Raw genomic sequence first — 56,050 nt, forward strand, 5'->3', positions numbered from 1 at the left:
AACCGCTGGCTCACCGGCATGCTCGAGCAGCACCCGCCTCCGGCCCCGCAAGGCAAACGGATCAAGCTGCGCTACATGACACAGGCCAAGACAAGGCCACCGGGATTCGTCGTCATGTGCTCGCACCCCGACAAGATGCCGGAAAGCTATTCGCGCTATCTGGTCAACGGGCTGCGGCAGGACTTTGACATGCCTGGCACGCCGATCCGCCTGCACATCCGTTCGCAGAACGACAAGAACCCCTATAAAGGCCGCAAAAAAGCCGCGCCCAGCAAGCTGCGCAAGCATACCGAAGGGCGTCGCAAGTAGCGCTGCGCCTGATACTTTGCTTGCCATTTGTTGGTAATCGCGGCTGACTTTGCCGCGATTACCAACGATGAACCTTGGCCGCCATAAATTCGGTCAAGCCACCGGTTTGCGGCTGAAACTCACGGCGATGCAGCCCGTTATCCATGCTCTAGGATAGCGCATCGGCGATCCTCAGCAGCATCGCGGCGGCGTCCGGCGATGCCGCTTCGCGGGCGATCTTCTCCGTTTCAAGAACCGACCGATGCGCCTTTGACAGCACGTCCTGTCCTTTTTCCGTAAGCTGCGTGCGCTGGATACGGCCATGCTCCGCATCTGGGCTCCGCTCGATAAGGCCCAATCTGTCAAGTTTGACCAGCATCGACTGCATGGTCTGCGGAGTAACGAAGGCCCGCCGCGCCAGACGCGCGTTCGAGGCGCCGGGCTCATCCTCGAGGCTGCACAAGACATTATATTGCGGCGCCGTGAGACCAAAATCCTTTAGCTGCCGGTCCATATGCAGGCGCAGCGCCTGTTGCGCCCGCTTGATTGCGTAGCCAAGCGACTCCTGTGGCGCGAATGGCGTTTCTTCTGACGTTGATGGTGTTTTGGCGCTTTTCATATCAGTAGGCTTATATTATATCAGGCCCCTGATATTATCGCCTCCCCACAGGAAAGACAATCCACATGCCCCATCTCATCGGTCCTGACTTCATCGGCTTGCAGGTCGCAGATCTCGACGCCGCTCGCGTCTTTTACACCGATATTGTCGGTCTCACTCCCGCACCTTTCGCGCCTCCGGGTGCGGTTGTGTTCGACACCAGGCCGATCCCTTTCGCCGTCCGCACCCCGGTGGTCGATCTAGAGGCAACGCGCCCTCTCGGTCACGGGGTTTCCCTGTGGTTCGGCTGCGATGATGCCGATACGCTGCATGATCATCTCGATGCAAAGGGCGTGACAATTGCCTTTGCGCCCAAGGACGGTCCCTTTGGTCGCTACTTCGCATTCGAGGATCCGTTTGGATATACGATCACTGCCCACACCGTAGCGCAGGAAGGCTGAACCCATGACCTGCTGGATCGGTGTTGCCTCTGCGGATCATGTCAGCGCAGGTGTCGAAGGCGGCTTTGCGCAACTGGGACACGGCAGGCACGATGCCGTCAAGGCGCTGCACCGGGACGACTGGCTCGTCTACTATTCCCCGCGTGAGGGCATGGGAAAAGGCGCGCCCGTCCAGGCTTTCACGGCCATCGGCCGCGTCACCTCGGACAAGCCCTATCACGCGGCTCAGTCAATGGACTTCAACCCTTATCGAGTGAATGTCGATTACTTCCCCGGCGTGACGCCCGCCCCGATCCGCCCCCTGCTTGGTTTCCTGAACCTGACGCGCGATCATGTCGATAACTGGGGGCTCCTGATGCGCGGCCCCAAGCGGAGGATCACCCCCGAGGACATTCGGTGCATTGCGAAAGCCATGGGCCTCCCGTCCGATAATCTGACTCGTATCGAGTAACCGCTATTCCCACATGGGTGGCCTCTGGTATGACCGCGCCGCCAGCCACCCCACTCGAAACTCAGGCAACCAAGCCCGCTTAGCCGTGCCAAAACGCCGCGACCAACTCCGGTCTCGACTGTTACGCCCCTGTGCCGCCTTGCATCCGACCCAAACCCTTGGCAAGACAGGGGCAACGTCCCCTAAACTATTATGTCAGGCACAAAAATCCGGTGAACTGGACCGATATCATACGCGAATTCATCACGCTTTTCGTGGTCATCGACCCCATCGGGTCGATTCCGGTCTTTCTCTACGCCACCGCCAATGTGCCCCGGCGGCTGCATCGCGCCTATGCGCTGCGCGCTATCCTGATCGCCATGCTGGTGCTGCTCGGTTTCCTCGTCGGCGGGCAGTTCCTGTTCGAAGCGCTTGGCCTGCGGCTTGGCACTTTCCAGATCGCCGGCGGCATCGTTCTGATGCTCTTCGCGCTAACCATGATCTTTGGCGACTCCAAGGCCGCGCGGGAAATCGACGAAGCGGCCCATGACGACCTATCCGGCGCGGTATTCCCGCTTGCCATTCCCTCGATCGCCTCACCCGGCGCCATGCTCGCCGTCGTGATCCTGACCGACAACCACCGCCAGTCGATCGAGGATCAGGCGGTCACCGCCGGGTTGCTGATCCTCATCCTCGCCTTCACCTTCGTGCTGTTGCTATTGGCCACGAGGATCCAGAAACTGATCGGCTCCACCGGGTCCAGCGTCATCAGCCGCGTGATGGGCATTATCCTTGCCACGGTTGCCGTTGATTCAATCCTGTCCGGACTCGAAACCATGGGTGTCCTAAATCTAAGCGCCTGATCGCCGCGCCGCGCAATTTTAATACCGATCAAATTGAAAAATATTAAGAAAGTGTTAAGTTGCGCGCATAGGTATAGCCGCGGCAAATTTCTGCGCGCAGATGCGACAGGCAAAACAAGACATGAATCTCCGAGAGCACACCCGCAAGTATTGTGACAAGGACAACCGGCTGGCATCGCTAAGCTATTTCGGCACTTTCGCGGTGTATTTTACCTCGCTCTATTTCGCGATCACGCAGATCGAGGCCTGGTATATCGCCGCGCCGATGATCCTGATCCATGCGTTTTCGGCCGTGCGGCTTTACGTTTTGCAGCATGACTGCGGCCACCATTCCCTGTTCGAGACACGCCAGCAAAACGAATGGGCCGGGCACGGCCTGTCGCCGTTTACCTTTGCGCCGTTCGAAGTGATGAAGCAGAACCACAACCTGCACCACGCCAATATCGGCAATCTCGAACATCGCGAGACCGGTGAAATCCACACGATGACCTTGCGTGAATGGAACGAGGCCGGGTTCTGGCAACGCCTGCAATACCGGCTCTATCGCAATCCCTTCGTGCTGGTGCCGCTGGGCTCGCTCTTTACCTATTTCATCCGCTACCGCTGGCCCAAGAACACCACCCGTTTCGGTGTTCAAGGTGTGCTGCTCCATAACCTCGTCATCGCGGCCTATATCGGCTCGCTCTATGCGCTTTTCGGGTGGACCGGCGTGCTGGTCTGGCTGGGGGCAAGCTTTCTCGGCGGCATGATCGGCGTCTTCCTCGTCTATCTCCAGCATAACTTTGAGGACACCTACTGGGACCGTCGCCCGGATCTCGACCCGCAGATCGCGGCGTTGCAGGGGTCCTCCTGTCTCGATTTCGGCTGGGCTTTCGACCATATCGTCGCCTGCATCACGCTGCACGATATTCACCACTTCAACGCGCGGATCCCCAGCTATCGCTTGCGCGCCTGCCACTATGCCTTGCCTAAGGACATTGCCCCCCGTCGCATCAAATTCCCCGAGGCGGTGCGTGCGCTAAACCTCAAGCTCTGGGACGAGGATCAGCAGCGCCTGGTGCCTTTCCCGTCTTCGGGTGAGGCCGCGCCGCTGAACGCCTGAGGAACGGGGCTCAGAAATCCGCTCAGAAAAGTATAACTTTTGTATATACAATAGATAGCTTTGTGATACATGTGCCTTTGCCGCACAGCAGATTGCTGTTGGCATGAAACTGAAATTTAAGGAACATACGCATGGCGAAGAAAGCTAAGATCAAGGAACTGAAGGCCGAGGTCAAAAAGCGCGAGAAGAAGGTTGCCCGTCAAGAGAGCAAGCTCAAGTCTGCCAAGAAGGCGCTTAAGAAAGCGGCCTGATCGGCGCGATTGCGGGGCGGCGCAGGGCTCGCTTGTCCGCCCCACAGAAAAGGACTGAAGATGACAGCATTGAATGAAGTTAACGGAATTGGCCCCTCCCTTGCGGAGGCACTGGTAAAGCACGGCTTTGACAGCGCCGAAAGCATCGCCGCCGCCACGCCCGAAGCACTGGTTGCCGTACCGGGCATCGGCGCCGCCAGTGCGCCACGTCTGATCGAAGCCGCCAAAGAGGTTGCAGGTGGCCCCGACGCCCCCGCGCTCGATCCCGCACCCGAGCCGGAACTCGTGACCCCCGTTCCCGATCCTGTCGTTCTTGCCGAACCGGCCAAAGACAATGGCGAGCCAAAGGCCGAGCCGGAATCGGAGATCCCGACAGCAGCGAAACCTGCGAAAAAGAAACCGGTCAAAAAGTCGAAAAAGACCGACGACAAGAAGAGCAAAAAGACCAAGTCGGACAAGAAATCGAAAGCAGAACCCAAAAAATCTGACGTAAAGAAGTCTGAAAAGAAGAAGTCGGACAAAGAAAAATCCAACAAGAAAAAAGACGCCAAGAAGAAACTGGAAAAAGCGGCGAAAAAGATGTCGGACAAACTCAAGGCGCTTAAAAAGAAAGTCTCCAAGAAATCCAAATCGTCGAAAAAGAAAAAAACCTCGAAGTAATCGGGCAAATGGCATTGGTCCGTTCGTCAGGGCGCGCGGACCGCTTCTCTACCGAAACGCCCGTCCGGAAATCGACAGGGCATTGCCGCTCGGGTCTTTCAGATTGGCAAAGACGTAGCCATTCGCATGGTGCAGAGGCCCGACCTCGACACCGCTCTCAACCAGTACAGCGCGCATCGCTGGCACGTCAGCGACGTCAAAGACCAGCTTGAGTTGCACCTGCCCTTGTATTTGCCCCTTGCCAGCGGGGTGCAAGAGCAGAACCAACCCATCGCCGGGAGAGCGCAATTCCACGATCCGATCCGTCGGATCGTTCAACACCTGATACCCGAAGTGGCGCTCATAAAAGGCAGCGGTTTTCTCAACCTGACGGCAATAGAGAATTGCGCGGCCCAGTTTTGTCACCGGCTCAGCCCGTCAGCCGCCAGAGCGTTGGCACAGCGATCACCAGCGCGCCAATGGCTGCCAGCCAGAACACCGCCGGATTGCCGCCCCAGTTCGACACCGCCACCCCGATCAGCGCCCAGACCAAGGCAATCCCGTAGGCGGGCGAACTTCCCATGCGCCGCAGCACAAAGATGGCGATCACCAGCGCCAGCAGCAGGGCCACAATCGCCGCCTCCCGCTCGCTCGTCAGCCGATAGCCGGCCAGCACGATCCCCAGCGCCACGCAGGACGCAGCCGTCAGCCATCCTGCGTAAAGCCCGAGCGGCGCGCGCGCCCAGCCGATATCAAGCAGCGGCGCCCGGCGCAGCGCCACCAGCGCGGTGCCCAGCATGATCCAAATCAACACAGTTGCGGGCAGGGGAGCGACCTCTGCCACCGGCAGCCAGACCGCACCCACCCCGACCGAGGCCGCAAGCGCGGGCCGCATCGCCAGCCAGTCCGGCGCGTTGCCGCGCTTGATCAGCCCGAAGATCGCGCTGATCAGCAACCACGCATAGATCACGCCCCAGATCGAAAACGCATAGCCCGAGGGCTGCACCATCGGGTCGTCCTGCGGCACCGGGAACTGCCCGGCCTCGAACCCGCGAAAACCGGGCGTCAGCAGCGGCGAGGCGACAAATGCCAGCGTGGCCGCCGCGACCACCCACGCCATCGGCTCGGGCAGGCGTCTCATGAGAGGGTGCCCTCGGCGCTCAGGACCGTCTTTCCGCCCAGATAGGGTGCCAGCACCTCGGGCAGTTTGACCGAACCATCCGCCTGCTGGCCGTTCTCGAGCACCGCGATCAGGCAGCGCCCCACGGCAAGGCCGGACCCGTTCAGCGTATGCACGAACTCGGGCTTGCCACCGCCCTCGGGACGGAACCGCGCGTTCATCCGCCGCGCCTGGAAATCGCCCGTGGTCGAGACCGAGGAGATCTCACGATAGGCATTCTGCCCGGGCAGCCACGCCTCGATGTCATAGGTCCGCTTCGCGCCAAACCCCATGTCGCCGGTGCAGAGGATCACCGTGCGGTAGGGAATGCCAAGCTTCTCCAGCAGACCCTCGGCACAGCCCAGCATCCGCTTCTGCTCTGCGTCGCTCTCGTCCGGATGGGTCACCGACACCATCTCGACCTTTTCGAACTGGTGCTGGCGCAGCATGCCCGCCGTATCCTTGCCCGCGCTACCCGCTTCGGAGCGGAAGCACAGCGTATGCGCCGTCATCCGTACCGGCAGCGTGCCCGCGTCCAGAATATCGCCCGCAACGCTATAGGTCAGCGGCACCTCAGAGGTCGGCACCAGCCACCAGCCATTCGTCGTCTGATAGCTGTCTTCGCCGAATTTCGGCAGCTTGTCCGTGCCATACATCGCCTCGTCGCGCACCAGCACGGGCGAGTTCATTTCGACCAGCCCGTTCTCATCCACATGCGTGTCGATCATGAACTGCGCAAGCGCCCGGTGGATCCGCGCCACCGCCCCCTTGAGCATCACAAAGCGCGAGCCGGAAATCTTCGCCGCCAGCTCGAAATCCATCGAGGCCGCGACGCCCGCGATCTCGTAATGCTCCTTCGGCGTGAAATCGAAGGCAGGCTGGTCGCCCCAGCGCTTCACCTCGACATTATCCTCTTCGCCGCCGCCATCCGGCACATCGCTCGCGGGCAGGTTGGCGATGCGCGCCAGCATATCGCTCAGCTTGGCATCCAGCTCCTTGGCCTCGGCCTGCATCTCCGCCACTTGCGATTTCTTCTCGGACACCAGCGCGCGCAGCCGCTCGAACTCGGCCTCGTCCCCCTTGGCCTTGGCCGCCCCTACCAGTTTCGAAGCCCGGTTCTGCTCGGCCTGCGCCTCTTCGGCCGCCTGTATCCGCGCCCGGCGCTCGCCATCAAGCGCAAGCAGCTCCGACGACACCCCCGCATCCCCCCGCCGCGCCAGAGCGGCGTCAAAAGCTTCGGGGTTTTCGCGAATGGCACGAATGTCATGCATGTCTTGGTCCTCGGATCCATGAGTCGGTTCGCCGCCTTATGCCTCATGTTGGGAGAGGAGGGTAGGGGGAGGGCTGCGCAATGTTGATTAGTTTTCCAATGTGGATTTAGCAATTGCGAAGACGGAATTCCGAGGGCAAGGTGTTCTGCGAAAGTTAGTTTACGGAGTTGCGTCGAGTATGAAAGGCATGTTTCCTGAATTCGACCGAAAATCTGATCATGAATTTAATCGGCTTTGGAAAAATGCCGTTTTTGTCTTCGATACAAACGTGTTGCTAAACTTGTATCGCTATCCTGCATCCACGAGAGAGACATTCTTTGGTATACTCAAAAAACTGCCAAACCGTGTCTGGGCCCCTCACCATGTTGCGCTGGAGTTTCAAAGAAATCGTCTAACTGTTGTTTCTGAGCAAATGAATACTTTCTCTCTTGTTGAGGGTATAGTCAAAAATGGCCGAAAGGAGATGATTGATAAGATTAGCCGCTTGCAGTTGGAAAAAAGGCACTCCTTGATAAAAACGGAAGAATTCGAGAGTTCTTTAAACCACTTGACCGACCAGTTTCTGGAAGAGCTAACTGTGATGAGAAACGAACAGTATGATGTTGGTGATCATGATGACTTGAAGGGGGAAATAGAATCAGTATTCGAAGGAGCTGTTGGGCTCGCGCCAAAAAACCAAGATGAGCTAGATAATTTATACAAGGAAGCAGAGGGACGATACGTTAACGAAATCCCGCCAGGTTATATGGACTTAAATAAATCAAAGGATGAGGGTGGCGAATATTATCACAACGGCCTAACTTACAAGAAGGTTTTTGGGGATTATTTGATCTGGCGTCAAACTCTGGAATACTGCAAAGATAATGAGGTTAAAGAACTGGTGTTCATTACTGACGATCAGAAAGAGGATTGGTGGTGGGTACTGAACTCAAACGGAAAAAAAACTGTTGGTCCAAGGCCTGAGTTGCAGAACGAGGCCAGTATTTTTGGTGGTGTGGATTTGTTCCACATGTACAAGAGCGAGAGTTTTCTTATTCATGCTAAAAAATATCTTGGCTTCGATGTTGGCGACGCGGAGATTGATGAAGTTAGGGATATTTCTGGCCTCTCTACTTTTGAAGTAAAAACCGCTGAAATAGGGTTGGGATATCGAGGCAATGTTGTCGAATTGCTTATGCGCTGGCTTGGCGGGCTATACCCTAGTGCGGAAATATGGGAGGAAGTTTTCCCTGATATAATCGTGGAAAGCCGCGGGAGTGTTTCTGGTTTCGAAGTGTTAAGTATACTGGGCGAAGAAAACGCAAAGAAGTTGGCAATTTACAAGATATCGAGGCTGTCTGAGATGATTTCTAATGGAAAGCTAGATAGCGGATTTTTAGTCTGCGTGTCTGATCGTAGCGGCCCGGAATTTAATAGAATTATTCCTAATTTGAGGAGTAAATCTAAGGCTTGGGGCGATGTTGTGGAAATTATTAATGGCGCAATAGTTAAGAGTGAATCTGGGGACTTTTCTTTTGTTCCAAGTGAACTATATTGACGCACGAATGCGTTGTCGGAGTCGAGTTTTAAGCTCATTTTTGGAGACATTGATTGAGTTTCTTTTGGGTGAATTGCTTTGGCCAAGCCGCATCACTGCCAAGCCCGGAATGTCAGGAGTCCGGCCTGTTCACTCCCGAGCGCAATTCGGCACCGTTTCGTAATAATCCTCCGGCAGCCACACCGCGTTGAACACGCTCGCGTTCACCCCGTCGCCCGCGATATTATTGAACTCGAAAACGATCTCGCCATCCTCGGAAATCTCCACCACGCGGCCCTGCGTCGGGACGGTGATCAGGTGCGCGCCCGAGGGGAGGCGCTGCTGTTTTCCCTGCCACGGGCTGTACCACGCAGAGTCCGGCGGTGTATGGAAACGCCGGATATCGCCCGTTGCCGGATCGACCGAGAGGATCCCCGACCGCCCGCGCCCGGTGGCGTTGTCATAGATCTCGATGCGCCCGGTCTCGGTGAAATCCGGATCGTGCTGGCGGATCCACGGCCCGTAGGCGGCCCATCTGAACGCAACGCTTTCGGGGTCGAGCACGGCGACGAGGTCCAGCTCGCGCAGGCTGATCAGCAGGTCGCCCGGGCTGAAATCCGGGAAGGCCGGTGCAAACTCACGACGCAGCGGCTCCACGTCATTGGGATGAAAGATATCGTCCTCCAGCCCGCGCCTGATCTCGCGCACCGGGGAAAGCCTGTAATCATCGGGCAGGGCGAGCATGACCGCGTTCCGCTCGGACGCGGCCTGTACCTCCTCCATCGAAATCTCGCGCAGGTGTTCGCCGGTTCCCGCGTCCATCTGCAGGATGCTCTGGAGCGGGCTGCTGACGGTATCCGGGCTGAACCATGTCCAGAGCGCCCCGTCATCGTCGATGTCGATGGAATGGTGGTAGACCCCCTCGCGCGTCCAGAGCGGTTCTCCGCAGGCATCGATACGCGCCATCAGCGGGCCGCCCTTAGCGAAATTCACGACGATGCTGCCATCGGGCATCATCTGCATGCCATGTGGGTTGATTTCATGCGTGGCTTCGGTGTCGCCCGACAGGGCGCGATAGCTCGTCGGCCAGACATGGACCTGTTGCCCCGCCGGATCGAGAAGCCGCACGGAATAGGTTTCAAGCTCGACGTCAAAGCCCATGATCGCGCGATATCCGGGCATGACCTCACCGGCGTTTTTCATGACGGCCCGGGAGGCGCCGCTGGTGACATTTGCCTTCATAAACTGGTTCTCGCGGCCCCAGTGTCCGAAGCGGCGGTAAAACTCCACCTGCTGGCGCAGCAAAAGAAGATCACGGGTTGGCCAGATCTTGTAATGGCGAAAGGCGAACCCGCTCAGAAAGACCAGCAGCACAAGGAGGAGCGCAAGGCTCGCGAGGGGAATGATCTTCTCCCGTTTGGACACTGTCTAATTCCTTTCCGGATCAGGGCAGGGCCATGTGCACCGCCGGTCAAATTCTTGCGCAAGGAAATCGTTCGATAGGTAACAGGTTTAGGGCGTGACTTTGCATCCCATCAAGGTTTTTCGAGATCGCACGAGCGCTGGGACAGCCGTTGCGCGATGAAAAGCGTCAATCCGTCGGGACTTGCTGTGGCGGGTTTTATGGAAAGAAAAGGCGCCGCGTTCTGGGCGGGCGAAATGATGTTCCCTTAGGTCATAAGGGGACGTAATCCCGCGGATTTCGCCGCACCGCGGCGGTGTACAGGGGGTGTACGGGGTGTGTACAGTTGTCACCCCCCTGTTTTCCCGGTTTCCCCGCCTTGCATTGCCCCCCCTCAACGCATAGGTTCCGGCCAAATTCGCGGGGGGAGTCCCCGGCCCAGACAACAAAAGGAAGACCCCATGGAAGGTGGCGCAATCGCCCAGTTTCTCCCGCTGATCCTGATTTTCGCGATCATGTATTTCCTGCTGATCCGTCCTCAGCAGAAGAAGGTGAAAGAGCATCAGGCCATGGTCGAAGCCGTGCGCCGGGGCGACCAGATCATCACGCAGGGTGGGATCATCGGCAAGGTCACCAAGGTCAAGGAAGACGGTGAAGTCGAAGTCGAAATCGCCGAGGGCGTGAAAGTGCGCGTGGTGAAATCGACCATCGCCAACGTGACCTCCAAGACCGAACCGGCGAAGTAACACGGCTCTGTAACCATCTGAAAAGGCAGGGCAATGCTCTACATCGATCTCTGGAAGCGGGTACTGATCTGGCTGGTCTGTGCCGCCGGTCTGATATTCGCTCTGCCCAACGCGTTCTATACGCGCGTCGAAACCCATAATGACGCGGTTGCCGCCATCGAGGTGCGCGGCGAGAACCCCGATCTGCTTGCGGCCGAAGCCCAATGGCCGTCATGGGCACCGACGGACCTTGTGAACCTCGGGCTCGACCTGCGCGGCGGTGCGCATCTGCTTGCCGAGGTTCAGGTCGCCGAGGTTTACGCAACCCGGCTTGAAGGGTTCTGGCCCAGCCTGCGCGATGCCCTGCGCCCGGAACGCGATACGGTGGGCGGTGTGCGCCGTGTGCCGTCGCCGCCAGAAGAGCTTCGCGTGCGCATCGGCAACCCTGACGGGATGGCCCGTGCGCTTGAAGTTGTTCGTGGACTTACCCAGCCTATTCAGTCGCTTAGCGGTGTCGGATCGACAGATTACGTGGTCAGCGGCCAGGGCGACATCATGGTAGTGACCCTTTCCGAGGCCGAACAGCGCGCTTCCGACGACCGCACCGTGCGTCAGGCACTGGAAATCATTCGCCGCCGGATCGACGCGGTTGGCACCCGTGAACCCACGATCCAGCGGCAGGGCGCGGACCGGATCCTGATCCAGGTGCCCGGCATCGGCAGCGCCAGCGAGCTGAAAGAGATCATCGGCACAACCGCTCGTTTGACCTTTAACCCGGTCATTTCGCGGGGCGGAGACCCGGATGCAAATGCCGGTCCCGGTGAGATGGTCGTGCCCTCGCTTGATGAGGAAGGCCAGTATTACACAATCGAAACCGCGCCCGTGGTTTCCGGCGACGAACTGGTCGACGCGCAGCCGTCCTTTGACCAGAACGGCCGCCCGGCAGTGAATTTCCGTTTCAATACGACCGGCGCACGCAAATTCGGTGACTACACGCTTGAAAACATCGGCCAGCCGTTTGCCATCGTCCTCGATGATGAGGTGATCAGCGCCCCGGTCATCCAAAGCCACATCCCGGGCGGTTCGGGCATCATCACCGGTCGCTTTACGGTCGAGGAAAGTACCAACCTTGCGGTGCTGCTGCGCGCCGGTGCCCTGCCGGCCGAGCTGACCTTCCTCGAAGAGCGGACTATCGGTCCGGAACTTGGACAGGACAGCATCGACGCGGGCAAGATCGCCACGGCGGTTGCCTTTGTTGCCGTGCTGGTCTTCATGGTTCTCAGCTACGGGTTGTTCGGGATCTTTGCCAATATCGCGCTGATCCTCAATATCGTGATCCTCTTCGCGGCGCTGTCGCTCATGGGGGCCACGCTGACCCTGCCGGGCATCGCCGGGATCGTCTTGACGGTGGGTATGGCGGTGGACGCCAACGTGCTGATTTTCGAGCGTATCCGCGAAGAACTCAAGACCGCGCGCGGTCCGGCCCGTGCCATCGAGCTGGGCTATGAAAAGGCGCTGTCGGCGATCCTTGACGCGAACATCACCACCTTCATCACGGCCGTGATCCTCTTCGTCATGGGCTCGGGTCCGGTGCGGGGTTTCGCGATCACGCTGGGTCTTGGCATCATGACCTCGGTCTTTACGGCGATCTTTGTCACGCGGCTGCTGATCGTCATGTGGTTCGAACGCCGCCGTCCCAAGACAATCGAGGTTTGACATGCGGCTGAAACTGATCCCCGAAGACACAAAGATCGACTTCTTCCAGCGCTGGAAACTCTGGTTCGGCATCTCGATGGTGCTGATCGTGCTGGCGGCTGTCTCGTTTGGCGTGCGTGGCCTTAACTACGGCATCGACTTTCGCGGTGGCACGACCATCCGGACCGAAAGCAGCACCGATCTTGATATTGCCAGCTATCGGGAAGCGCTGAATGCGCTGAACCTTGGCGATATCACCATCTCCGAGGTGTTCGATCCGACCTTTGACGCCGATCAGCACGTGGCGATGATCCGCATTCAGGCGCAGGACGATCAGGAAGCGGTCAGCGCCGAGCTGATCCAGTCGGTCGAGGACGCACTCTCGGCCATCGTGCCCGATATCGAATTCGTATCGGTCGAATCCGTTGGTCCCAAAGTCTCGGGAGAGCTGATCTGGACGGCCGTGCAAGCGGTTGCGCTCGCGATTGGGGCGGTGCTTATCTATGTCTGGCTGCGGTTCGAATGGCAGTTCGCGGTCGGGGCGGTGATTGCGCTGATCCATGACGTCATCCTGACCATTGGTGTGTTTTCGGAACTTCAGATCAAGTTCGATCTGGCGATCATCGCGGCGCTGTTGACCATCGTCGGCTATTCGCTGAACGATACGGTCGTGGTCTTTGACCGGGTTCGCGAAAACCTGCGCAAGTACAAGAACCGTCCGCTGAAAGAGGTCCTGAATATCTCGATCAACGAAACGCTCAGCCGTACGATGATGACCTCGCTGACCACGCTCTTGGCGCTGTTCGCGCTGATCGCGCTTGGCGGCGACGTAATCCGCGGATTCGTTTTCGCGATGATCTGGGGCATTGTCGTTGGGACCTATTCCTCGATCTTCATCGCGGCGGCGATCCTGCTGTACATCGGGGTCAAGCGCGACTGGACCAAGCCGGACAACAACACCGGCAATCAATACGCCAATATTGATGCCTGACTGGATCTCCGGCGTTCTCGCGACGCCGGGGCTTGGCTGGCTTTTCCTGACCGTGGTGGTCGGGGGGCTGGTGCGCGGTTTTGCCGGGTTCGGCACGGCGCTCATCATCATGCCGGTGGCCAGCTCGGTGCTGACCCCGGCCGGGGCGCTCACCGTGCTGGTGGTCGTCGATCTGCTGGGACCGATCCCGAACCTGCCGGGGGCCTATCGCACCTGTAACAGAACCGATGTGATGCGCCTTGGGCTCGGCACGCTGATCGCGCTGCCCGTCGGGCTTTATGGCCTGTCCCATATGCCCGAAGAAGTCTTTGGCTGGCTGGTGTCGGTCCTTGTGCTGGTGACCCTGATGGCGCTGATGATCGGCTGGCGCTATCACGGCAAACTGACCCCGCCCCTGATTCTTGGCACCGGCGCGACGGCCGGTGTGCTTGGCGGGGCCACGGGTCTGGCCGGTCCGCCGGTTATTATGCTGTATATGGCCAGCACGCTGCCGGGGGCGGTGGTACGCGCAACATTGCTGCTTTACCTCTTCGTACTGGATTCCATGATGATCGTGATGCTGGCGGCCTTTGGCATGTTGGATCCGGCAATGGTTCTCATCGGACTTGTGCTGCTGCTCCCCTTTGTTGCGGCAAACGTGATCGGCGGGCAGTTGTTCAAATTCGGGAGCGAGCGTCAATTCCGCGCGGTGGCCTACACAATCATTGCCGGATCGGCCATTCTGGGACTGCCGCTCTGGCACTGACGGCCAGAGAGAGGCGAAAGGAGAACCCATGCGTCTGAACGAAGTCACTTTCAACGACTCCAAGCCCGTCGACGGCTATGGGCCGGGCTTTTTCCGCATCGGCGGCGAAGTTTATCATGGCGCCGTGCTGACCGGTCCCGAGGGGACCGGGTTGTGGGGGGGGTACACGGACCCTGAACCGCTGCTGGCGCTGGCCGGGAAGGTCGATGTGCTTTTTGTCGGGACCGGCGCGGAAATCGCGCATCTGCCCCGCCAGTTGCGCAGCACGCTGGACGAGGCCGGGCTCGGGGTCGAGGTGATGAACTCGCCCGCCGCCTGCCGGACCTACAACGTTCTGCTCTCCGAAGGGCGCCGCGTCGCGATGGCGCTGGTCCCGGTCTGACCGCTTTGCTCTTTTGTGCGGCGGGTCAATCGGTTATCGCACATTCATGACGCTGACAGTATCCGATCTTTCGATTGCGCGGGGCGGCCTTCCGGTGCTGCAGGGGGTCTCCTTTGCCCTTGCCCGCGGTGAGGCGCTGGTGCTGCGCGGCCCCAACGGGATCGGCAAGACAACACTGCTGCGCACGCTGGCCGGCTTGCAGCCGCCGATTACCGGCCAGATTGACGGCAACGAGGAAACCATCGCCTATGCGGGACATGCGGACGGGTTGAAACCCACGCTCACCGTCGAAGAGAACCTTCATTTCTGGGCCGAGATCTTCGGGACCAAGGAGATTGCGACGGCGATTGATGCCTATGAGCTGAACGGCCTCCGCTCACGCCCCGCGGGTGCGCTTTCCGCCGGACAGAAAAGGCGGTTGGGGCTGGCGCGGATGCTGGTCACCGGGCGACCGATCTGGGTGCTGGACGAACCGACTGTCTCGCTCGACACTGGGGCGGTGGCCATGTTCGCGGATGCTGTGCGGGCCCATCTGGGGAAGGGTGGCTCGGCCCTCATCGCCACCCATATCGAGCTTGGCCTCGACGCGCGGTTGCTCGACCTCGGGGGCTATCGCGCCAGCCTTCCGGCGCTGGACGATTTCGACGGGTCCTTCGTATGAAGGCGCTTTTGATCAGGGATCTGAAACTGGCGATGCGGGCAGGCGGAGGCTTTGGCCTTGGCCTTGCATTTTTCCTGATCGTCACAGTTCTGATTCCGTTCAGCGTCGGGCCGCAATCGGCGCTGCTGGCCACCATCGCGCCGGGGGGGCTCTGGCTTGGGGCGCTGCTGGCCTGCCTGCTGTCGCTCGACCGGCTGCTCGCACTCGACTGGGAAGACGGCACGCTCGACCTGCTGGCCACCGCGCCACTGCCACTCGAATCCGTGGTGACGATCAAGGCGCTGGCGCATTGGCTTACCACCGGCCTGCCGCTTGTGCTGATCGCGCCCGCCCTTGGCGTGCTGCTGAGCCTGCCCGCGCCGGGCTATTTCTGGCTGGTGATCTCGCTGCTGGTGGGCACCCCGGCGCTCTCGGTCATCGGCACATTTGGCGCGGCGCTGACCGTGGGGCTGAAACGCGGCGGGCTACTATTGTCGCTACTGGTGCTGCCGCTTTACGTCCCGACGTTGATCTTTGGGGCCGAGGTCGCGCGGCGTGGCGCGACGGGCATGGAAGCCACCACGCCGCTTTTGCTTCTGGCAGGGATCACCGCCGGGGTCACCGCGCTCTTGCCCTTTGCAAGCGCCGCCGTCCTGCGCGTCAATCTGCGCTAGCTTATGTGAATTGTCCCCCTTGCCAAGAGTGGATAGATAAGAGCCATGTCATTGTGGGAATACGCCAATCCTAAGAAATTCCTGACTACGTCAGAGCGGGTTCTGCCCGTGTTCTGGTGGTTGTCGGGCGCCTGCATCGTGATCGGGCTGATCTGGGGGTTCTTCTTCACGCCCGACGATTACCGGCAGGGATCGACTGTCAAGATCATATATCTTCACGTGCCCTCGGCGCTGATGGCCATCAACGCCTGGCTGATGATGCTGGTGGCCTCGCTGATCTGGCTGATCCGCCGCCACCACGTCAGCGCGCTCGCCGCCCGTGCCGCCGCGCCCGTGGGCGCGACGATGACCGTTATCGCGCTGGTGACCGGGGCGATCTGGGGCCAGCCGATGTGGGGCACATGGTGGGCCTGGGATCCGCGCCTGACCTCGTTTCTGATCCTGTTCCTGTTCTACCTTGGCTATATCGCGCTCTGGTCCGCGATCGAGGATCCGGATACCGCCGCCGACCTGACCAGCGTGCTTTGCCTTGTGGGCTCGGTCTTTGCGATTCTGTCGCGCTATGCGGTGAACTTCTGGAACCAGGGGCTGCATCAGGGCGCGTCGGTCATGCGGGCGGGGGCGATCACCGGAACCGATACCGAAGAGAAGGTCAGCAATATATTCTTCTTCCCGCTGATGGTCTGCATGGTCGGGTTCGTGCTGCTTTTCATCGCGCTTGTACTTTACCGCACCGGCACGGAGATCCGCGCCCGGCGTATCCGTGCCCTGATGGCGCGTGAAAGGATGGCGGCATGATCCCCGATCTCGGCAAATACGCTGTAACTGTCCTGTCGTCTTATGGCGCGTCGCTTGTTCTGCTGGCGCTGTTGGTGGCGGTGACCCTGTGGCGCGGCCGCAAGGTGCGCGCCGACATGGCCGAGCTTGAAAACCGCCTGAAAACAAAGGCCAATCGCGATGGCTAAAATCTCTCCCCTGATGGTTATCCCGCCGCTCGTGTTCCTGGGGCTGGCCAGCCTGTTCCTTGTCGGCATGTTCCGCGACGACCCCGAGGCACTGCCCTCAGCCAGGATCGGTCAGCAGGCCCCGGCCTTGCAGATCACCGAATTGCCGGGCAAGGCGCTGTTTGATGACGAGACGTTGCGCGATGGCAATCTCAAGCTGGTGAACTACTGGGCCAGCTGGTGCGCCCCGTGCCGTGTCGAACATCCCAATCTTGAAAAGCTGCGGGCCGAGGGGCTGCCGATCTACGGGATCAATTACAAGGATGACCCGGACAACGCGCTGGCCTTCCTTGCGGAACTTGGCGACCCTTACGAGGCCGTTGGGGCAGACAATTCGGGGCGCGCGGCGCTTGACTGGGGGGTCTACGGCGTGCCGGAAACCTACCTGATCGACGGCGACGGCAATATCCTGCTGCGAGTCGCCGGGCCGCTAGTTCAGCGCGTCATCGACAGCCAGCTGCGCCCGGCGCTTGAAAAGGCGCGCTGAGGCTCAGATCGCCCGGCACAGGCGGAACGCTTCGAGCACCGCCGCGTGGATATCCCGCGACGACACCGCATCGCCAATCCGGAAAAGGTGATAGCCCTCGGCATCCGCGTCGACCACCGTTTCCCCCGCGGTCAGTCGCGCCATTTCAAAGGCGCCCTTGTTGGCCGAAGCCTCGCGCAGGGCGAGATAGGTGTCATCCATTGGGATCGTCCCGTTCTCGATCACCAGACGGTCGGTCACGCGGGTTTCCGTCTTTCCCGTGTAGATATTCGCGAAAGTCGCCGCGATCCGGTTGTCTGCACGCGCGACCGAGACAAGCTGCATGTCCGGCAGCAGACTGACACCCGCCTGATAGAACTGCCGCATCGACAGCGGACGCTCGATATTGGTCGCTTCCTCGCCAGCGTTGCGGTCGGGCGTGACAAAGCTCACCTTGGCGCCACGCAGCGCAAGCGTCGTCGCGCCCTGCAGCCCGGCGATGGTGCCGATCCCGTCGTAAAGCAGCACTTCGCCATCGGGGGCCTGTCCGCTTTCGAGCACTTCCCACAGCGTATCCGCAAGTTCGGCACCGGGGATCATGTCCTCCATACGGTCGGGCAGGCCACCGGTTGCGATGATGACGACATCCGGGTTGGACGCCGCGATCTCTTCCTCTCCGGCAAGGCAATTATAGGTGATCGCAACGCCCAGCCGTTCCAGTTCGCTTAGCCGCCAGTCGACGATGCCGATCAGGTCGCGTCGTTTGTGCAGTTTTGCCGCCAGCAGCAGCTGTCCGCCTGCCTGCGGCGCGGCCTCGAATACCGTCACCGCATGGCCCCGCTCGGCGGCGACCCGCGCGGCCTCAAGCCCGCCAACACCCGCGCCGACAATGGTGACGCGGCGTTTCACAGGGGCAGGTTTAATCGCATGGGGCAGGACCTTTTCCCGCCCGATAGAGGGGTTGTGGATGCAGCTCCCATGCGCCGAGCAATAGGTCGCGCCCACACAGGGCCTGATTTCGGCCTCGCGTCCCTCGCTCAGCTTCTCGACGATATGCGGATCGGCGATATGGGCGCGGGTCATGCCGATCAGGTCGACCAGACCCTCGGAGATCGCGTAGCGCGCGGTGGCAAGGTCATTGATCCGCGCGGCGTGAAACGTCGGCAGACCCACCTGTTTGCGGAACTCCGCGACAAACGGCAATTGCGGGGCCAGTTTCACCGCCATCCCGGGCATGTATTCCGACAATCCTACCGCCGTATCGATGCGCCCGTAGGTGAGGTTGAAGAAATCGATCAGGCCAGAGGCTTCGTGCAGATGCGCCATCTCGAGGTAATCCGCGTCGGACATGCCGGTGTCCTCGCCTTCGCCCACGGCCATGCGGATACCGATGATGAAGTCCGGCCCGCAGAGCCGGCGCATTTCTTCCAGCGCCTCAAGCCCGAAACGCGCGCGGTTTTCGACCGATCCGCCATAGGCATCGGTACGCTTATTCATGTGGGGCGACCAGAACTGCCCGACCAGATGGTGGTGCACATGCAACTCGACCCCGTCGAGCCCTGCTTCCTTGCAGCGCCGCGCGGCTTCGCCGAATTCCTGTGTGATGCGGCGGATATCATGGGGTTCGATTTCCTTGGCAAAACCCCGGTGCAAAGGTTCGCGAAACCGCGAGGGCGCGACCGTGGGCAGCCAATCCTCGGCCCGCCAGTGGCTGCGCCCGCCCAGATGGGTCAACTGGCACATGATCGCGGTGCCGTGTTGGTGAACCCGGTCGGCGAATTGCGTCAGCACCGGGATCACGCTGTCGTCGCGCAGGTTCAACGCGCCAAAGACCGACCCGGAATCGGGAGAGACGTTCGAGGATCCGCCGAACATGGTCAGTCCGATCCCGCCCTTGGCCTTTTCCTCGTGGTAGCGCTGGTAGCGATCCTGCGGCAAACCGTCGACGCCGAAACGGATCGCATGGCTGGTTGAAAAGATGCGGTTCTTCAGCGTCAGTTTTTTCAGGTGCAGCGGTTGAAGCAGGGGATCGGCGGCAAGGGCGGGCTGGTACATTCTGGCTCCTGTAGTCGCGGTCATCATGTGCCTCTGATCCGCGCAGTCAATAAGCAGCCCCGGCCCAAGCAGCGTGAAAAGCAGGATTTGCCTATTCGCTGAACCGGGCAATCGCCTTGCAGACACGAAAATGTCTCGTCAACGCGCATGAAAAAGGCTTTGGGCTTGGCGTATTCTTCTGCATTTCGTATGCTTTACGCTGACAAAATACAAAGGTTACGCAGATACATGACAGAGCAGCCCAATCCCAAGCGCCGCATCGTTTCCTCGCGCCACCTCGCCGAAGGGGAAAGCTGGGAAACCTCCGAGATCGAATATGGCATGATCATCGCCTATAACGCCTTTTCGCGCTGGATGACCAAGTGCATGTCGGCGGCAGGGAATACGGATCTGACGCCATTGGAAATTCTCGTGCTGCATAACACGAACCATCGCAGCCGTGAAAAACGTCTGGCCGATATCTGTTTCCTGCTGAACATCGAGGACACGCATACGGTCAACTACGCTCTTCGAAAGCTGATGAAGATGGAACTCCTAAGCTCGGAAAAGCGCGGCAAGGAAGTGTTCTATACGACTTCCGACAAGGGCGCGGCACTGTGCGAGGAATATCGCATCGTGCGCGAACGCTGTTTTCTCGACGGGCTGTCCCGGCTTGATATGACCGGCGACGAAATGCGTGAAATCGCCGCCAGTCTTCGCACGCTCTCCGGCCAGTATGATCAGGCCAGCCGCGCCGCTGCTTCGCTCTAGTTGCCCATCATGTTGGGCAGCACGATCACGATCTGCGGAAAGATCGTGATCAGCAGGACGCCCAGCAGGAGCAGCAGAAAGAACGGAAAGGCCGCTTTTGCGATGCGCAGGATGTCGATGCCCGTGAGCCCCTGAATGACAAAGAGGTTGAACCCCACGGGCGGGGTGATCTGGCTCATCTCGACTACGATCACGAGGTAAATGCCGAACCAGAGGGGGTCGATCCCGACGGCGCTTACCATCGGCATGATGATCGAAGTGGTGAGCACGATCACCGAAATCCCGTCGAGAAAGCAGCCCAGTACGATAAAGAAGATCGTCAGCGCAAAAAGCAACATCGGCACCGAAAGCTCCATAGCCGCGATCCACGCGGCAAGGTTGCGGGGCAGGCCTGTAAAGCCCATCGCCACCGACAGGAACGCCGCGCCCAGCAGGATCAGCGCGATCATGCAAGAGGTGCGTACGGCCGACATCACCGCTTCGCCGAACAGCTTCCAGCTGAAGGAGCCGGAAAGCCATGCCAGCAGCGCCGCCAGCACAACGCCAAGCGCCGCCGCATCCGTTGGTGACGCCAGCCCGGCATAGATCGACCCGATCACCCCGATGATCAGAAACGCCACCGGAATCAGCCGCCGCGAGGCCGCGATTTTCTCCCGCAGCGAATACCGTTCCTCGATGGGCGGGATCAGCGAGGGATTCATCCATGTGCGCACGGCCACGTAGCCTGCAAACAGCGTGATCAGCATCAGCCCCGGCAGGATACCGGCGATGAACAGGCGCGCGATGGATTGTTCGGTCGCGACGCCGTAGACGATGAGAATGATCGAGGGCGGTATCAGCAGGCCCAGCGTCGCCGACCCTGCCAGCGTGCCAAGGATCAGGCTTTCGGGGTAGCCGCGCTTGGTCAGCTCCGGTACCGACATCCGCCCGATGGTGGCGGCGGTGGCAGCGGATGATCCCGACACCGCGGCAAAAATCGCGCAGCCAAAGACGTTGACGTGCAAAAGCCGCCCTGGCGCCCGGCTGAGCCATGGCACCAGACCGGTGAACATGTCGTCGCTCATCCGCGAGCGGAGCAATATCTCTCCCATCAGGATGAACAGGGGTAGGGCGGTCAGCGCCCAGCTATGGGAATGGCCCCAGAATGTGGTCGCGATGATGAGCCCTACGGGTGCGTTCGAAAAGAATACCAGCGCCACGACACCGACCAGTGTCAGCGCAAGCGCGACCCAGACGCCCATGGCGAGCAGGCCAATCAGCAGGGTAAGGAGGATAACGGCAATAATCGGATCAGACATCGCTTATACCTCGTCCGGGGTCGACAGGACGGGGCGACGTTTGCGGATCAGATCTACCAGCGTATGCAGGATTGCGATCAGCAACAGGATAATGCCGAATCCGGCAATGCTCTGCGGGATCCAGAGCGCCACGGGGATGATCCCGGTCGAGACATCGCCATAATGTTTGCTCTCCAGCACAAGGCTGATCATGAACCAGCCAAGAAACCCGACAAGCGCGGCGGCAATCACCAGCACCAGCGCCTCCATCGCGACCTGGGCGCGTTGTGGCAGGCGGTCGGCCACGAGGTTGACGCGAATATGCCCGCCAGCACGTAGCGTATGGGCCAGCGCAAGGAACGTCGACGCCGCCAACATGAAACCCGAGAAATCCGCGTAAGAGGGGATCGTCGAAGGAAGCTGGTCGAACCCCAGCCGTCCGGCCGCGTTCAGCAGGATCTGCGCGCTGACCAGCAGGCAGATGCACAATGTCAGCCCCCCGGCAATCGCGCCGCAAATGTCATATAACCGTTGAAGTATGCGCCCCATGTCGCCTGGCCCCTATACATAAGAAAAAGCCGACAACACGGGATGCTGTCGGCCTGTACAATCAGAGCTTTAGTTCTGATAGGCGTCAAGGATGGCAAGCGCGCTATCCGAGGCACTGCTCTTCCAGTTTTCGAGCATCTGGTCTCCGATGCCCTGCAGGCCTTCGACCAGTTCGGCGCTCGGCTCGTAGACGGTGATACCGTTCTCGGCCAGTTCCTTGGTCTTGCTGTCTGCCTCTTCGGCGGACATTTCCCAGCCGCGGGTTTCAGCGGCGGCGGCGGCTTCCATCACGGCGGCCTTGGTTTCTTCGTCCAGACCGTCGAACATGCGCTGGTTTACCACGACGATGTTCTTTGGCACCCATGCGTTGATCGGGCTGTAATGCGACACGAAATCCCATGCGGTGGAATTCACACCGGTGGAGGGCGAGGTGATCATCGCTTCGACCTGACCGGTGGCAAAGGCCTGCGGAATGTCCGAGGCTTCGACCTGTACCGGTGCGGCACCGGCGAGCGTCGCGAATTCTTCCAGCGCGGCGTTATAGGCGCGGAAACGCAGGCCGTTCAGATCGTCCACGGTGGCGATTTCGCCGTTGGTATAAAGACCCTGCGCCGGCCACGGCACCGAAAACAGCGGGATCAGGCCCTGTTCGGCCAGCAACTCGGTGATGACAGGTTTCTGCGCATCCCAGAGTTTCTTGGCATCGTCGTAGCTGGTGGCGACAAAGGGCTGGCTGTCGAGACCGAAGGCAAGATCCTCGTTCGACAGGGTCGAGAGGAAGAATTCGCCAATCGGCACCTGACGCGAGCGCACGGCATTCTTGATCTCCGGATGGGGAAACAGCGAACCCGCCGAATGGATGGTGATGTCGAGCCCGCCATCGGTGGCTTCGCGCACGTCATCCGCAAATTCCATGATGTTCTGGGTGTGGAAAGTCGCGTCGCCATAGGGCGTGGGCATGTCCCAGCTTTCGGCATGGGCCGGTGCGGACAGGCTGACAGCGGTGGCAGCCGCGAAAAGCATCGCGTGTTTCATATGGGTCGTCTCCCGTGTTGAGGTGCGGATCCTGTTTCGAATCCGCTTGCTTTCATAACGTTGACAAATTGTCAGCGTTATAACCATAAAGCAACAATATTTTGGATTCGGGGATCGACAATGAGCATCGCAAGCAAAGAAAAGTGGCAGTTCTGGGTGGATCGCGGTGGCACTTTTACCGATATCGTCGCCCGCAAGCCTGACGGCAGCCTGCAAACACACAAGCTTTTGTCGGAAAATCCCGAAGCCTATACGGACGCCGCCGTGCATGGAATCAAGTCCATGCTGGGGCTGGATGCCAAGGCCGAGGTGCCTTCGGGTCGGATCTCTGCCGTCAAGATGGGCACCACCGTCGCCACCAACGCGCTGCTCGAACGCAAGGGCGAACGCACGCTGTTGCTGATGACCCAAGGCTTGGGCGATCTGCTGCGGATCGGCTATCAGAACCGGCCGCGTCTGTTCGATCTCAACATCGAACTGCCCGAGCAACTCTATGAAAACGTGGTGGAAATCGAGGAACGTCTGGCCGCCGACGGTACGGTGGTGACACCGCTCAACCTCGACCATGCCCGTACCGCGCTGACCTCGGCGCATGAGCAGGGATTCCGCTCTGTTGCCATCGCGCTGATGCATGGCTATCGCTTTACCGATCACGAAAAGCAGCTGGGCGATCTGGCCCGCGAGATCGGCTTCACGCAGGTCTCGCTCTCGCATGAAGCGAGCCCGCTTATCAAGCTCGTCGCGCGGGGCGATACGGCGGTGGTCGATGCCTATCTCTCGCCGATTCTGCGTCGTTATGTGGATCAGGTGGCCGATGCGCTGAACGCGGCCAAGGGCGGCTGTGACAGCCTGATGTTCATGCAATCCAATGGCGGTCTGACCGATGCGCGCCTGTTCCAGGGCAAGGACGCGATTCTCTCCGGTCCGGCGGGCGGAGTCGTCGGCATGGTGCGCAGCGCCGAGGAACACGGGTTCGACAAGCTGATCGGATTCGACATGGGCGGTACCTCGACCGATGTCTGCCATTACGCGGGCAGTTATGAACGCTCGTTTGAGACCGAGGTCGCAGGCGTACGGATGCGTGCGCCGATGATGTCGATTCACACGGTGGCCGCCGGGGGCGGTTCGATCCTGTCCTATCGTGACGGGCGGATGCAGGTCGGACCCGAAAGCGCGGGCGCCAATCCCGGACCAGCCGCCTATCGGCGCGGCGGTCCACTGACCGTGACCGATTGCAACGTCCTGCTCGGTAAGCTGCAACCCGATCAATTCCCCGCCGTTTTCGGCCCTAATGGCGATCAGCCGCTCGATGCCGAGGTGGTGCGCGAGAAATTCGCTGCGCTTGCCGAGGAAATCGGCACCGGCATGTCGGTCGAGGAAATCGCCGAGGGATTCTTGCGCATCGCGGTTGAAAACATGGCCAACGCGATCAAGAAAATCAGCGTTCAGCGTGGTTATGACGTCACCAAGTACACGATGAACTGCTTTGGCGGGGCCGGGGGCCAGCACGCTTGTCTTGTCGCCGACGCGCTGGGCATGGAGAGCATCTTTATCCACCCCTTCGCCGGGGTGCTCTCTGCCTTTGGCATGGGGCTCGCCGACATTCGTGCAATCCGCGAGCATCAGCTGGCCCGGCCGATCAGCGACACAGAAGCGGCCGAAGAGGCGGTGAAACGCCTGATCGACGAAGCCAGCGCCGAAGTGGCCGGGCAGGGCGTCGACCACGCCGATATCATGACACGGCCCATCGCCCATATCCGCACCGGCGGCGCGCATCAGACGCTTGAAGTGCCCTATGGCAGCCCGGATGAGATGACCGCCGCCTTTGAAGAGGCGCATCGACAGCGGTTTGGTTTTGTCCCCGACTATGCCGAACTGATCATCGACCTGCTGACGGCCGAGGCGATTGGCACCACCGGGGAACAGGTCACGCTGCCCGATACCTCGCCTGCGGGGGCGGAACCGCAGACCGTCCGCATGTTCAGCCAGGGCGATTGGCGCGAGGTGCCGCTGGTGGACCGTGCCAGCCTTGCACCGGGTGAAACGCTCGACGGCCCCGCGATCCTGACCGAACCCACCGGCACCAATATCCTCGAGGACGGCTGGCAGGCCGAATGCGTTTCGGGCGGCAATCTCGTGCTGCGCCGTGTCGTCCCGCTGGCCCGGCAAGAGGCCATCGGCACCTCGGTCGATCCGGTCATGCTCGAGGTATTCAACAATCTCTTCATGTCCATTGCCGAGCAGATGGGCGCGACGCTCGCCAACACTGCCTATTCGGTGAACATCAAGGAGCGTTACGACTTCTCCTGCGCGATCTTTGACGCGGCGGGCGATCTGGTCGCGAATGCGCCGCATGTGCCGGTGCACCTTGGGTCCATGTCCGACAGCGTGCGCACCGCCCTGCGCGAAAACGCCGGCAAGATCCGCCCGGGCGACGTGTTCATGATGAACAACCCCTATAACGGCGGCACCCATCTGCCCGATGTGACTGTCATCACGCCGGTCTTTGACGAGGCGGGCGAAAACATCATCTACACTGTCGCCTCGCGCGGGCATCACGCCGATATCGGCGGCACCACCCCCGGCTCCGCGCCCCCCGACAGCCGCCATATCGACGAAGAGGGCGTTTTGATCGATAATTTCCGGCTCGTCGATCAGGGGAATTTCCGCGAAAAGGAAACGCGCGAATTGCTGGCTTCGGGCAAATACCCCTGCCGCAATATCGATCAGAACATGGCGGACCTTTCTGCGCAGATCGCTGCCAATGCAACCGGCGTGCAGGAGCTGACCAAGATCACCGGCCAGTTCGGGCTTGAAGTGGTGCATGCCTATATGACCCACGTTCAGGACAATGCCGAGGAAAGCGTCCGCCGCGTGCTCGATGTGCTCAAGGACTGTGCGTTCACCTATCCGATGGACAGCGGCGCGCAGATCAAGGTCGCGATTTCGGTCGATAAATCCGCGCGTGAGGCCACCATCGATTTCACAGGCACCTCGCCGCAGGACGAATTCAACTACAACGCGCCCAAGGCGATCTGCCATGCGGTGGTGCTCTATGTGTTCCGCACGCTGGTCGGCAGCAATATCCCGATGAATGAGGGCTGTCTCAAACCGTTAAGACTGGTGATCCCCGAGGGGTCGATGATCAACCCGACCTATCCGGCGGCGGTGATCTCGGGCAATACCGAGGTCAGCCAGTCCATCGCCGATACGCTTTACGGCGCGCTGGGCGTGATCGCGGGCAGCCAGGGCACGATGAACAATTTCGTCTATGGCAACGCGACTTACCAGAATTATGAAACCATCTGCGGCGGCACCGGAGCGGGCGACGGCTTTGATGGCGCAAGCGCGGTGCACGCCCATATGACCAATACCCGCATGACCGATCCCGAAGTGCTGGAGACACGCTTTCCCGTGCGGCTCGACGGGTTTTCGATCCGTCGCGGCTCGGGCGGGAAAGGGCGGTTCACAGGCGGTGACGGCATCGTCCGCAAGCTGCGGTTTCTTGAGCCGATGACAGCAACGGTTCTGTCCTCGCACCGTATCACCGCGCCGCATGGCGTCGATGGGGGTGCGCCGGGGGCAACCGGTGAAAACAGCGTGATCCGGGCCGATGGCCAAGTCGAAAAGCTGAAAGGCAATGACGCCGTGGAAATGGCCGCCGGAGACGTGTTCGTTCTGAAATCTCCCGGCGGCGGCGGTTTCGGCAAAGCCTGAATCAACAGCGCCCCGGGTTTTCCGGGGCGCTGTTTTCATCTTCAGGACAGGAACGTCTTGAGCGTATCGCTCATCGGCGTGGTCGGCCGCCCGATCAGCGTGGAGAGATCGCGGCTTTGCGTGGCAAGCGCGCCATTTTCTGCCTTGGCATCGCTGTCAGCAAGGATACCGGCAAAACCTTCGGGCAGACCGGCCTCGACCAGTGCCTTGGCATAGGCCGCTTTCTCGAGGTTCACATAGGTCACCTCCTTGCCGGATACCTCGCTCAGCAGGGCGGCGTATTCCGTGAGGTTGAAATCCGTGTCACCGCCAAGCTCATAGGTCTTGCCCTCGTGCCCTTCACCGGCCAGCACGATTGCCGCCGCTTCGGCGAAATCCTTGCGCGAGGCCGTTGCAAACCGCCCATCGCCCGCCGCGCCAAAGTGCTGGCCCATGCCGACCGCTTGCGGCGCTGTGCCCGCGATATTCTCGGAATACCAGCCGTTGCGCAGCAGGGTATGGGGGATGCCACTGTCGCGCAGTGCGGCTTCGGTCACCAGATGTTCTTCCGCCAGCGCCATGCCACCGGTTTCCGCGTTGAGGATCGAGGTATAGGCGATGAAACCGACTCCGGCAGCATTGGCCGCGCTCAGCACGTTTTCGTGCTGGGTGGAGCGTTTGCCGACCTCTGAAGAGGAGATCAGCAAAAGCCGGTCCACCCCGTCGAACGCCGCTTTCAGGCTGTCCACATCTTCGTAATCACCTGTGCGCGTGGTCATGCCTTTGTCCGCATAAGCCTTGGCCGCATCCTCTGATCGTACCAGCGCGATGATATCTCCGGCGGGTACAAGCGTGCTCAGGTGGTCCACTACAAGCTGTCCAAGTTGCCCGGAGGCCCCGGTCACGAGATAGGTTGTCATTTTCTTTCCTTTCCAGTCTCGAATCGTATACAGGTCTCATTTAGAGACCTTCTTTCATTTGCGGAAGGAGGCAGTTTTTCGGAACAAGGTAACAAAAAGGGAACCGCCTATGCAGCGTGTCAGTGATGGCAAACTGAACCAGTGGAAAGCCGAGGGGTTCAATCCGGCCAATTGCCCGGTGCGGCAGGTGCTTGATCATGTCTCGGCCAAATGGCCTGTTCTGGTCCTGATGGAGCTTGAGACAGGACCGCGTCGGTTCAACGAACTTTTGCGCGCTTTGCCAGATATTTCCAAGCGGATGCTTACCCAGTCTCTGCGCGATCTTGAGCGCGACGGCATCGTTCGGCGAAAGGTGTTCGATACCAAGCCGCCGAGCGTCAGCTACAGCCTGACCGATCTGGGCGAGGGGTTTCTGCCGCATCTTCTCGCGCTGGTCGATTGGGCCGAGGGTAGCATGCAGAACATCCTGACCGCGCGTAAGGAATTCGACCTCCGCTGATAGGGCGGGATAGGCATAACGAAAAACGGCGCCCCAAACCGGGGCGCCGTTCTTTTCCTAATCAAGCTGTGGCTTATGCGAGATCGAAACGATCCAGCTCCATCACCTTGACCCATGCCTCGACAAAGTTCCTTACAAACTTTTCCTTGTTGTCGTTCTGGGCATAAGCTTCGGCAAGCGCGCGCAGTTGCGAGTTCGAACCAAACGCCAGATCGACGCGCGAGGCGGTCCATTTGACCTCTTCAGACGCCCGGTCGCGGCCTTCAAAGTCCTGCTTGGAGCCTTCAACGGCTTTCCACGCGGTGCCCATGTCGAGCAGGTTGACGAAGAAATCGTTGCTCAGCGTGCCCGGCTTGTCGGTGAAGACACCGTTCTTGGACCCGTCGTAATTCGCGCCCAGAACACGCAAGCCACCAACCAGAACCGTCATCTCCGGCGCGGTCAGGGTCAGAAGCTGCGCCCGGTCCACCAGCAGTTTCTCGGTCGGGATATCCGCGTCGCCATTGACATAGTTGCGGAACCCGTCTGCCTGTGGCTCGAGCACGGCAAAGTTGTCGGCATCGGTCTGCTCGGCCGTTGCATCGGTCCGACCCGGCGAGAAGGGCACGCTGATGTCATAGCCACCGGCCTTGGCTGCCTGTTCAACTGCGGCTGAACCGCCCAGCACGATCAGGTCGGCCATCGACACTTTCTTGCTGCCTGCACCCGCGTTGAACTCGGACTGGATGCCTTCATAGACCGACAACACCTTGGCCAGCTTTTCCGGCTCATTCACCTGCCAGTTCTTCTGTGGCTCAAGACGGATGCGCGCACCATTGGCGCCGCCACGCTTGTCCGATCCACGGAAGGTTACGGCCGAGGCCCATGCGGTCGACACCAGCTCAGCCGTGCTGAGCCCGGACTCGAGGATCTTGGACTTGAGCGTCGCCACGTCCTGATCATCGATCATGTCGTAATCAGCTTCAGGGATCGGGTCCTGCCAGATCAGATCCTCATCCGGCACCAGCGCGCCCAGCAGACGCGAACGCGGACCCATGTCGCGGTGGGTCAGCTTGTACCATGCGCGGGCAAAGGCATCGGCGAACTCTTCCGGGTTTTCGTAGAACCGGCGCGAGATCGGCTCGTAGATCGGGTCCATGCGCAGTGACAGGTCAGTGGTCAGCATGTTCGGCACGCGACGCTTGCCTTCCTCATGCGGGTCTTCGACCGTTTCGACGTTGGATTCGTCCTTGGGCTTCCACTGGAAAGCACCGGCCGGGCTCTTGGTCAGTTCCCACTCGTATTCGAACAGGTTCTTGAAGAATCCGTTGCCCCATTTGGTGGGCGTGGTGGTCCAGATCACTTCGAGACCCGAGGTGAAGGTGTCCTTGCCGTTGCCAGCGGTCCAGCCAAAGCCCTGCTCGGCGATATCCGCACCTTCCGGCTCGGCACCGACGGCTTCGGGGTCGCCCATGCCATGGGTCTTGCCAAAGGTGTGACCGCCCGCGATCAGCGCCACGGTTTCCTCGTCATTCATTGCCATACGGCCGAATGTCTCGCGGATGTCGATGGCGGCGGCCAGCGGATCGGGCTTGCCTTCGGGACCTTCGGGATTGACGTAGATCAGGCCCATCGTGGTCGCCCCCAGCGGGTTCTCCAGCTCGCGTTCGCCGGAATAGCGCTTGTCGGTGCCCATCCACTCTTCTTCAGTGCCCCAATAGATGTCTTCCTCGGGCTCCCAGATGTCTTCGCGGCCACCGGCGAAACCGAATGTCTTGAAGCCCATCGATTCCAGTGCGCAGTTGCCCGCAAGGATCATCAGATCGGCCCAGGACAGCGCGTTGCCGTATTTCTGCTTGATCGGCCAGAGCAGGCGGCGCGCCTTGTCGAGGTTGGCGTTATCCGGCCAGCTGTTGAGCGGTGCGAAACGCTGCGAACCCGACGACGAACCGCCGCGCCCGTCGCCTTCGCGATAGGTGCCAGCGCTGTGCCATGCCATGCGGATAAAGAAGGGGCCGTAGTGTCCCCAGTCCGCTGGCCACCACGGCTGCGAATCCGTCATCAGTGCGTAAAGATCCTGACGCACCGCTTCGAGGTCGAGCTCTTTGAACGCCTTGGCATAGTTGAAATCTTCGTCCATCGGATCGGACAGCGGCGTATTCTGGTGCAGAATCCCGAGGTTCAGCTGGTTGGGCCACCAGTCACGATTGGTGCGTCCGCCGGTTTGCAGGCTGCCGTGGATAACCGGGCATTGACCTGCGCTGGCCTTGTCATTTCCGTCCATTTTTCTCTCCGATACTCGCTGGATAAATGTCTGACTGTGTGAGGTCTTGGGGAACATTCGGGCGGCAGGCCTGCTTGCGTACAAGCGGACCTTTCGCCATGCGACCGGCTCTCGATACGAGATTTAAGGTGTCTGCACGCAGGACTACGGGACAACGGCCAACCGCATGTTGGTCGCTGCGCGTGACACTGGTGTTACCCGCTGCCGATCTGGCATTGAACACTCCCCCCTCCATACGACTCAGCGTAAGGGAAAGGGGTCATTAGTTTAAGTTGTATTTTTAAATTGTAGTCATAGGATTTGATTATGGCTTGGGTGGCGGTTCTTGCCGTTCACCCCTGCGAGGCCAGTGTTTCCGGGCGTGCGACCTGCTCGGTCATTTCTGTGTCGCGCGTCGTGATGCGCCACAGGCAGACACCAACTGCCGTCAGGATCAGACCCGACAGGGCAGGCGGCGTGCCATAGCCCAGCGATTCGATCTGGCTTGCGACCAGCCCATAACCGCCGATGATCCAAAACCCGACCATGAGAAAGACCTTTTCGGCCCGGGTGGCCCGCGCCGCGATGCCCTCGCTCAGCATCGCGGCGGCGATCCCGAGCATGGCGAGGTCGTAGTCGTAATTGTACGGACTGATCAGGCAGGACAGGAAAATTCCCGCGGCCAGGAACACCCGGCCCGATACGCCGGTGCGCGAGGTCAGCGCCAGCGAAAGCAGCACCACCAGCGCGCTCAGCGCGACAGCCCCGTGCAGGGCGAGCGCCAGCTTCGGTCCCGCCCCAAGCGAGGCCGCCAAGGCATAGACCGAGCTCATCCGGTAAAGAATGAACCCGCCGTCCTGCAGGGTCTTCCCAGTGCCGCGTATGCCGTCCAGCGCAGCAGGCCAGACCCCGGTGCCAAAGGCGAGCGTTGCCAGCCCGCAGGCGGCGCCGACGGTACACAGCGATATCACAACCACCGACCAGCGTCGGTCGAGCAGCGCCCAGAGACCGACCCCAAGTGCCAGATGCGGCTTGATTGCCATCAGGCCCAGCGGCACCCCGGCCCAGCGGGATTTGCGCAGTGCCAGAAGGGCGGTCAGCCCGAAAAGCGTCCCGATCAGGAAACTGTTCTGCCCGGCGCGCAGGATCAGCGCAATCAGCGGCAGGAACGCCACCAGAACCGCATGCCAGTTCTCTCCGGCAATCTTTCGCAGTACCAGCAGATAGGCGGTCAGCGTGCCGCCCATGAACAGGATGTAACCCAGCCAGTCCGGCACCAGCGACAGCGGCGCGACGACAAGATCGAAGGGCGGCGGATAGCTCCAGATCAATAGCGTTCCGTCATAGCCGGGCATGTCGGGTTGACGTGCCAGAAACACTTGCGGGTCATAGGCCGCGTACAGATTGCCTTCGCGGATCATCGTGCTGACAAGGTAGAACACGTCGAAATCGCTGATCTTTTCCTTGCCAAGCGCGACCGGGGCAACAAGCTCAAGCGCCATGTACCCGATCATCGCCGCGAGCAGGGCACAGATCATCAGGACGGTCGCAGGTTTCAGACGGATCATGAATGGGCCTCGAAAGGGGGCGCAAAGGCCCAGAGCCGGGCGCCCAAGTATGACATCAACGGAACGATCCCTGCCACGCCCAGCATCGCAATGGCAAGGCTTGCCCCCAGAGCTGTCGCAACGGCAGTAATCAGGCTGCTCGTGCCAAGCGAAAGGAGCGATAGGGTGATGAACCGCATAAGATAGGGGCGGCCGGACCCGCTGCGCCGAAAGCTGAAACGCAGGTGGCCGACAAAGGACAGGGTGACGGCGGCGGCAAAACCGGCAAGGTTGCACAGCCCGGCGGGCAGACCGAATACCGCCTCAACGACAAGGGCGGCCAGCACATGCACCAGCGTCGCTGAAATGCCGACCATGCCAAAGCGCAGCATCTCGCCGCCAAGTGCCAGGACCTTCGAACTGTCAGATGCCATGCGGCCTCGCACCGGCGGGGCGGGTGCCGTCGCCGGAATGGGAAGACCGGACAATGTAAAGCGGCCTTTCGCGGACCTCCGTCAGGATGCGCCCCACATATTCGCCAAGGATACCGATGGCGAAAAGCTGGACGCCGCCGAACATCAGGATCAACACGAGTGTCGAGGCATACCCCGGCACATCGACGCCAAAAACCAGCGTGCGCAGGAAAATCCATGCCGCATAAAGGAAGGATGCAAAGGCGAGCGCGCTGCCGACATAGGTCCAGACGCGTAGTGGTTTGGTGCTTGACGCGAAGATTCCGTCCAGCGCCATGTTCCACAGTTTCCAGTACCCCATGCTTGTCTTGCCGGCGCGGCGACAATTGCGCTGGTAGGTAACCTCGTCGCTGTCGAAACCGACCCAGGCAAAGAGAGCCTTGTTGAGCCTGACCTTTTCGCCCAGCGAGCGGATGATATCGACCACCTGCCGGTCGAGCAGGCGGAAATCGCCCACGTCCGAGGGCATGGGCTGGTCCGATAGCGCGTTGAAGACGCGGTAGAACCCGCGTGCCGTTACCCGCTTCAGCCAGCTGTCCGAAGACCGGTCGCGGCGCTTTGCGTTCACGATCTGAGCGCCCCGCTCCCATTTCTCGATCATCTCGGGAATAATCGACACATCGTCCTGCAAGTCCACGTCCACCGGAATGACCGCGTCGCCCCGCGCGTGGTCCATCCCCGCGCAAAGCGCCGCTTCCTTGCCAAAGTTGCGCGACAGGTTGATCAGGCGGATGCGCTCGTCCTTTTGCATGTAGGATCGCAGCACGAATTCGGTGCCATCGCGGCTGCCGTCATTAACGAAGAGGATTTCGGTCTCAAAGCGCGCGTCCAGCAAGGCCAGCGCCGCTCGGGCCGCGTCAAGAAACGGGCCAATCGCGTGTTGTTCGTTATAGACCGGAACGATGAGGGTCAGCAGCCGCTCCTGCGGTCGGGCAGGTGGTATGCCACGCTCTCGCTCTTCGACGTAAGTCGATTTCATGTCGCGGTTCCTCATGCGCAGTAATCGCTGCACGGCTCGGCGCCTCTGATGCCGGACAAAACGGGCGTAATTATGACGGAGCGGGTGAAAAGAAAATGCGGAAGACTGTATCACGGCAGAAGTCGAGCATCGATACGCTTGCCGTAATAGGGATGAGCACAGGCGGATTCGGCAAGGATGGCCCCAACAGAATGGCAGTCTCTTGACGCTCCTGCGCGTCAAGTTGCTGAAACTAAACTGATTTAAAGTGTTGTATCGTATGATACTAATATTAACATAAGATGAATCGTTAAAATCGCTGAAATAATAGCGAATTCCGGATCGAAATTCTGGTCCGAAAAATGGGATGGAATAAACTCGCAACTCTGGATGGGCGCATCAAGGTGTTCCCTCTTGGCGTTTAGGATGCCGTTGAACTTGGAACGGCCTTTGTCCGCCAAATCTATTTGCGAATTCGGGAAATAAAAGCCGCGCTTGACGCGAACCGTTCTACGGGCGGCTTCCACGGGTCAAGTCAATGTAACGGTGCCATGAAACGAATGCCCGGGGGAGGGGCGATGGATCGTGACCGTACGAGGCTATAAAAAGGTCTTTAACTACGTTCACGTCAGCCTGCGCCTGTCTTCTCGACGGTCGCCAGCACGACTGTTCATCCCGCCGGGCATTCCGAAACTCATTCCCTCCGATTTGAGAGAAGATAAACAGCATGCCTGATAGAATTGCGAAAGTAGCGAACCGCCTCAAGGTGATGCCGATCCGCAGCCCGCGTGCCCTGATCGCCGTTGCAGGGCCTCCCGCGTCCGGTAAATCCACCTTTGCCGCGCAACTTGTCGCTCATCTCAACCAGTCCACGCATTCCGCCGTTTTGGTGCCCATGGACGGCTTCCACCTGGATAATTCCGTCCTAGCCCGGCGCGGCCTGCTCGCGCGCAAAGGCGCGCCGGAAACCTTTGACGTTGATGGGCTGGTCAGCGCCATGTGGCGGCTGGCGACCGAGCAACATCTTTATCTGCCCTGTTTCGACAGGGGGCAGGACAGGTCCGTCGCCGGGCGGATCGAAGTCAATTCCCAGCACACGTTGGCAGTGATCGAAGGCAATTATCTGCTCTGCCGCGACGCGCCGTGGAACCACCTGCGTCCGCTCTGGTCCATGTCGGTTTTCCTGAACGAACCGAACCACGTGCTTTTCGACCGTCTCGTCCAGCGCTGGCTCGACAACAAGCATGACCTGCGCGAGGCTCAGGCACGGGCGCAGAACAACGATATGGCCAATGTCGCATTCGTGCGCCGCTCGCTCGACCCGTCTGTCGATCTCGTCTTTGGCAGCGAGGTCGAAATCCAGCAGGGCGCCTGATCGCCGGGCCCGGCACCTTATCGCGGGGCCGTAACGTCTCCTGACAATCGCTTGACATCACCTGATCCGGCTGCGCAGATGTTGCGCGTTGGTGCCCGGGGTCTGCCCGGGTGAAAAGGGAATGCGACAGGGGCACGACACCACGCCCCAAGCGCAGCCGCCCCCGCGACCGTGACCAGAGAGGTTGCCCGCTTGCCACTGATCCCACCGGGGTCGGGAAGGCAGGGAAACCGCCAGGGCCCGCCCTGAAATCTGCAAGCCGGGAGACCTGCCAGCACAAGTTGACGTGAACCGGGCGGGGTGCCCCGGAGGCGGGTCCGCACAAGGATTCTGGCTCTTTCCCCGCTCAAGAAGAATTGGACCCGGCCCGTGCCCGAACCCGACAAGACCGAAGTGCTGGTCTGCACCAAGTGCCGCATGACAGACGATCCGGTGGATGGCATCCGGCCGGGTGCCGCGCTGTTCAGCGCGCTCGACGCGATGGACTGGCCGGACGGTGTGTCCTTTCGCCCCGTCGAATGCCTGTCGAACTGCACCCGTGGCTGTTCCATCGTGCTGCGCGGCGGTGCCGAGAGGTGGAGCTATGTCTATGGCAACCTGACCCCGGACATGGCCGACACCGTGCTGGATGGCGTCACACGCTATCAGGCCACCGCCGACGGACTTGTGCCCTGGCGCGAAAGACCTGAACACTTTCGCAAGAATTGTATCGCTAGAATACCCCCATTGGAGTTCCCCGAATGAACGACCTCGCCAAACTGCCGGTTACCGTGATCACCGGTTTCCTCGGCTCCGGCAAGACCACCCTGATCCGCCACCTGATGCAGAACCCGCAGGGCAAGCGTCTGGCCGTGATCGTCAATGAATTCGGCGATGTGGGGGTCGACGGTGAAATCCTGAAATCCTGTGCCATTCCCGACTGCCCCGAGGAAAACATCCTCGAACTCGCCAATGGCTGTATCTGCTGCACCGTGGCCGATGATTTCATCCCCACGATCGAGGCGCTGATGGCGCTGAACCCGCGCCCCGATCACATCCTGATCGAAACCTCCGGTCTGGCCCTGCCAAAACCGCTTCTCAAGGCGTTCGACTGGCCCGATATTCGCTCGCGCATCACCGTCGACGGCGTGATCGCGCTCGCCGATGCCGAGGCGGTCGCGTCGGGCCGCTTTGCCCCCGATGTGGCCCGTGTCGATGCCCAGCGTCTGGCCGATGACAGTCTTGACCATGAAACTCCGCTCTCCGAGGTGTTCGAGGATCAGATTTCCTGCGCCGACATCATCCTGCTGACGAAACCCGATCTTGCCGGTCCCGACGGTCTTGCAAAGGCGCGTGAAGTCATCGCCGCCGAGGCACCGCGCCCGCTCCCGGTGGTCGACGTGGCCGAAGGTGCGGTGGATCCGCGCGTGATCCTCGGTCTCGAAGCCGCCGCCGAGGATGACATGGACGCGCGCCCCAGCCATCATGACGGGGCTGACGATCACGAACATGATGACTTCGACAGTATCGTCGTCGACATCCCCGAGGTGACGGACCCCGCCGATCTGGTCGCGCGAATCGAAACCCTCGCGAAATCGCAGAATATCCTCCGGGTCAAAGGCTATGCCGCCGTCGCGGGGAAACCCATGCGCCTCCTGGTGCAGGCGGTTGGCGCGCGGGTCCGCCACCAGTTCGACCGTCCGTGGAAACCTGGCGAGGCCAAACAGGGCCGTTTTGTCGTCATTGCCGAGCATGACGATATTAACGCCGAAGCCATCCGCTCGGTGCTGGTGGGCTAGGGCGATGGGATATGCGCCCCATATCCCGACCCCGTTGAAAGGGCGCTGACCCATGCATGTGGTGTTTCGCGAAAGTCAGGGGCTGGAGGAAACGGAAAACCCGACTGATCTGGGCCAGAGCCCGGGCGATCTGGTCGTTCTGTCCTTTTCCGACAGCGATCTCGGCGCATTTGCCGCCGGGTGGCACCGTGCGCGCGAAGGCGGTTTCGAACCGACCCTGCGGCTTGCCAACCTGGCTGCGCTGAAACACCCGCTTTCTGTCGACACCTATGTGGAACAGACACTTGCCGGTGCCAAAGGCATCCTGATCCGGCTGATCGGCGGTATTTCCTACTGGTCCTATGGGATTCAGCAGGTTCAGGATCTTGCGCGGCGCAACGGCATCGCGCTCGCGGTCCTTCCGGCCGATGGCCGCGCCGATCCGCGACTGGATGAGGTGTCGACCCTGCCGTTCTCGACCCTCGCGCGGCTGACCCGGCTCTGCGATATGGGCGGCACCGTCTCGGCGCAGGCCGCGCTGGCGCAGCTTGCGCTTGCCGCCGGGTTTTACGCCGGTCCGGTGCGCGGTGCCAAGGCGCTGCCGCAGGTCGGGCTCTGGCATCCCGGGGATGGCGTGATCTGCCCGCTCTCGGCCTATCCGGTCACCCGGGATCGCCCCCGCGCGCTGATCACCTTTTACCGCGCCTATCTCGCCGCCGCCGATACCGCGCCGATCAAATCGATGTATGACGCGCTGACAAGGCAGGGGTTCGACGTGGCAACGCTCTTTGCGCCCTCGCTCAAGGCCCCCGAGGCCGCTGGCTGGATCGAACGGCAAGTGCAGGGCCTCGCGCCCGACATCATTGTCAACGCGACTTCTTTCTCGGGCATCGGCGCTTCGGGACATTCCCCGCTCGACGTGGCCGGTGTGCCAGTCATGCAGGTCGCGCTCTCCACCTCGGGTCGCAAGAAGTGGGACGCATCCGAACGTGGCTTGTCGCCCAGCGATCTGGCCATGCATGTAGTTCTGCCAGAGGTCGATGGCCGTCTCTTTGGCGGTGTCGTGTCCTTCAAGGAACCCGGCCAGCGGGACACGGCGCTGGAATTCTCCCGTGCGGCCCATATGCCCGAGTTTGACCGTATCAAGGCCATTGCCCGGCGGGCTGCACGACTGGTGCACTTGAAGTGTACGGATAATGTACGGAAATCACCCGCTCTGATCCTGTCCACCTATCCCGGTAAGGACTGGCAGATGGGCCATGCGGTTGGGCTGGACGCTCCGGCCTCGGCCGAGGCGATTCTGACCTCGCTGGCCGGGCAGGGATGGCAGATCGAACCGGGTGCGCCGCTCACGCACTCCCTGCGGTCCGAGACGCTTTGCTGGCCGCTGTCAGATTACCGCGCTGCGCTGGGAACCCTGCCGCAATCGCTCCGCGACGATCTGAACGCGACTTGGGGCGATCCAGAGGACGATCCCGCCTGCAAAGACGGTCATTTACATTTCAAGGCCACCCGGCGCGGCGCCGCGCTGGTCGCGCTGCAACCCGAACGCGGGCAACTCGCGCAGCGCGAGGACGATTACCATGATCTTTCCCGAACGCCACGTCACGGCTATGTCGCCTTTTACCTCTGGATGCGCCACGCGCTGGGCATCGACGCGCTGATCCACATCGGCGCGCATGGCACGCTGGAATGGCTGCCCGGCAAGGCCGTAGCCCTCTCCGATGCCTGCTGGCCCGAGGCGCTGATCGGCGACCTGCCGGTGATTTATCCCTTTATTGTCAACGACCCGGGCGAAGCAGCTCAAGCAAAACGGCGCATCGGCGCCCTGACGCTGGGCCACCTGCCGCCCCCGATGAAAGCAAGCAAAACGCCCGACCGGTTCATTCATCTCGAGGCGCTGCTCGACGAGTTCTCGAACGCCGACGGGCTCGACCCGCGCCGTCGCGACAGGTTACAGGCTGACATCCGGGCCGAGGCGCAATCTCTCGGGGTCGAGGCCGATCTTGGTCTCGATACCGCTTCCAGCACCGCCGAGGCAATTACCCGCATCGACCGCTTCGTCTGCGACATCAAGGAAAGCCAGTTCGGAGACGGGCTGCACATCCTCGGCCAGCCGGTGACCGAAGGTGCACCCTTTGCGACGGATCATTCAGTTTCTAACGAAATCAACAGCCTGCATGCCTCCCTTAAAGCGGAACGCATCCCCGCCGGTCCTTCCGGTTCTCCCTATCGCGGCCGCCACGACGTGCTGCCCACGGGTCGTAACCTCTTCACCACCGATCCGCGTTCTGTGCCTACCCGATCCGCCTATGCGCAGGGGGTAAAACTCGCCGAGGAACTGGTGCGTCGTCACCTTCAGGATCACGGCGATTATCCCAAGGGGCTGGTCGTCGACCTCTGGGGGTCGGCCACCATGCGGACAGCGGGCGAGGAATTTGCCATGGCGCTCCACTTGCTGGGCGTGCGGCCGGTCTGGGACAAGGGGAGCGAGCGTGTCTCGGGGATCGAGATCCTGCCAATCACCGAACTTGACCGCCCGCGACTGGATGTGACGCTTCGAGTCTCGGGTCTTTTTCGTGACGTGTTCCCCTCACTCTCCAGCGTCTTCACGCAGGCAATACAAATGCTTGCGGGCCGTGATGAAAGTTCCGACTGGAACCCTTACGCCGGGCACAAGGCCAACGCGCGGGTCTTTGGTCCGGCCCCGGCAAGCTATGGTCTGGGCATGGGGCATCTGGCAGAAACCTTTACGGAGGAAGCCCGCGCCGCCGCCGGACAGGCCTGGCTGGATGCAAGCGCGTGGTCGATGGATGGCGCGCAGATCACCCGCGATGGCGCGGGCATCGCGGCACGCGTCGCCAATGCCGATGCCTTCGTTCACCCGCAGGACCTGCCGGAAAGCGATCTGCTCCTCGCCGCCGACTACGCCACCCATGAGGCCGGGTTTGCTGCCGCGAAATCCATCACCGGCGGGCGCAAGGCGGCGCTCTATCACCTCGACAATACCCGGCCCGACACGCCGCGCGCCCGCGCGCTGGCCGAGGAAATTGCCCGCGTGGTGCAGGCCCGCGCCGCCAATCCCGATTGGATCGCGGGCATGCGGCGGCACGGCTTTCGGGGCGCGGCGGAAATTGCGGCAACCTTGGATCACATGGCCGCATTCGCCAATCTCGCCGATGCAGTTGGCCCGCATCTCTTTGATCTTTATTACGAATCCACGCTGGGCGACGCCGAGGTCGACCGCTTTCTCCAAACCGAAAATCCCGAGGCGCATCGCGCCATGCAAGACCAATTCGCCGCGCTCGATGCCGCCGGGCTCTGGCAGACCCGGCGCAACTCTATCCGCGCCCGACTGGACCAACCCGCATGAACATGCCGCGCGTCTCCCCTCCCGAGGTCAAGGGCTGGTGCCCCGGTGCCTTTACCCCGATGCGCTCGGGTGACGGGCTGATCCTGCGCATTCGCCCGCATATGGGTCGGCTGAGCCGCGCGCAGGTGCTTGGCCTTTGCGCTGCCGCGCAGGAACACGCGAGCGGCTTTATCGACCTGACCAACCGCGCCAACCTGCAGCTGCGCGGCGTGCGCGACGAGGCCTATGATGCGCTGCTCGCGGCACTGCTGAAACTCGACCTGCTCGATCCTGACCCAGAGACGGAACGCCGGCGCAACATGATCGTCACCCCCTTCTGGCAGACCGGCGACCTGACCGAACGCCTTGGGCTTGAGCTGATCAGCCGTCTCTCCGAACTTCCTGACCTTCCAGCAAAATTCGGTTTTGCCATTGATAGCGGCAGCGCCCCGGTGCTGGGCGCGGATTCTGCCGATATCCGGGTTGAGCGGACCGAGACGGGCGGCGTGCTGGTACGGGCCGACGGGGCGGAATGGGCCCGCGCGGTCGATCTCGACCGGGCCATCGATATGGTCATTGAGCTTGCCCAGTGGTTTGCCGAAAACAGCGATCAGGATCGGCGTCGCATGGCGCAGGTGGTCCAACATCTGCCACAGGACTGGCGGCAGGAACTGCCCGCTCCCTCTGCGCCGCCGGGTCGGGCGGGGCCGCGTGGCGGCGGCATGATGGTTGGCACGGCCTTTGGATCCTGTCCGGCGGTTGCCTTAGCAGAACTCATGCGCCAAAGCGACGCCGGCGAGCTGATCCTCACCCCGTGGCGGCTGTTCTTCCTCCCCCGTGTCACCACTTTGCGCAGGCCCGGTTTCATCACCGATCCACAGGATCCGCTTTTGCGTGCAAGAGCCTGTCCCGGCGCGCCATTTTGCACTTCGGCCAGTGTCGAAACCCGCCGGATTGCCACCGAACTCGCACCGCGCGTCTCCGGCGATCTGCACGTCTCGGGGTGTAGCAAGGGTTGCGCCCATCCGCGCAAGTCCGATGTCACGCTCGTCGGGGTCGAGGGCCGCTTTGATCTTGTCCGGAACGGCGCATCGTGGGATGACCCGGTGCGGCGCGGATTGACGCCCGATGAATTATTGTCCGGGGTGGAACCTCTCTGATGCCTTACGAATACCAGACCGACGGCGCGGCGATTTACGCGCAATCCTTTGCCACGATCCGCGCCGAGGCCGATCTTGCCCGGTTCGACGCGGACGAAGAACAGGTCGCCGTGCGCATGATCCACGCCGCCGGGATGGTCGGACTTGAGGAACATATCCGCTTTTCCCCCGGTTTCGTGACTGCCGCCCGCAACGCCCTGAACGCGGGCAAGCCGATCCTTTGCGATGCGCGTATGGTCAGCGAAGGGGTCACGCGCCCGCGTCTGCCTGCCGATAACGCGGTCATCTGCACCCTGCATGACGAGGGCGTGCGCGAAAAGGCGACTCAAATGGGAAACACGCGCTCCGCCGTCGCGCTGGAACTCTGGCGTCCGCATCTTGAGGGCGCGCTGGTGGCGATCGGCAATGCCCCCACGGCGCTGTTCCACCTGCTGAACATGCTCGAAGACCCTGAATGCCCGCGCCCGGCGGCTATCATCGGCTGTCCGGTCGGCTTTGTCGGCGCGGTCGAATCCAAGGACGCGCTGTGGGAGGCACAGCCGGTTCCCAGCGTCATCGTCAAGGGCCGCCTCGGCGGCAGCGCGATCACCGTCGCCGCGATCAACGCCATCGCGAGCCGTGCGGAATGAGCGGGACAGTCTATGGTCTCGGCCTCGGGCCCGGCGATCCTGACCTGCTGAGTGTGCGCGCGGACCGGCTCTTGCGGCAGGCGCGCCACGTGGCCTTCTTTCGCAAGGCGGGTCGCAAGGGGCAGGCGCGCCAGATCGTCGAGAGTATGATCCCGGCAGATGCTGTCGAAATCCCGATGGAATATCCGGTTACGACCGAAATCCCGCTAAGTGATCCGCGCTATAACGAGATTCTGTCCGCCTTTTATGCCGAGCAGGCAAAAAAACTTTCGGCGCTGGTGGCCGACGGGCATGACATCGTGGTCCTCTGCGAGGGTGATCCGTTCTTTTACGGGTCATTCATGCACCTGCATTCTCGGCTTAAGGACGTCGCAAAGGTCGAGGTCGTACCCGCGATCACCGGCATGTCAGCGGCATGGACAGCGACAGATATGCCGATCACCTGGGGCGATGACGTGCTCACCGTTCTGATGGGCACGCTGCCCGAGCAAGAGCTGCGCCGCCATATGCAGGATACCGACGCGCTCGTCATCATGAAGATCGGCACTAATATCGCCAAGATCCGGCGCGCGCTTGATGCGGTCGGCCTGACCGAGAAAGCGTGGATGGTGCAATACGCCGCGATGCCGCGCCAGACCGTGACACCGCTGGTCGAGGCGGATTGCGAAAAGGCACCCTATTTCTCGATCATCGTGGTGCATGGACAGGGGCGGCGCCCGTGACGGGCCGCGTGACCATCGTTGGCCTAGGGCCGGGGGCTGATGACCTCGTGACGCCCGAGGTGATGGCCGCGCTTGCGCAGGCGACAGATGTCTTCGGCTATATCCCTTACATCAAACGCATCCCTCCGCGCGAGGGACTGACGCTTCACGCCAGTGACAACCGGGTCGAAATCGAACGCGCCACCCATGCGCTTGAAATGGCCGAGGCTGGGCGGAAGGTTGTTGTCGTCTCTTCCGGCGATCCGGGCGTTTTCGCGATGGCTTCCGCCGTGTTCGAAGCGATGGAACTTGATCTCGACCGCTGGCGCGAGACCGATGTGCAGGTCATGCCCGGCATCACCGCGATGTTGGCCGCCGCCGCCCGCGCCGGGGCGCCGCTTGGCCATGATTTCTGCGCTATCAATCTTTCGGACAATCTCAAGCCCTGGTCCCTGATCGAAAAACGCCTGCGCCTTGCGGTCGAAGGCGACTTTGCCATGGCCTTCTACAATCCGCGCTCGAAGTCCCGTCCCGAGGGGTTCGCGCGGGCGCTGACGGTATTGCAAGAGACCTGCGGCGATGCCCGTCCGGTCATATTCGCCCGCGCCGTATCGACGCCGGAAGAGGAGTTGGCTTGGGTCCCGCTGACCGAGGCGACGCCGGAAATGGCCGATATGCGCACCGTTGTCATCGTCGGCAGTTCCTTGACCCGCGTCATCACCCGCAGCGGCGCACCGCTGATCTACACGCCCAGATCGGTGCCGGACACGCCGGAGGGTGTATGAGAAAGCCATCTCATAACATCCTGAATATCATGGGTTTCTTGCCGGTCGGGCAGGGCGGGGCGGTCGATCATCAGCACCGGAATTCCCAGTTCGCGGGCGGCATCGATCTTTGCCCGCGCAGCGCTGCCGCCCGCGTTCTTCGAGACGACAAGGTCGATGGCGTGGCGCTCCATCAATGCCCGGTCACCGTGGAGCGTGAAGGGGCCGCGCGACACTTCGACCGCGTATTCCGGAAACGGCAGCGTGCCGGGCACATCGACCAGCCGCAACAGGTAGAAGTGCTGGCGCAGGGGCGCAAAGGATTCGAGGTGCATGCGCCCGATCGCCAGCATTACGCGCTGCCTCGCCCCCTCCAGCGCGCGCACCGCGGCAGGAATATCCGGCACATGCTGCCAGCAATCCCCGGCCTGCGCGACCCACGGCGGTCGCGTCAGCGCGATCAGCGGAATATTGTTCATCTGCTGACAGGCGGCAATCGCATTCCGGCTCATCTGCGCAGCAAAGGGATGGGTGGCGTCGACCACATGGCTCACCGCGTTTTCGCGCAGCCAGTTCGCGAGCCCGTCGACCCCGCCAAATCCGCCCGTGCGGATCGGCAGTGGTTGCAGTCGGGGCTTTTCGACCCGGCCAGCATAGGAAAACACCCCGTCGATCCCGGCGTCGCTCACTGCCTTGGCCAGCGCCGAGGCTTCGCTTGTGCCGCCAAGGATCAGCAGGTTCGGTTTCATGTCTGACACGCGCTCCAATGACGGCCCATGGCTTACGATTATCGGAATTGGCGAGGATGGGCCAGACGGTCTGACCGCCGAAAGCCAAGCTGCTTTGGCTGATGCCGAAATAGTCATGGGCGCCGAACGCCATCTATCTCTGATCCTGGAAACCAAAGCTGAAACAGTGACTTGGCCGGTGCCGTTCAAAGATGGATTGAATCTGCTCGATGGCTATCGCGGGCGCACCACCGTGGTTCTGGCCTCGGGCGATCCTTTCTGGTTCGGCGCGGGATCGGTTCTTGCGGGCCGATATGAGCGCGCGGAATGGCGAGCGATCCCGGCGATCTCTACGTTCCAGCTGGCCGCGGCCCGAATGGGCTGGCCGCTGGAGAAAACCTCCTGCCTCGGCCTGCACGCGGCCCCCTTGTCGCAATTGCGCCCTCGTCTCGCGCCGAAGGCCCGGATGATCGTATTGCTCCGCGATGGTGAGGCGGTCGGCACCTTGGCGAACTGGCTTGTCGAGACAGGTTTCGGTGACAGCGACCTCACGGTTATGGAGGCTCTTGGCGGTCCGCGCGAAAGGCTGCGCAGCCGGAAAGCACAGAGCTATGAGCTTAACGATGTGGTCCATCCGGTCTGCGTCGCGCTGGAGTGTCAGGGTACGGGGGCGGTCATGCCGCAAAGTTCCGGCCTGACGGACGACTGGTTCGATCATGACGGGCAGATCACCAAACGACCGGTGCGCGCGCTGACCCTCTCGGCCCTTGCGCCACGCCCTTTCGAACATCTCTGGGACATCGGAGCCGGATCGGGATCGATCGGGATCGAATGGTTGATGCGCGATACCAGCCTGACCGCGACGGCCTTTGAAAGTAACATAAGCCGCGCAGCAAGAGTATCTGAAAATGCTGATAAATTCGGCTTGGGTGGGCGCATGAAGGTGGTCGAAGGGAAGGCAATCGACCACATCAATCAGCACCCCAGTCCAGATGCAGTTTTTATCGGCGGCGGGCTGGAAGAGCGGCTGCTGCAAAAGCTCTGGGCCATCCTGCCGACCGGCACCCGGCTTGTCGCGAATGCCGTGACGCTTGAAAGCGAGGCTTTGCTGGCAAACTGGCAAGCCAACAAGGGCGGAGACCTCCTTCGGATCGAACTTGCCGAGGCCGTGCCGCTGGGACGTAAACGCGGCTGGAAATCCGCCTATCCCATCGTTCAGTGGAGCGTGACCCTATGATTGTCGCCGGTTTCGGTTTTCGTCAGACGGCAACACTGGCAAGCCTTCAATCCGCGCTGGCCGCCACAAAGGCGGCGCCAACTGCCCTTGCCGCACCACATGATAAATGCGCCGCAAGCATATTGATAAATCTTGCAAATTCCATGAACTTGCCGCTCATCCCAGTGCGCGCCGAAGACCTTTCGAAAGCGGAAACGCTGACCCGGTCCACACGAGTGATGGAAGAACGCGGCACGGGAAGCGTCGCCGAAGCCGCCGCACTGGTTGCAGCGGGACCCGGCGCGCGGCTACAAGCGCCCCGATGCGTGTCGCAAGATCGACTGGCCACCTGCGCCATTGCCGAAAGGAAGATGCCATGACCGTTCATTTCATCGGTGCCGGGCCGGGCGCGGCCGATCTTCTGACCCTGCGCGGTCGCGATATCATCGCCTCCTGTCCGGTCTGCCTCTATGCAGGTTCCTTGGTGCCGCAGGAAATCCTGTCGCATTGTCCCGAGGGCGCGCGCATCGTGAACACCGCGCCGCTCGACCTCGACGCCATCATCGCCGAGATCAAAACAGCTCATGACGACGGTCAGGATGTGGCGCGTCTGCATTCCGGCGATCTGTCGGTCTGGTCGGCGATGGGCGAACAGCTGCGCCGCCTGCGGGCCGAGGGCATTCCCGTCAGCGTGACACCCGGTGTGCCGTCATTCGCCGCTGCCGCCGCCGCCATCGGGGCCGAATTGACCCTGCCAGGTCTCGCGCAATCGGTGGTCCTGACCCGCACGCCGGGCCGTGCCTCGGCAATGCCGACAGGCGAGAGCCTTGCCAATTTTGCGGCCACCGGCGCGACGCTGGCCATTCACCTGTCGATCCACAACCTCGCGCAGGTGGTAGCGGACCTGACGCAGCCCTATGGTGCGGATTGCCCGGTTGCCGTGGTTTATCGCGCCAGCTGGCCCGATCAAAAAATCCTCCGCGGCACGCTTTCCGATATTGAGTCGCAGATGAGCGCCGAGATCGAGCGCACCGCGCTGATCCTTGTCGGCCCCGCGCTGGCTGGCGAAGGTTTCGACGAAAGCTGTCTCTATTCAACGGATTACGACCGGAGGTTCAGGCCGCAGCAGGCCAATGGAGGACGCTGGAATGAATAACCCGCCCGGCATCCTGATTTCCGCCCCCGGGTCCGGCACTGGCAAAACCACGGTCATGCTCGGCCTCTTGCGCGCGTTTGCCGAAGACGGCCTCGCCGTGCAGCCCTTCAAAAGCGGCCCGGATTACATCGACCCGGCCTTTCACCTAGCCGCCGCCGGGCGCAACAGCTTCAACCTCGATACCTGGGCGATGGATGACGGGCTGCTCTCTGCCGTCGGTCAGCAGGCCGAGGGTGCCGACTTGGTCATCGCCGAAGGGTCGATGGGCCTTTTCGACGGGGTCGCCTTCAAGGGCGCGACCGGGCAAGGCACCAGTGCGGAAACCGCGATCCGCATGGGCTGGCCGGTGGTTCTGGTCCTTGATGTCAGCGGGCAGGCGCAATCCGCCGCCGCCACGGCGCTTGGCTTTGCGACCTATCGCGACGACATCAACCTTGCCGGGGTCATCCTCAATCGCGTTGCCAGCCCGCGACACGAACGGCTGACCCGGCTCGGCATGGAAAAGGCCGGGGTCAAGGTTCTCGGCTCCTTGCCGCGCCGGGGTGACCTGACCCTGCCAGAGCGTCACCTTGGCCTGATACAGGCGGTCGAACACCCGGATCTTGATGCTGCCATCGCCGGTTACGCGGCCTTCCTGCGCGAAAACGTCGATCTCGCAGCGATCCGCGCCGCTGCCACCAGCCACCCGCTAGCCCAGACGGGCAGCCTGCCAACACCGCCCGCCCAACGCATCGCGCTGGCCCGGGACGCGGCGTTTTCCTTTACCTATCCTCATCTGCTCGAAGGCTGGCGCAACGCTGGGGCCGAGATCCTGCCGTTCTCCCCTTTGGCGGACGAGGGACCGGACCCCGACGCCGATCTGGTCTGGCTGCCCGGCGGCTATCCGGAACTGCACGGCGCAACGCTGGCCAATGCTCAGACCTATCTTAAGGGCCTTCGCAAACACGCCGAAACCAGGCCCGTCCACGGCGAATGCGGGGGCTACATGGCGCTGGGGCGGGCGCTGATCGACAAGGAAGGCAACCGTCACCAGATGGCCGGACTTCTTGGCCTCGTGACCTCTTACGAGAAACGCAAGTTCCACCTCGGCTACCGTCTCGCCCGGCTCAACGTCGCGATGCCCGGCCAGCCCGAGGGCACCCATCTGCGCGGCCATGAATTCCACTATTCCACGATCCTCGAGGAACCGGATGCACCGCTGGCCCATGTCACCGATGCCGAAGGCGCCGAGGTCCCGGAAACCGGCTCGATCAAGGGCCATGTGACCGGCACTTTCTTTCACCTGATCGCGAGGTCCGCATGACCGGGTTCGTCAGTTTTGTCGGCTCCGGCCCCGGTGACCCGGAGCTTCTGACGCTCAAGGCAGTGGACCGGATGAAGCGCGCCGATGCGATCCTGTTCGACGATCTTTCCTCGGGCCCGATCCTGGCCCATGCCGGGCGCGGGGCCGATCTGGTCGGAGTCGGCAAGCGGGCAGGGCGACCCTCGCCGAAACAGGACCATGTCAGCCGCCTGCTGGTCGATTACGCAAAAACCGGCGCCCGCGTGGTGCGGCTCAAATCCGGCGATGGCGGCATGTTCGGCCGGCTCGAGGAAGAGCTGATCGCCCTGCGCGAGGCAGGGATCAACTATGAGATCATCCCCGGCATCCCCTCGGCCTGCGCCGCCGCCGCTGCCGCCGGAATCCCGCTGACCCGCCGCCTGACCTCGCGGCGTGTGCAGTTCGTCACCGGCCACGATGTTTCGGGCGCCTTGCCCGAGGATCTGAACCTTGCCGCGCTGGCCGATCCGCTGGCAACCACCGTCGTTTTCATGGGCAAACGGACTTTTCCGCGCCTCGCCGATCTGCTGATCGGTGCAGGCCTGCCGCCCGATACACCCGCGCTTCTGGCCGAATCCGTCTCGACCCCGGATCAGCAGTTGATGCGCTCCACAGTCGCCGGTCTGGCCGAACGTTTCGCCGATGATCCGGGGCCCGCCCCGGCGCTAATCCTCTACGGCGCTCTGGCAACCGCCTCTTAACGGTTTCTTCCTTGACCTGAAGGCATGATTTGGCCAATGGTCACGAAACGGTGCTCTCATTTGCGTGAGGGTTAAAAGGGAATGGGGTGCAAGGCCCCGACTGCCCCCGCAACTGTAAGCGGTGTGCCTGTTCAGCGATCCACTGGCGATGCCGCCGGGAAGGAAGAACAGGGCCGATAGCCGCGAGTCAGGAAACCTGCCGTATGAAACCAATTGGGCCTCAAGGCCCGCAAAATCGCCGGGGTTGGCGGAAGGAGACGACAAATGCATATCGAACCAGGCATCGTGCATGGCGCAAAAATGGCGCTGGCCTATGGCACAGCGGCCGCAGCGGCGGGCTATTCGCTCAAGATGATCGCGGATGACCTCAAGACTCACGCGGTGCCGTCTTTTGTCGCCCGCGCCGCTCTTGCTGTCGTGGCCGTGCTGGTCTTCTTCGAAATCCTGCCGCATTTCCCGGTCGGCGTGTCCGAAGTTCACCTGATCCTCGGCACCACGCTTTTGTTGCTTCTCGGCACTGGCCCGGCAGCGGTCGGCCTTGCAGGCGGTCTCGCGATCCAGGGCATGTTCTTCGCCCCAACCGATCTGCCGATGTATTTCGTCAATGTCACCACGCTGCTGGTACCGCTCTTTGCGATCCACGCCATGGCGCGCAAGGTGCTGCCGCAGGGCGTCGCTTATGTGGACCTCGGCTACGGCGACGTGTTGAAGCTTTCCGTAGCCTACCAGGGCGGTATCGTCGCCTGGGTCGCTTTCTGGGCCTTCTACGGCCAGGGTGTCGGCGCGGAAACCTTCGCCTCGGTTGCCACCTTCGGTGTCGCCTACATGACCGTCGTGCTGATCGAACCCATCGCCGATCTCGCGGTTCTCTGGCTTGCCAAATCGCTGCGTGGCCTCGAAAAATCCGGCCTCGTCACCCGCCGCCTCTACAACGCGGCCTGAAGACCGGCCAAACCCTGAAGAAAGGAAGCCCCGGTCGCGCAGGCGCCGGGGCTTTTGCATGGCATGGAACATCTTTTCCTGATCGGTATCGGCACCGGTAATCCCGAACATGTCACCGGCGAGGCCCGCCGCACCCTGCGCGAGGCCGACCTTATCCTGATCCCCCGCAAAGGCCCGGACAAGGCCGATCTGGCCGACCTGCGCCAGCAAATCTGCGCTGAGGTGCTCGACGATCCCGCCGCCGTCATCCGCGAATTCGACCTGCCGGTCCGCGATGCCTCGGGGGATTACCGCAAAGGCGTGGACGATTGGCACGATGCCATCGCAATGGCATGGGCTGAAGCTATCGCGCGCCACGAAAAACCCGTTCACCGCGTGGCCTTGCTGATCTGGGGCGATCCTTCCCTCTATGACAGTTCGCTCAGGATCGCCGCCCGGCTCACCCCCCAGCCGATGATCCGCGTGATCCCTGGCATCACCGCGATGCAGGCGCTCACCGCCGCCCATGCGATCCCGGTGAACGACATCGGCGCGCCCTTCATCGTCACCACCGGCCGCCAGATCCGCGATCACGGCTGGCCCGCCAACACCGACACGGCGATTGTGATGCTCGACGGCCAATGCTCTTTCCAGTCTCTCCCGGCAAAAGACTTCGATATCTGGTGGGGCGCTTATCTCGGCATGAAGGAAGAACTCCTGATCCGCGGCCCCCTCGACATCGTCGCGAATGAAATCGTCGCTCGCCGCGCCCAGGCACGGGCCGAGCACGGCTGGATCATGGACATCTACCTCCTGCGCCGCCGCCGCTAACCCGCGCCCCGCCGCCAAAGACAAAATCCCCTGCTTCTTTGGGTTCTTAAAATATCCCCGCCGGAGGCTCCCGCATCCGCACCCCGCGCCAACGTCCGCGCAAAGAAAAACCCCCGGTCCAAGAGAACCGGGGGCTTCTACAAATCCTGACGGATTTTTAAAGGCTTACGCCGCTTTCGCGAGGTTGCGCAGCACGTAATGCAGCACGCCGCCATGTTCGATGTATTCGATCTCGATGGCCGTATCGATCCGGCATTTCAGCTTGATCGACTTGGTCGAGCCATCCGCCATCACGATATCGCAATCGACCACTTCCTGCGGTTTGATCGTGTCGAGTCCGTGGATCGAAACAGTCTCTTCGCCGGTCAGACCCAGCGATTTGCGGGTATCGCCCCCGGTGAACTCGAACGGTATGACGCCCATGCCAACAAGGTTCGAGCGGTGGATACGCTCGAAATTCTCGGCGATCACCGCCTTCACGCCCAGCAGTGCCGTACCTTTGGCCGCCCAGTCGCGCGAGGACCCCGCGCCATACTGTTCGCCGCCAAAGATCACCAGCGGGGTGCCGGCTTCCTGATAGGCCATGGCTGCGTCATAGATCGCTGCCTGTTCGCCATCGGGGCCCTTGGTATAGCCGCCTTCGACCCCGTCCAGCATCTCGTTCTTGATACGGATGTTGGCAAAGGTCCCGCGCATCATCACCTCGTGATTGCCACGACGCGACCCGTACGAGTTGAACTCGCGCACGGGCACCTGACGCTCGACGAGGTATTTCCCGGCCGGGGTGGTCTCCTTGAACGATCCCGCCGGCGAGATGTGGTCGGTGGTGACCATGTCGCCGAGCACCGCCAGTACACGCGCGTTCTCGATGTTGGAAATCGTACCCGGATCTTTGGACATGCCCTGGAAGTAAGGCGGGTTCTGCACATAGGTCGAGCTCGCGGGCCAGTCATAGGTCTCGCCACCGGAAACTTCGACGCCCTGCCACTTGTCGTCGCCCTTGAACACGTCGGCGTATTTATCCTGGAAGGCATCGCGGGTGACGGTCTTTTCGACCAGCTCAGCGATCTCTGCATTCGAGGGCCAGATGTCTTTCAGATAGACATCGTTGCCGTCCTTGTCGGTGCCAAGCGCGTCCCTGGTGATGTCGACATTCATGTCGCCGACAAGCGAATAGGCCACGACCAGCGGCGGCGAGGCAAGGTAGTTCGCACGCACATCGGGGGAGATACGGCCCTCGAAGTTCCGGTTGCCCGACAGGATCGAGGTCCCGATCAGATCGTAATCGTTGATCGCCTTGGAAATCGGTGCCTCGAGCGGGCCCGAGTTACCGATACATGTGGTGCAGCCATAGCCGACAAGGTTGAACCCGATCGCGTCCAGATGTTCTTGCAGGCCAGCGGCTTCAAGATACTGCGACACAACCTGCGACCCCGGTGCCAGCGAGGTTTTCACCCAAGGCTTGCGGGTCAGACCCAGCTCATGCGCTTTCTTGGCCACCAGACCGGCGCCGATCATCACATAGGGGTTCGACGTGTTGGTGCAGGAGGTGATCGACGCGATCACGATGGACCCGTCATGCAACTGGTAGGCACCGTCATCGGTCTTGTACCAGCCCTTGGCGTGATGGCCTTCGTCGCCCGGAATGTCGCGCGGCTCGGGCGCGCCGCCTTCACCTTCCCAGCGGACTTCTTCCTTGACCGAGGCATCCTTACCGCTGCGCACGCCCTTGACATATTCAGCGAAAGCAGGGGCGGCTTTGTCGAGCGCGATGTAATCCTGCGGGCGCTTCGGACCCGAGATGGCGGGCACGATCGTGCCCATGTCCAGTTCCAGCGTCGAGGAATAGACCGGGCTGTAATCCGCGCCGCGCCACATGCCGTTTTCCTTGGCATAGGCTTCGACCAGTTTCACGCGGGCTTCGTCGCGGCCGGTATTGCGCAGGTAACGCAGGGTTTCGTCGTCGATCGGGAAGAAACCACAAGTCGCGCCGTATTCCGGTGCCATGTTGGCGATGGTCGCACGCTGTGCCAGCGGCAGGTTATCCAGACCTTCGCCATAGAATTCGACAAATTTCGACACCACGCCATGTTCGCGCAGCATTTCGACGACTTTCAGCACGAGGTCGGTACCGGTGGTGCCTTCCATCATCTCGCCGGTCAGCTTGAAGCCGACAACTTCGGGAATCAGCATCGAAATCGGCTGGCCCAGCATCGCGGCTTCGGCCTCGATCCCGCCAACACCCCAGCCAAGCACGGCCGCGCCATTCACCATGGTGGTGTGGCTGTCGGTGCCGACCAGCGTATCGGGATAGGCGACTTCCTCGCCGTTCTGGTCCTTGTCGGTCCAGACGGTCTGGGCAAGATACTCAAGGTTCACCTGGTGGCAGATGCCGGTGCCCGGCGGCACAACGCGGAAGTTTTCAAACGCGGTCTGGCCCCATTTCAGGAACTCGTAGCGCTCCATGTTGCGCTCGTACTCGCGGTCCACGTTCATCTGGAAGGCGCGCGGGTTGCCAAATTCGTCGATCATGACCGAATGGTCGATCACCAGGTCGACGGGGTTCAGCGGGTTGATCTTTTGCGCGTCGCCGCCCAGAGCCTTGATGCCGTCGCGCATCGCGGCAAGGTCGACAACGGCGGGAACGCCAGTGAAATCCTGCATCAGCACGCGGGCGGGGCGATAGGCGATCTCGCGCGGGTTCTGGCCACCGTTCGCGCCCCATTCGGCAAATGCCTTGATGTCGTCGGTGGAAACGGTCTTGCCGTCCTCGAAACGCAGCATGTTCTCAAGAACCACTTTCAGCGCGGCTGGCAGGTTCGAGAAATCGCCCAGACCGGCTTCGGTCGCGGCGGGAATCGAGTAATACGAGATGGTAGTGCCGTCCACGCTCAGCGATTTGCGTGTTTTGGCGGTGTCCTGTCCGACGGTGATGGGCATGAATGGCCTCCTCATTATGCGGAAAATGGGAATTCGCTACACGCTATCTGCCTCAGCCCGCGTTGGCATTCAATAGCGATCATCTTCCCGATGCCATTTTTTGTATACCATTGCACACAATTTGTGATCGCTTAGGGTTTTTGTTGGTTTTTTGTCGCGCTCAAAGATTATCAGGCGGGATTCGCGGCAGCTTTATCACCATTGTTTCACCTATGATTGATTGGCCATTACAAGCGGTGCCGACTACACCAGCCGCACGCTCACCCGGAAAGATGAATATGAAACTGCCCGCTACCCTTCTTGCCGCAGCCCTCTCCCTGATACCTGTCAGCTTGTGGGCCGAGGACGATCCGGTTGTGGTCGAACTGTTCACCTCGCAGGGCTGTTCCTCCTGTCCGCCTGCCGACCGGCTGCTCAAGCGGCTCACCGAACGCGGCGACGTGATCGCGCTCGCGCTGCATGTGGATTACTGGGATTACATCGGCTGGGTGGATGAATTCGCCGATCCGGCCTTTACCAAGCGCCAGAAACGCTATGCCAAGGCGGCGGGCCGCCACATGATCTACACGCCGCAGATGATCGTGAACGGTCTCGATGATCTGGTGGGGGCACATGACCTCAAGCTGACCGACCTTATCGCGGCGCATAAGGAAAAACCCCCTCGTGCCCGGATCAGCCTAGCAGAGAATGACACGGAACTGACCATCACCATCGCGCCCCTGGCCGGGCCGCTCAAAGGTCCGTTCGACGTGCATCTCGTGACCTACGAACCCGAGCAGACGGTCAAGATCAAAAAGGGCGAAAACGCCGGTCTCAGCCTCGATTACGTGAACGTGGTGACAAGCTGGACGCACGTGGGCACATGGGACGGTCAGGGCGAAACCGTCATGGAGACGGAGCTCGGCGGTCCGCTGCCGACCGTCGTGATGGTGCAGGAAACCGGACCCGGAGAGATCCTCGCCGCTGCCGTCGCGGATTAAGCGAACCGCTTAACCGGGCCGGTCGGTTTCCAGACCTACGTCGAACCACGGTTTCCAGCGCCGGTGAATCCAGAACCACTGGCCCATATGCTCGCGCACAAGGGCTTCAAGCCCGTCGTTCAGATCCTGCGTCATGGTCTTGGCGTCGGTGTGAGGAATCGGCGGGTGCATGACGATCTCGAATTCCAGCCCGTTCTCCTGCCGGATCGCATAGACCGGCAGCATGATTGCGTTATGCTTCAGCGCCAGTTCCGCCGGCACAGTCGAGGTCACCGCCGGTTTACCAAAGAAATCGATCGCGACGCCGCCATGGCTGTGCAGGTCTCCGACAATCGCGATCAGCCCGCCGCCTTTAAGGTGGCGTACCATCTCGATCATGCCGCGCCGTCCCTGTTCGAACATCGGCGTGCCGACCGCCGACAGGGCGCGCACGTAATGCTCGTTGAAATAGGGGTTGGCCATCCGGCGATAAAGTGCGCCGATTTCATAGCCGCGATTGATCATATGCGCCCGCGCGGCATCGTAGTTGCCGAAATGCCCGGTCATGAAGACCACCGGACGGCCCTCGGCCCGCGCTTCTTCCAGTGCGGCAAGGCCGGGGCCGGTAACCTTGGCCGCGTAGGCGCGTTCTAGAAAGGGACGCCCGGAGTACAGTTCGATCAGCGCGCGCCCCGCATTGTCGGGCACCTCGCGGCATAGCCGCTCAACATCCGCCTTGGGCAGCTCGGGCATCACCAGTTTCAGGTTGTTGCGTATTCGTTTGCGCCCGCCCGCCAGCGGGCTCAGCACCCGCGACACCAGCCACCCCATCATTGGCACCCGCCAGCGATAGGGCACAAGCAGGGCAAGCCCGATCAAAGCCCGCAGCACGAGGTTGCTGCAGAAATACCCGGCGCGCGCCGGTCTGGAGAGTTGGGAAATGTCAGCAGGCACAGGCGTCAGCGCAATTGGTATGTTTCACGATACCAGACATAAAGACCCGCCCCCGCGATCACAAGGGAACCGATGATGGTCCAGCCGTCGGGCATTTCCGAGAACAGTGTCATCCCCCAAAACGCCGCAAAGGCCAGATTGAGGTAGTTATAGGGCGCCAGCATCGTCGCTTCGCCACGCGTAAAGGCTTGAATCAGCGCCATCTGCCCGATTGTCCCCGCCAGAACGATCATGATCATCAGCCCGATCGAGGTCGCATCCGGCGTCACCCAGCGGAACGGCACCGCGATGCTCAGCAGGATCGTGCCGACAAGCCCGGTGTAAAAAAGCGAGGTCCAGACATCCTCATCCGGGCCAAGCCGCCGCGTCAGCAGCGAATAGCTGGAATAGGACAGGGCGGCGGCCAGCGGGAAAAACGCTGCCGGTGTAAACACGTCGCTGCCGGGCCGGATGATGATCAGCGCCCCGATGATGGCGACGACGATGCCGGTGATCCGGCGCGGCCCCAGTCTTTCTCCAAGGAAAAGCGCCGCCCCCAGCGTGATCAGCACCGGGTTGGTCGCCATCAGCGCGGCCGCATCGGTCAGCGGAATAAAACTCAGCCCGGTGAAAAAGAACGCGGTCGCGCTCATCAACAGGATCGAACGAAAGATCTGCAGCTTGGGATAGCGGGTGCGCACCACACGGCTGAACCTCGGCAGGATCAGGAGGGTCACAAGCGCCATCTGGCCCGCATAGCGCACCCAGAGCGAGGGCAGCACACCGACCCTTGGCGCCAGCGCCTTCACGCTCATGTCCATGACGGAAAAGCAGAAAATCGCGGTGACCATCAATAGGATGGCGCGATTCTGGTCCGACATGGGGACAGAGGTGCTCATTCCGTCACGGCCAGGCCGGGCAGGCAGGAGAGATCGAAACAGGCGGGGTAAGCGTGCATACTGTACCTGTTAAGCGTCTCTCTCCGAACTGTCCATGCCGTTCGTCGCCGTTACACCGCCAAGCGGTCGCGGGGGATCACTCTTCCTCTTCGTCGTCCTCTTCCGTCTGCATTTCGATATCGCCCAGATCGAAAAGTTCGCGGATCGAAGCTACAACTGCCCCCATGGCCTCTTCGGCCTCTTTCTTTTTGACCTTACCCTTGTCGGTAATCTCGTCGCGCAGGTTGTCCGCCATGCGCTGGGACATGTTGTCGAACAGGAAATCGACAACGCCCGAGGTCTCGGGGTCGGTGGCGCCCGCCATCGCGGTGACAAGCACCGCCGGATCGCAGGCTCGTACCACC

The 56,050-nt window shown here is 61.4% G+C and carries 55 protein-coding genes and 2 riboswitches (2 of these 57 running past the window's edge); of the genes, 36 read left to right on the plus strand and 19 right to left on the minus strand.

Annotated features, from left to right (window positions below; all coding sequences use genetic code 11):
- A protein-coding gene (gene der, locus MF268_RS08460) for a ribosome biogenesis GTPase Der (RefSeq protein ID WP_238370431.1) crosses the window boundary here: on the plus strand, positions 1-309 show its 3' portion. 1,158 nt of this gene lie to the left of the window's left edge; only the last 309 of its 1,467 coding nucleotides appear in the window; its start codon lies beyond the left edge, outside the window; its stop codon occupies positions 307-309.
- Between the two features lie 148 nt (positions 310-457).
- Here the strand turns inward: der and MF268_RS08465 are convergent, their stop codons facing one another.
- Positions 458-907: a MarR family winged helix-turn-helix transcriptional regulator gene (locus tag MF268_RS08465; RefSeq protein ID WP_238370432.1), complete on the minus strand. Its 450-nt coding sequence runs from the start codon at positions 905-907 to the stop codon at positions 458-460.
- 65 nt (positions 908-972) lie between these two features.
- Here MF268_RS08465 and MF268_RS08470 point away from each other — a divergent pair, with 65 nt between their 5' ends.
- The 5 genes from MF268_RS08470 to MF268_RS08490 all read left to right on the plus strand — a co-directional run bounded on the left by MF268_RS08470 (position 973) and on the right by MF268_RS08490 (position 4,653).
- Positions 973-1,347 carry a VOC family protein gene (locus MF268_RS08470; RefSeq protein WP_238370433.1) on the plus strand — a complete coding sequence of 125 codons (375 nt, stop codon included), beginning with the start codon at positions 973-975 and terminating at the stop codon, positions 1,345-1,347.
- A gap of 4 nt (positions 1,348-1,351) precedes the next feature.
- On the plus strand, positions 1,352-1,798 hold the full coding sequence (locus MF268_RS08475) for an EVE domain-containing protein (RefSeq protein WP_238370434.1): 447 nt from the start codon (positions 1,352-1,354) through the stop codon (positions 1,796-1,798).
- 212 nt (positions 1,799-2,010) lie between these two features.
- Positions 2,011-2,640, plus strand: a complete 630-nt coding sequence (locus MF268_RS08480) for a MarC family protein (protein WP_238370435.1) — start codon at positions 2,011-2,013, stop codon at positions 2,638-2,640.
- A 121-nt stretch (positions 2,641-2,761) separates the two neighbouring features.
- Positions 2,762-3,742, plus strand: a complete 981-nt coding sequence (locus MF268_RS08485; RefSeq protein ID WP_238370436.1) for a fatty acid desaturase — start codon at positions 2,762-2,764, stop codon at positions 3,740-3,742.
- Between the two features lie 260 nt (positions 3,743-4,002).
- The gene (locus MF268_RS08490; RefSeq protein WP_238370437.1) at positions 4,003-4,653 is read left to right on the plus strand and encodes a helix-hairpin-helix domain-containing protein; all 651 of its coding nucleotides are present in this window, start codon (positions 4,003-4,005) and stop codon (positions 4,651-4,653) included.
- Between the two features lie 48 nt (positions 4,654-4,701).
- Here the strand turns inward: MF268_RS08490 and MF268_RS08495 are convergent, their stop codons facing one another.
- From MF268_RS08495 to serS, 3 genes are read right to left on the minus strand one after another with little or no spacing between them, the layout of a single operon-like run.
- Positions 4,702-5,058 (minus strand): VOC family protein, encoded by a 357-nt coding sequence (locus MF268_RS08495; RefSeq protein ID WP_238370438.1) that lies wholly within the window; start codon positions 5,056-5,058, stop codon positions 4,702-4,704.
- Positions 5,059-5,062: 4 nt separating this feature from the next.
- Positions 5,063-5,773: a hypothetical protein gene (locus MF268_RS08500; protein ID WP_238370439.1), complete on the minus strand. Its 711-nt coding sequence runs from the start codon at positions 5,771-5,773 to the stop codon at positions 5,063-5,065.
- Positions 5,770-7,062, minus strand: a complete 1,293-nt coding sequence (gene serS, locus MF268_RS08505) for a serine--tRNA ligase (protein WP_238370440.1) — start codon at positions 7,060-7,062, stop codon at positions 5,770-5,772. The genes MF268_RS08500 and serS overlap by 4 nt, the downstream gene beginning before the upstream one ends.
- Positions 7,063-7,240: 178 nt before the next feature.
- On the opposite strand from serS, the gene MF268_RS08510 reads away from it, so the two are divergent.
- Positions 7,241-8,599: a PIN-like domain-containing protein gene (locus MF268_RS08510; protein WP_238370441.1), complete on the plus strand. Its 1,359-nt coding sequence runs from the start codon at positions 7,241-7,243 to the stop codon at positions 8,597-8,599.
- Between the two features lie 129 nt (positions 8,600-8,728).
- On the opposite strand, the gene MF268_RS08515 is transcribed toward MF268_RS08510, so the two are convergent.
- Complete coding sequence (locus MF268_RS08515) at positions 8,729-10,003, minus strand: arylsulfotransferase family protein (protein WP_238370442.1); 1,275 nt, start codon at positions 10,001-10,003, stop codon at positions 8,729-8,731.
- Positions 10,004-10,441: 438 nt separating this feature from the next.
- Here MF268_RS08515 and yajC point away from each other — a divergent pair, with 438 nt between their 5' ends.
- The 10 genes from yajC to MF268_RS08565 are packed head-to-tail and all read left to right on the plus strand — an operon-like array spanning position 10,442 to position 17,323.
- Positions 10,442-10,726: a preprotein translocase subunit YajC gene (yajC, locus tag MF268_RS08520; protein WP_088632677.1), complete on the plus strand. Its 285-nt coding sequence runs from the start codon at positions 10,442-10,444 to the stop codon at positions 10,724-10,726.
- Positions 10,727-10,759: 33 nt separating this feature from the next.
- Entirely contained in the window at positions 10,760-12,421 is a 1,662-nt protein-coding gene (gene secD, locus MF268_RS08525; protein ID WP_238370443.1) for a protein translocase subunit SecD, read from the plus strand.
- A gap of 1 nt (position 12,422) precedes the next feature.
- Positions 12,423-13,391 carry a protein translocase subunit SecF gene (gene secF / locus MF268_RS08530; protein WP_238370444.1) on the plus strand — a complete coding sequence of 323 codons (969 nt, stop codon included), beginning with the start codon at positions 12,423-12,425 and terminating at the stop codon, positions 13,389-13,391.
- Entirely contained in the window at positions 13,384-14,136 is a 753-nt protein-coding gene (locus MF268_RS08535; RefSeq protein WP_238370445.1) for a sulfite exporter TauE/SafE family protein, read from the plus strand. The genes secF and MF268_RS08535 overlap by 8 nt, the downstream gene beginning before the upstream one ends.
- Positions 14,137-14,164: 28 nt before the next feature.
- On the plus strand, positions 14,165-14,518 hold the full coding sequence (locus MF268_RS08540) for an Mth938-like domain-containing protein (protein ID WP_238370446.1): 354 nt from the start codon (positions 14,165-14,167) through the stop codon (positions 14,516-14,518).
- A gap of 46 nt (positions 14,519-14,564) precedes the next feature.
- On the plus strand, positions 14,565-15,179 hold the full coding sequence (gene ccmA, locus MF268_RS08545) for a heme ABC exporter ATP-binding protein CcmA (protein WP_238370447.1): 615 nt from the start codon (positions 14,565-14,567) through the stop codon (positions 15,177-15,179).
- Positions 15,176-15,832 (plus strand): heme exporter protein CcmB, encoded by a 657-nt coding sequence (gene ccmB, locus MF268_RS08550; RefSeq protein ID WP_238370448.1) that lies wholly within the window; start codon positions 15,176-15,178, stop codon positions 15,830-15,832. Before ccmA ends, ccmB begins: the two co-directional genes overlap by 4 nt.
- A gap of 45 nt (positions 15,833-15,877) precedes the next feature.
- Complete coding sequence (locus tag MF268_RS08555) at positions 15,878-16,630, plus strand: heme ABC transporter permease (RefSeq protein ID WP_238370449.1); 753 nt, start codon at positions 15,878-15,880, stop codon at positions 16,628-16,630.
- Positions 16,627-16,797 carry a heme exporter protein CcmD gene (gene ccmD / locus MF268_RS08560; protein WP_238370450.1) on the plus strand — a complete coding sequence of 57 codons (171 nt, stop codon included), beginning with the start codon at positions 16,627-16,629 and terminating at the stop codon, positions 16,795-16,797. The genes MF268_RS08555 and ccmD overlap by 4 nt, the downstream gene beginning before the upstream one ends.
- Positions 16,790-17,323 (plus strand): DsbE family thiol:disulfide interchange protein, encoded by a 534-nt coding sequence (locus tag MF268_RS08565; protein WP_238370451.1) that lies wholly within the window; start codon positions 16,790-16,792, stop codon positions 17,321-17,323. The genes ccmD and MF268_RS08565 overlap by 8 nt, the downstream gene beginning before the upstream one ends.
- Before the next feature lie 3 nt (positions 17,324-17,326).
- Here MF268_RS08565 and MF268_RS08570 read toward each other — a convergent pair whose 3' ends face one another.
- Complete coding sequence (locus MF268_RS08570; protein ID WP_238370452.1) at positions 17,327-19,357, minus strand: oxidoreductase; 2,031 nt, start codon at positions 19,355-19,357, stop codon at positions 17,327-17,329.
- 228 nt (positions 19,358-19,585) lie between these two features.
- Here MF268_RS08570 and MF268_RS08575 point away from each other — a divergent pair, with 228 nt between their 5' ends.
- The gene (locus MF268_RS08575; RefSeq protein ID WP_088632667.1) at positions 19,586-20,107 is read left to right on the plus strand and encodes a winged helix DNA-binding protein; all 522 of its coding nucleotides are present in this window, start codon (positions 19,586-19,588) and stop codon (positions 20,105-20,107) included.
- Here the strand turns inward: MF268_RS08575 and MF268_RS08580 are convergent.
- The 3 genes from MF268_RS08580 to MF268_RS08590 form a co-directional block, all read right to left on the minus strand.
- Entirely contained in the window at positions 20,104-21,405 is a 1,302-nt protein-coding gene (locus MF268_RS08580; protein ID WP_238370453.1) for a TRAP transporter large permease, read from the minus strand. The genes MF268_RS08575 and MF268_RS08580 overlap by 4 nt on opposite strands.
- A 3-nt stretch (positions 21,406-21,408) precedes the next feature.
- Complete coding sequence (locus tag MF268_RS08585; RefSeq protein ID WP_238370454.1) at positions 21,409-21,933, minus strand: TRAP transporter small permease; 525 nt, start codon at positions 21,931-21,933, stop codon at positions 21,409-21,411.
- A gap of 69 nt (positions 21,934-22,002) precedes the next feature.
- Positions 22,003-22,968 carry a TRAP transporter substrate-binding protein gene (locus MF268_RS08590; protein ID WP_238370455.1) on the minus strand — a complete coding sequence of 322 codons (966 nt, stop codon included), beginning with the start codon at positions 22,966-22,968 and terminating at the stop codon, positions 22,003-22,005.
- Between the two features lie 120 nt (positions 22,969-23,088).
- On the opposite strand from MF268_RS08590, the gene MF268_RS08595 reads away from it, so the two are divergent.
- The gene (locus tag MF268_RS08595) at positions 23,089-26,685 is read left to right on the plus strand and encodes a hydantoinase B/oxoprolinase family protein (RefSeq protein WP_238370456.1); all 3,597 of its coding nucleotides are present in this window, start codon (positions 23,089-23,091) and stop codon (positions 26,683-26,685) included.
- Positions 26,686-26,726: 41 nt separating this feature from the next.
- On the opposite strand, the gene MF268_RS08600 is transcribed toward MF268_RS08595, so the two are convergent.
- Positions 26,727-27,584 (minus strand): SDR family oxidoreductase, encoded by an 858-nt coding sequence (locus MF268_RS08600; protein WP_238370457.1) that lies wholly within the window; start codon positions 27,582-27,584, stop codon positions 26,727-26,729.
- A 109-nt stretch (positions 27,585-27,693) separates the two neighbouring features.
- Here MF268_RS08600 and MF268_RS08605 point away from each other — a divergent pair, with 109 nt between their 5' ends.
- The gene (locus MF268_RS08605) at positions 27,694-28,083 is read left to right on the plus strand and encodes a winged helix-turn-helix transcriptional regulator (RefSeq protein ID WP_238370458.1); all 390 of its coding nucleotides are present in this window, start codon (positions 27,694-27,696) and stop codon (positions 28,081-28,083) included.
- 73 nt (positions 28,084-28,156) lie between these two features.
- On the opposite strand, the gene katG is transcribed toward MF268_RS08605, so the two are convergent.
- From katG to MF268_RS08625, 4 genes are all read right to left on the minus strand, one after another.
- A complete protein-coding gene (gene katG, locus MF268_RS08610) occupies positions 28,157-30,346 on the minus strand; it encodes a catalase/peroxidase HPI (protein ID WP_238370459.1) in 2,190 nt (729 codons plus the stop codon).
- Between the two features lie 332 nt (positions 30,347-30,678).
- Entirely contained in the window at positions 30,679-31,893 is a 1,215-nt protein-coding gene (locus tag MF268_RS08615; RefSeq protein ID WP_238370460.1) for a glycosyltransferase family 87 protein, read from the minus strand.
- On the minus strand, positions 31,890-32,306 hold the full coding sequence (locus tag MF268_RS08620; protein ID WP_238370461.1) for a GtrA family protein: 417 nt from the start codon (positions 32,304-32,306) through the stop codon (positions 31,890-31,892). The genes MF268_RS08615 and MF268_RS08620 overlap by 4 nt, the downstream gene beginning before the upstream one ends.
- Positions 32,296-33,324 (minus strand): glycosyltransferase family 2 protein, encoded by a 1,029-nt coding sequence (locus MF268_RS08625; protein ID WP_238370462.1) that lies wholly within the window; start codon positions 33,322-33,324, stop codon positions 32,296-32,298. The genes MF268_RS08620 and MF268_RS08625 overlap by 11 nt, the downstream gene beginning before the upstream one ends.
- 706 nt (positions 33,325-34,030) lie before the next feature.
- On the opposite strand from MF268_RS08625, the gene MF268_RS08630 reads away from it, so the two are divergent.
- From MF268_RS08630 to cobJ, 8 genes are all read left to right on the plus strand, one after another.
- The gene (locus MF268_RS08630) at positions 34,031-34,678 is read left to right on the plus strand and encodes a nucleoside/nucleotide kinase family protein (protein WP_238370463.1); all 648 of its coding nucleotides are present in this window, start codon (positions 34,031-34,033) and stop codon (positions 34,676-34,678) included.
- A 72-nt stretch (positions 34,679-34,750) separates the two neighbouring features.
- Positions 34,751-34,968, plus strand: a riboswitch (cobalamin riboswitch).
- 79 nt (positions 34,969-35,047) lie between these two features.
- Positions 35,048-35,422, plus strand: a complete 375-nt coding sequence (locus MF268_RS08635) for a DUF1636 domain-containing protein (RefSeq protein WP_337926793.1) — start codon at positions 35,048-35,050, stop codon at positions 35,420-35,422.
- Entirely contained in the window at positions 35,419-36,456 is a 1,038-nt protein-coding gene (gene cobW / locus MF268_RS08640; protein ID WP_238370464.1) for a cobalamin biosynthesis protein CobW, read from the plus strand. The genes MF268_RS08635 and cobW overlap by 4 nt, the downstream gene beginning before the upstream one ends.
- Positions 36,457-36,508: 52 nt before the next feature.
- Positions 36,509-39,808: a cobaltochelatase subunit CobN gene (gene cobN / locus MF268_RS08645; RefSeq protein ID WP_238370465.1), complete on the plus strand. Its 3,300-nt coding sequence runs from the start codon at positions 36,509-36,511 to the stop codon at positions 39,806-39,808.
- A complete protein-coding gene (gene cobG, locus MF268_RS08650; RefSeq protein WP_238370466.1) occupies positions 39,805-40,947 on the plus strand; it encodes a precorrin-3B synthase in 1,143 nt (380 codons plus the stop codon). Before cobN ends, cobG begins: the two co-directional genes overlap by 4 nt.
- The gene (locus MF268_RS08655) at positions 40,947-41,576 is read left to right on the plus strand and encodes a precorrin-8X methylmutase (protein ID WP_238370467.1); all 630 of its coding nucleotides are present in this window, start codon (positions 40,947-40,949) and stop codon (positions 41,574-41,576) included. The genes cobG and MF268_RS08655 overlap by 1 nt, the downstream gene beginning before the upstream one ends.
- Entirely contained in the window at positions 41,573-42,298 is a 726-nt protein-coding gene (locus MF268_RS08660) for a precorrin-2 C(20)-methyltransferase (RefSeq protein ID WP_238370468.1), read from the plus strand. Before MF268_RS08655 ends, MF268_RS08660 begins: the two co-directional genes overlap by 4 nt.
- Positions 42,295-43,062, plus strand: a complete 768-nt coding sequence (gene cobJ / locus MF268_RS08665) for a precorrin-3B C(17)-methyltransferase (RefSeq protein ID WP_238370469.1) — start codon at positions 42,295-42,297, stop codon at positions 43,060-43,062. The genes MF268_RS08660 and cobJ overlap by 4 nt, the downstream gene beginning before the upstream one ends.
- Here the strand turns inward: cobJ and MF268_RS08670 are convergent.
- On the minus strand, positions 43,020-43,790 hold the full coding sequence (locus MF268_RS08670; protein WP_238370470.1) for a cobalt-precorrin-6A reductase: 771 nt from the start codon (positions 43,788-43,790) through the stop codon (positions 43,020-43,022). The two genes, cobJ and MF268_RS08670, sit on opposite strands and share 43 nt — an antisense overlap.
- Between MF268_RS08670 and cbiE the strand changes: the two genes are divergently transcribed.
- From cbiE to cobF, 7 genes are all read left to right on the plus strand, one after another.
- Positions 43,789-45,006, plus strand: coding sequence for a precorrin-6y C5,15-methyltransferase (decarboxylating) subunit CbiE (cbiE, locus tag MF268_RS08675; RefSeq protein WP_238370471.1), 1,218 nt, complete (start codon positions 43,789-43,791; stop codon positions 45,004-45,006). The genes MF268_RS08670 and cbiE overlap by 2 nt on opposite strands.
- A complete protein-coding gene (locus tag MF268_RS08680; RefSeq protein ID WP_238370472.1) occupies positions 45,003-45,365 on the plus strand; it encodes a cobalamin biosynthesis protein in 363 nt (120 codons plus the stop codon). Before cbiE ends, MF268_RS08680 begins: the two co-directional genes overlap by 4 nt.
- Positions 45,362-46,141 (plus strand): precorrin-4 C(11)-methyltransferase, encoded by a 780-nt coding sequence (gene cobM, locus MF268_RS08685; RefSeq protein ID WP_238370473.1) that lies wholly within the window; start codon positions 45,362-45,364, stop codon positions 46,139-46,141. The genes MF268_RS08680 and cobM overlap by 4 nt, the downstream gene beginning before the upstream one ends.
- Positions 46,134-47,444, plus strand: a complete 1,311-nt coding sequence (locus tag MF268_RS08690) for a cobyrinic acid a,c-diamide synthase CobB (protein WP_238370474.1) — start codon at positions 46,134-46,136, stop codon at positions 47,442-47,444. The genes cobM and MF268_RS08690 overlap by 8 nt, the downstream gene beginning before the upstream one ends.
- Positions 47,441-48,163, plus strand: coding sequence for a uroporphyrinogen-III C-methyltransferase (gene cobA, locus MF268_RS08695; protein ID WP_238370475.1), 723 nt, complete (start codon positions 47,441-47,443; stop codon positions 48,161-48,163). Before MF268_RS08690 ends, cobA begins: the two co-directional genes overlap by 4 nt.
- Before the next feature lie 31 nt (positions 48,164-48,194).
- Positions 48,195-48,381: riboswitch (cobalamin riboswitch) on the plus strand.
- A 46-nt stretch (positions 48,382-48,427) separates the two neighbouring features.
- Complete coding sequence (locus MF268_RS08700; protein ID WP_238370476.1) at positions 48,428-49,105, plus strand: energy-coupling factor ABC transporter permease; 678 nt, start codon at positions 48,428-48,430, stop codon at positions 49,103-49,105.
- A 63-nt stretch (positions 49,106-49,168) separates the two neighbouring features.
- The gene (gene cobF / locus MF268_RS08705) at positions 49,169-49,915 is read left to right on the plus strand and encodes a precorrin-6A synthase (deacetylating) (RefSeq protein WP_238370477.1); all 747 of its coding nucleotides are present in this window, start codon (positions 49,169-49,171) and stop codon (positions 49,913-49,915) included.
- Positions 49,916-50,080: 165 nt separating this feature from the next.
- On the opposite strand, the gene acnA is transcribed toward cobF, so the two are convergent.
- Positions 50,081-52,855, minus strand: a complete 2,775-nt coding sequence (gene acnA / locus MF268_RS08710) for an aconitate hydratase AcnA (RefSeq protein ID WP_238370478.1) — start codon at positions 52,853-52,855, stop codon at positions 50,081-50,083.
- A gap of 278 nt (positions 52,856-53,133) precedes the next feature.
- On the opposite strand from acnA, the gene MF268_RS08715 reads away from it, so the two are divergent.
- Positions 53,134-53,835, plus strand: a complete 702-nt coding sequence (locus tag MF268_RS08715; protein WP_238370479.1) for a DUF1223 domain-containing protein — start codon at positions 53,134-53,136, stop codon at positions 53,833-53,835.
- 9 nt (positions 53,836-53,844) lie between these two features.
- Here MF268_RS08715 and MF268_RS08720 read toward each other — a convergent pair whose 3' ends face one another.
- From MF268_RS08720 to MF268_RS08730, 3 genes are all read right to left on the minus strand, one after another.
- Complete coding sequence (locus MF268_RS08720; protein WP_238370480.1) at positions 53,845-54,768, minus strand: lysophospholipid acyltransferase family protein; 924 nt, start codon at positions 54,766-54,768, stop codon at positions 53,845-53,847.
- A gap of 5 nt (positions 54,769-54,773) precedes the next feature.
- Positions 54,774-55,646, minus strand: coding sequence for a DMT family transporter (locus MF268_RS08725; protein WP_238370481.1), 873 nt, complete (start codon positions 55,644-55,646; stop codon positions 54,774-54,776).
- Positions 55,647-55,782: 136 nt separating this feature from the next.
- Positions 55,783-56,050, minus strand: the 3' portion of a protein-coding gene (locus MF268_RS08730; protein WP_238370482.1) for a flagellar motor switch protein FliG. Its footprint extends 794 nt past the window's final position; 268 of the gene's 1,062 nt are visible here — the last part of the coding sequence; its start codon lies off the right edge, out of view — the gene reads right to left on this strand; the stop codon is at positions 55,783-55,785.

Source organism: Heliomarina baculiformis (genome assembly GCF_019966545.1).
GTDB lineage: Bacteria > Pseudomonadota > Alphaproteobacteria > Rhodobacterales > Rhodobacteraceae > Heliomarina > Heliomarina baculiformis.

Excerpts from the sequence above, each read along its gene's own strand:
- MF268_RS08465 (WP_238370432.1), bottom strand. The coding sequence starts at position 907 with ATGAAAAGCGCCAAAACACCATCAACGTCAGAAGAAACGCCATTCGCG.
- MF268_RS08470 (WP_238370433.1), top strand. The coding sequence starts at position 973 with ATGCCCCATCTCATCGGTCCTGACTTCATCGGCTTGCAGGTCGCAGAT.
- MF268_RS08475 (WP_238370434.1), top strand. The coding sequence starts at position 1,352 with ATGACCTGCTGGATCGGTGTTGCCTCTGCGGATCATGTCAGCGCAGGT.
- MF268_RS08485 (WP_238370436.1), top strand. The coding sequence starts at position 2,762 with ATGAATCTCCGAGAGCACACCCGCAAGTATTGTGACAAGGACAACCGG.
- MF268_RS08500 (WP_238370439.1), bottom strand. The coding sequence starts at position 5,773 with ATGAGACGCCTGCCCGAGCCGATGGCGTGGGTGGTCGCGGCGGCCACG.
- serS (WP_238370440.1), bottom strand. The coding sequence starts at position 7,062 with ATGCATGACATTCGTGCCATTCGCGAAAACCCCGAAGCTTTTGACGCC.
- MF268_RS08510 (WP_238370441.1), top strand. The coding sequence starts at position 7,241 with ATGAAAGGCATGTTTCCTGAATTCGACCGAAAATCTGATCATGAATTT.
- yajC (WP_088632677.1), top strand. The coding sequence starts at position 10,442 with ATGGAAGGTGGCGCAATCGCCCAGTTTCTCCCGCTGATCCTGATTTTC.
- secD (WP_238370443.1), top strand. The coding sequence starts at position 10,760 with ATGCTCTACATCGATCTCTGGAAGCGGGTACTGATCTGGCTGGTCTGT.
- secF (WP_238370444.1), top strand. The coding sequence starts at position 12,423 with ATGCGGCTGAAACTGATCCCCGAAGACACAAAGATCGACTTCTTCCAG.
- MF268_RS08535 (WP_238370445.1), top strand. The coding sequence starts at position 13,384 with ATGCCTGACTGGATCTCCGGCGTTCTCGCGACGCCGGGGCTTGGCTGG.
- MF268_RS08540 (WP_238370446.1), top strand. The coding sequence starts at position 14,165 with ATGCGTCTGAACGAAGTCACTTTCAACGACTCCAAGCCCGTCGACGGC.
- ccmA (WP_238370447.1), top strand. The coding sequence starts at position 14,565 with ATGACGCTGACAGTATCCGATCTTTCGATTGCGCGGGGCGGCCTTCCG.
- ccmB (WP_238370448.1), top strand. The coding sequence starts at position 15,176 with ATGAAGGCGCTTTTGATCAGGGATCTGAAACTGGCGATGCGGGCAGGC.
- MF268_RS08555 (WP_238370449.1), top strand. The coding sequence starts at position 15,878 with ATGTCATTGTGGGAATACGCCAATCCTAAGAAATTCCTGACTACGTCA.
- ccmD (WP_238370450.1), top strand. The coding sequence starts at position 16,627 with ATGATCCCCGATCTCGGCAAATACGCTGTAACTGTCCTGTCGTCTTAT.
- MF268_RS08565 (WP_238370451.1), top strand. The coding sequence starts at position 16,790 with ATGGCTAAAATCTCTCCCCTGATGGTTATCCCGCCGCTCGTGTTCCTG.
- MF268_RS08570 (WP_238370452.1), bottom strand. The coding sequence starts at position 19,357 with ATGTACCAGCCCGCCCTTGCCGCCGATCCCCTGCTTCAACCGCTGCAC.
- MF268_RS08575 (WP_088632667.1), top strand. The coding sequence starts at position 19,586 with ATGACAGAGCAGCCCAATCCCAAGCGCCGCATCGTTTCCTCGCGCCAC.
- MF268_RS08580 (WP_238370453.1), bottom strand. The coding sequence starts at position 21,405 with ATGTCTGATCCGATTATTGCCGTTATCCTCCTTACCCTGCTGATTGGC.
- MF268_RS08585 (WP_238370454.1), bottom strand. The coding sequence starts at position 21,933 with ATGGGGCGCATACTTCAACGGTTATATGACATTTGCGGCGCGATTGCC.
- MF268_RS08590 (WP_238370455.1), bottom strand. The coding sequence starts at position 22,968 with ATGAAACACGCGATGCTTTTCGCGGCTGCCACCGCTGTCAGCCTGTCC.
- MF268_RS08595 (WP_238370456.1), top strand. The coding sequence starts at position 23,089 with ATGAGCATCGCAAGCAAAGAAAAGTGGCAGTTCTGGGTGGATCGCGGT.
- MF268_RS08600 (WP_238370457.1), bottom strand. The coding sequence starts at position 27,584 with ATGACAACCTATCTCGTGACCGGGGCCTCCGGGCAACTTGGACAGCTT.
- MF268_RS08605 (WP_238370458.1), top strand. The coding sequence starts at position 27,694 with ATGCAGCGTGTCAGTGATGGCAAACTGAACCAGTGGAAAGCCGAGGGG.
- katG (WP_238370459.1), bottom strand. The coding sequence starts at position 30,346 with ATGGACGGAAATGACAAGGCCAGCGCAGGTCAATGCCCGGTTATCCAC.
- MF268_RS08615 (WP_238370460.1), bottom strand. The coding sequence starts at position 31,893 with ATGATCCGTCTGAAACCTGCGACCGTCCTGATGATCTGTGCCCTGCTC.
- MF268_RS08620 (WP_238370461.1), bottom strand. The coding sequence starts at position 32,306 with ATGGCATCTGACAGTTCGAAGGTCCTGGCACTTGGCGGCGAGATGCTG.
- MF268_RS08625 (WP_238370462.1), bottom strand. The coding sequence starts at position 33,324 with ATGAAATCGACTTACGTCGAAGAGCGAGAGCGTGGCATACCACCTGCC.
- MF268_RS08630 (WP_238370463.1), top strand. The coding sequence starts at position 34,031 with ATGCCTGATAGAATTGCGAAAGTAGCGAACCGCCTCAAGGTGATGCCG.
- cobW (WP_238370464.1), top strand. The coding sequence starts at position 35,419 with ATGAACGACCTCGCCAAACTGCCGGTTACCGTGATCACCGGTTTCCTC.
- cobN (WP_238370465.1), top strand. The coding sequence starts at position 36,509 with ATGCATGTGGTGTTTCGCGAAAGTCAGGGGCTGGAGGAAACGGAAAAC.
- cobG (WP_238370466.1), top strand. The coding sequence starts at position 39,805 with ATGAACATGCCGCGCGTCTCCCCTCCCGAGGTCAAGGGCTGGTGCCCC.
- MF268_RS08655 (WP_238370467.1), top strand. The coding sequence starts at position 40,947 with ATGCCTTACGAATACCAGACCGACGGCGCGGCGATTTACGCGCAATCC.
- MF268_RS08660 (WP_238370468.1), top strand. The coding sequence starts at position 41,573 with ATGAGCGGGACAGTCTATGGTCTCGGCCTCGGGCCCGGCGATCCTGAC.
- cbiE (WP_238370471.1), top strand. The coding sequence starts at position 43,789 with ATGTCTGACACGCGCTCCAATGACGGCCCATGGCTTACGATTATCGGA.
- MF268_RS08670 (WP_238370470.1), bottom strand. The coding sequence starts at position 43,790 with ATGAAACCGAACCTGCTGATCCTTGGCGGCACAAGCGAAGCCTCGGCG.
- MF268_RS08680 (WP_238370472.1), top strand. The coding sequence starts at position 45,003 with ATGATTGTCGCCGGTTTCGGTTTTCGTCAGACGGCAACACTGGCAAGC.
- cobM (WP_238370473.1), top strand. The coding sequence starts at position 45,362 with ATGACCGTTCATTTCATCGGTGCCGGGCCGGGCGCGGCCGATCTTCTG.
- MF268_RS08690 (WP_238370474.1), top strand. The coding sequence starts at position 46,134 with ATGAATAACCCGCCCGGCATCCTGATTTCCGCCCCCGGGTCCGGCACT.
- cobA (WP_238370475.1), top strand. The coding sequence starts at position 47,441 with ATGACCGGGTTCGTCAGTTTTGTCGGCTCCGGCCCCGGTGACCCGGAG.
- MF268_RS08700 (WP_238370476.1), top strand. The coding sequence starts at position 48,428 with ATGCATATCGAACCAGGCATCGTGCATGGCGCAAAAATGGCGCTGGCC.
- cobF (WP_238370477.1), top strand. The coding sequence starts at position 49,169 with ATGGAACATCTTTTCCTGATCGGTATCGGCACCGGTAATCCCGAACAT.
- acnA (WP_238370478.1), bottom strand. The coding sequence starts at position 52,855 with ATGCCCATCACCGTCGGACAGGACACCGCCAAAACACGCAAATCGCTG.
- MF268_RS08715 (WP_238370479.1), top strand. The coding sequence starts at position 53,134 with ATGAAACTGCCCGCTACCCTTCTTGCCGCAGCCCTCTCCCTGATACCT.
- MF268_RS08725 (WP_238370481.1), bottom strand. The coding sequence starts at position 55,646 with ATGAGCACCTCTGTCCCCATGTCGGACCAGAATCGCGCCATCCTATTG.